The organism is Streptococcus anginosus subsp. whileyi MAS624 (genome assembly GCF_000478925.1).
Taxonomy (GTDB): domain Bacteria; phylum Bacillota; class Bacilli; order Lactobacillales; family Streptococcaceae; genus Streptococcus; species Streptococcus whileyi.
On sequence record NZ_AP013072.1, the window covers coordinates 387,377 to 445,047 of the forward strand.

Below are 57,671 nucleotides of genomic sequence, written 5' to 3' on the forward strand. Positions count from 1 at the left end.
GCTGACTGAAAAGGTCAAAGAACTTGAGAAAAAGGCTGCGGAAACAAATAAAGCCCATATAACATCGCAGTCAGTTACACCGATTAGTCCAATTTCTGGTATTAAGTCAAGTTCAGGTATTTCTCCTCAAACACCACAGACTTCTATAAGTAGTACTGGTAAAGGTTCATCGGATTCGGTAAGCTCAGGTAATACTACAAAGGATACCGGTAAAGGCAAAACGGAAGTAAAGGAGAAAGAAAAGGAAGTTCGCTATCCCAATAAGTTGACGGCAAAAGCTCCTGCGAATAACAGTCAGGATTCATCAATGGGGTCTGCAAGTAAGAGTGTAAACACCAACAAAGGAGTAGCTTCATCGCCATCAAAGGCAAGAGCGTCCGTTACGGAAAATAAAGATAATGCAAATAAGGACTATCCGATTCATCATGGAGATGGCAGTGATAATAAAAAAACAGATCAGTATACAGCAGATGCAAGGCAGTTTATTACCTTCCAAACTAAAAATGGAAAGACTTTTTATTTAATCATCAACCATGATGAGACACAAGAAAATGTAATGCTTCTTACAGAAGTATCCGAAGATGATTTACTGAATATGGTAGAGAAAAAAGAAACATCAAAACGGGAAGTAGTAAAAGAAGAACCTGTTAAGGAAGAAGTAAAGTCTGAGAAGAAGGACGAAAAGAGTAATTTAGGAACCTATATTATTTTGCTTCTTGTAGTAGGTGGTGCATTAGGAGCAGGCTACTATTTTAAAGTTGTGAAAAAGAAAGAAGATAAAGAACTTGAAGCTTTAGAGGAGGAAGATGATGATTTCTTTTCTGAAGCTGAAAGCGAGGAAGAAATAAATGATGCAGATGAAGTAGAAGATGAAGAATAAACGCATCTAAAAACATATGATTTTGGGTGCAAAGTTAGGGCGGGAGAGTAACATCTTTCGCCCTATTTTAGTTAAAACGGAAAGGAGATATACAGAATGAGAAAAATTCAGAAATGTCTATTATTGCTATTTGCCGTGTTATTAGCAACGATGGGGATGGCATTTAATCCAGTATATGCGACGGAAGGTTTGCAATACTGGACAGAATCAAAGACAAGAGTAGGAATGGTTGAAAAAGTAATGAATGACGGGTCTATTACCTCTACATTTAATGAAGGATATTTAACTGTTGGAGGAGAAGATGCTTATTGTATTGACATCAATACGAACTTTAGAAGTGGATATAAAGTAAGAGAAGATGCAAGTACTCGTATGAGGCCTGAACAGATAAGTGATATTGCGTTATCCATTGAATATGTAAAACAATATACTAAAAGCCATGGGGGAATAAGTGAAAATCATGCTTATCTTTTAAGACAGCTTGTTGTTTGGCAACGATTAAGCACGCATTTAGGCTGGAACTGTGATAACGTCAGAGCTTCCTATAATGAGATAGATAAAAATATACAGGAGGAAGTATTCATCGGTGCGAAAAAATTTGTGAAAGAGAATAGGGAACGATATGAATGTGGAGGATATGTATATTCCGGTGAGGGTCAGGATTTGGGGCAATTTTGGGCAAAACTTAATGTTGGGAAAGTGACGCTTCAAAAAAAATCCGGGAATAGTGATGTGACATATGGAAATGGCAATTATTCGCTTGCCAATGCAAAATACGGGGTATTTTCAGATGAAGATTGTAGCAACCAGGTCGCAACTCTTACAACAAATGAAAAAGGCGAGACGGAAATTATAGAAATGAAAATTGGGATCGCTTATATTAAAGAACTGTCTGCACCGCCTGGATATAAAATTGATCCGGCAGTCCATCCTATTAAAATTGAAACGGACAAAACAGTAATTTTGAAAGTTTCTGATATGCCTAAAGTTACAGATTGCTTTGTTGAAATTTTTAAAATAGATATGGAAACGCAGGTATTAAACCCACAAGGAAACGCCTTGTTAGAAGGAGCAGAATTTACATGGAAGTATTATGAGGGCATTTATAATAAAGAAAATCTTCCGAAAGAAGCAACCTGTACATGGGTTACAAAGACTGTTTCTGAAAAGAAAAGTGATGGCACAATTCGTTATATTACAAAATTATCAGATGAACATAAGGTATCAGGAGATCGTTTTTATATGCAGGACGGGAAGATTGTTTTGCCGATTGGAACATTAACAGTTGAAGAAACAAAATCTCCGAACGGCTATTTATTGAAAGGTTCTTATATACAAGTAGGAAATAGCGGAGAGCAAATCAAGGGACTTTATGTTGCACAAATTATGGAAGAAGGTGATTTTGCAGTATTGACGGGAAGTAATCAGGCGGTTGTATCGGATAAAGTCATTCGTGGCGGAGTAAAGATTCAGAAACGAGATTTGGAAACAGGAGATACAAAACCACAGGGGGGCGCTGCTTTAAAGGATGCTTCTTTTAATATCATTTCTTTAAATGAAAACAGTGTTCTGGTTTTAGGAAAACTTTATAAGAAGAATGAAGTAGTAAAGACCATCCATACGGATATTAACGGAATTGCTTCTACATCTCCAGATTTACTTCCACATGGGAAATATAAACTTTCAGAAAAAACACCGCCTGAGGGTTATTTAACAAACGGGGCAAAAGAAATAGAATTTTCAATTACAGAAGACGAAAAAATGGTTGATTTAACTGATAAGGACCATTCTATCTATAATCAGGTTAAGCGTGGAGATATTGAGGGAGTTAAGATAGGAGAAAAGATGCATAAGCGATTGGCAAATATTCCTTTTAAAATCACAAGTAAAAGCACAGGAGAAAGTCATATTGTATTGACGGATCGTAACGGACAATTTTCAACTTCATCTAAATGGAACTCTCACAAGAATCATACCAATGAGGGAAAGAGTAGTGAAGATGGAATTTGGTTCGGAATATCTGAACCAGATGATAGTAAGGGCGCCCTGCCTTATGACACCTATACAATCGAAGAGATGAGATGCAAAAATAATCAAGCTTTTGAATTGATTCCGGCATTTGAAGTTGTGGTATCTAAGGACAATCATACAGTTCATTTGGGGACTCTTACTGATGCGTATAAGGAGGAAGTGTCTATTCATACAACAGCTACAGGAAAAAATGGTGAAAAGACAATGTTTGCAGATAAAAAAGCCATTATCGTAGACACTGTTAAGTTAAAAGGATTGAAAGAAGGAATCAAATATCAGCTGAAGGGCTGGCAGATGGTAAAGGAAGATCATAAAGAACTTGTTGTAAATGAAAAGAGAGTTGAAACTACGAAAGAGTTTATCGCAAAAGATGCGGACAGCAAGAAAACAATGTATTTTGAATTTGATAGTAGCGAACTTTCAGGAAAGAGTTTGGTAACTTTTGAAGAATTATATGAACAGAAAGAAAATGGTGAATGGATAAAAGTTGCAGCGCATAAAGATTTAAATAGTGAGGAGCAGACAATTTTAGTGAAAGAAAGGGGGAAAACACAATCTAAGAAAATCACTATCAAAACCGTATCGACCGGAGAAAATGGCGAAAAAGAGCTGGATAGTAAAAAAGAACTTATCTTAAAGGACAAGGTAGAACTGGATGGCTTAGAAAAGGGTAAAACATATAAGCTAAAGGGTTTTCAGATGATTAAAGAAGATAATGTGGAACTTAAGGTCAATCAGAGATTAGTGCAAAGTGAAAAAGAATTTACTGCCGAAGATGCCAAAGAAGTTCACAATATGAAATTTACCTTTGATGCAAGTGAGCTACTAGGTAAAAACCTTGTTGCCTTTGAGGAATTTTATGAAAAGGATGAAGACGGAAGTTGGAAAAAGGTGGCAGAACACAAGGATATTAATGACAAGAACCAAACAGTTCACATAAAGGAAAAGCCACAGACACCTAAAAAGGAAAATCCGCCGCAAAAAGAAGATAAGCCGAGAGAAAATATAAAGCAAGGCTCTATTCCAAAGACTGGTGAGTCATCAAATATGTATTTCTATGTAGGAATACTTTGTTTATCATTGGCTGGAATGATTGCTTATGGGTTGTATAAAAGGAAGTAAATAGCAACAACTATATGAATAGATAGACACAGGGCGGAGAATAAAATCTTTCGCCCTATTTTGATTTATAATAGGAGGAAAATACAGATGAAGTTAGTTATTGCAGAAAAACCAAGTGTTGCAATTTCCATTGCAAAGGTTATTGGAGCAAATAAAAAGAAAGACGGATATTATGAAGGAAACGGATATAGGGTGAGCTGGTGCGTTGGACACCTAATTCAAATGGTAAATCCGGACGTTTATGATGAAAAATATGCTAAATGGAATATTACAGATTTACCGATTGTTCCAAAGAACTATAGGTATGAGATAGCAAAATCCACGAGGAAACAGTTTAATATCCTTAAAAAGCTGATGAATGATAAAGAAATAGATTCTGTTATCAATGCATGCGACGCAGGTCGTGAGGGAGAAAGCATTTTTAGACTTGTATATAACGAAGCTAAATGCAAAAAGAAGATGAAACGCCTTTGGATTTCATCTATGGAAGATAGTGCTATTAAAGAGGGCTTTGAAAATCTAAAAGATGGAAAGGACTATGACAATCTCTTTGAATCGGCACAGGCAAGGGCGATTGCGGATTGGTTAGTCGGAATGAATATTAGTAGGCTCTACTCTTGCCTGTATCAGCAAAATTACAGTGTTGGCAGAGTGCAGACACCTATTCTTACCATGATTGTAAAAAGAGATGATGAGATAGCAAACTTTAAAAAGGAAAAATACTATACAGTAGAGCTGTCAACAAACGGATTTACACTCTCCACAGACAGAATTGATGATGAAGTTGCTACTGAACAGTTAATCAATTTAGTAGACGATAAGATTGAAATTACTGATATTATTCAGAAGGAGAAAATTACAAAGCCTGACTTGCCATTTGATCTTACAACGCTGCAAAGAGAGTGTAATAAGTATTTCGGATACAGTGCTAAACAGACACTTGATTATGCTCAAAGCCTGTATGAAAAGAAACTGATTACCTATCCAAGAACAGACAGCAGATGTTTAACAGAGGATATGATTGTAAGTACGGTCAATAACATTTTGGGTAAAAATGACTTTGATACAGAGCGTATTAAGGTAGTATTTGATTCTAAAAAGGTTACAGATCATCACGCTATTATTCCGACAGTAAGCTCGCTAAGTGAGGATTTATCGAATATTCCTGAGAGTGAAGCAAAGGTATATAGGCTTATTTCTAATAAACTCCATGCAAGTGTAGGCTATCCACTTATTGAAAATACAACAAAGATTGTAGTTTTATTTGACGGCTTTGAGTTTACAAGTGCCGGCAAGGTTGTTAAAGATGACGGCTTTACAAAATATCTTAAAGATTACAAGTCTAAGAAAAATGAAGATATAGAGCTTCCTGATGTAAAAGTAGGCGATGTATTTGAAGTAGAAAATAAAGAGATTAAAGAGAAATTCACCCAACCTCAGAAACACTTTACTGAAGATACACTTTTAAAGGCGATGGAGGTTGCAGGAAATGATGCTTTAGAAAATGGTGTGGAGGTTGAAAGAAAAGGGCTTGGAACACCTGCAACAAGGGCAGGGATTATAGAGAACTTAATTTATAAAGGCTTTGTAGAAAGGGATAAGAAAAATCTTGTAGCCACGCATAAAGGAATTAGTCTTGTAACAATAGTATCTGATACCTTTAAGTCAGCAGAAACGACTGCAAAGTGGGAAATGGAGCTATCGGATATTGCAAAAGGCAAGGAAAATAAAGAAGATTTTCTGAAAAAAATTGAGGAAAAAATAAATATTACGATAAAACAATACAAATAGGAAACTTTTAGAAAAGTTTTAGCATTGACTTTTTGCACCCAAAAGTATATAATTTTAGGTGCAAGGAGGTGGTTTATATGATTCCTATAACGAATCAAATTGAAAAAATTATGTCAGAAAATCAAGGAAAAATTTTTTCTATTAATGATTTCTACAATCTTGGAACAAAAAACACAATTAAATCTGTCTTATATAGATTAAATGAAGAAAATCAGATTACGAGGCTCATTGATGGATTATATATAAAACCAAAATATAGCGAAATTTTAAAAGAATATTCCTATCCGGATGCAAGTGAAGTTGCTGAAAAACTTGCAGATAAATTTTCTTGGACAATAGCTCCCACAGGAGATACAGCTCTAAACTATACAGGATTGTCCACTCAAATTCCTAATGAGTATATTTATATTTCAGATGGGGCATATAGAGAATATTTGTATAGGGATAAAAAGATTATCTTTAAACACACAACAAATAGAAACATAACATCTTATTCCAAAGAATTGTCCATTTTAATACAGGCAATTAAGGCATTAGGCAAAGACAACATCAGTGAAGAAGATATAAAAAAGCTTGCTGTATTTACCAAAAGAATTAAAGAGAATTTGAAAGAAGATACTTTAAAACTTCCTTTTTGGATACAGGAAGTTTTAGAAAAGATACAGGAGATCAACTATGAGTAAATTATTAGAAATATCAAGCGAAGAATTAGAGCTTGTTATACAAAACACCGCAGACAAACTCAATATGTCGAAAGCTATTGTAGAAAAAGATTTGTGGGTATGTGTGATTTTAAAATATCTGTTTAGTAGGTTTAAGTACAGGGATGCTATTGTTTTTAAAGGTGGAACAAGTCTATCTAAAGTTTATAAGTTGATTGAAAGATTTTCAGAAGATATAGACCTTGCGTTAGATTGGAAAGTTTTAGGATACGGAAAAATAGAACCTTATGAAGATAGAAGTAATACCAAGCAACTAAAATTCAACGATAAAATAAATGATGATACAAAAGTATTTCTGCGTGATGAATTCCTACCCACTCTACAAAATGATTTTAAAGAAATACTAAAGCACAAAATATATAATTTTTATATCGATGAGTTTGACAGACAGACAATATGTTTTGACTATCCTAAAAATCATAAAGATAGCTCGATTCTACAAGTGATAAGATTGGAAATTGGAAGCTTAGCAGAACCAATTCCTGCAAGCAATCAAAAAATAAAAACTTATATCGAAGAAGCGTATCCGGAAGTATTTGATGAAAATATAGAAGTTGTGGCGGTAGACAGTTTACGAACCTTTTTTGAAAAGATTACTATACTTCATAGAGAAGCAAATCGAGTGAATGGAAATTATCCGACAAGATATTCAAGACATTTTTACGATGTTTATAAAATGATACTAACGGATATTAGAGAAAAGAGTTTTGAAAACATCGAATTATTAAAAATAGTTATTCACTTTAAGAAAAAATTCTACGCAAGTAATTGGGCGAAATATGATGACATCATGAATGGTAATTTAAAGTTAATACCATCAAAGGAAGGATTAGAAATTTTTTCAAAAGACTATGACAGCATGAAAAATATGTTGTTTGGAGAAAAGATACCATTTGATAAAATCATTGAGACTCTTAAGGAATACGAGAAAGAGTTGAATGGTGTTATAAAAAATAAATAAATATAATTTTGGACATAGACGGTAGAGAACATCTATCGTCTTTTTCATGTAAAAAAGAAGGAGGTAAAAATGCGAATAAATGATTTTCATAACATTTTGGAACTTGTAAATTTCGGCTTATCTTTCGGTTTAAAGGCTATATGTTTTCCATGTTTAATTTCATAGCCAAGCTCCGCCATCTTCTTTAGGAATTCTTCCCAATCCTTAGACTGTTTTACCATTCTGTCAATGTCAAATTGAAGCCTGCTTTTCCAAGAAGTGCCATGCTTTGCTTGTTCATTTTCATACCAAGATTTACCGTTAGTCTTGTATTTTTTCTTATAGCTTTCGTAAAACTCGTCAATAACGGATAGGTTATTTTCTTTGCATAACTTATCGCTCTGATAACGGATTTGGTGGTAGCTTTTCTTGTTAGACTGGTAGCACCTGCCTGTTACCATATTTACATTATTGAAGATGATGTGATTGTGGATATGCCCCTTATCTATGTGGGTAGATAAGACAAATTCATACTCATCTTTGAGTATCTTTTTACACAGCTCCATACCTATTTGGTGTGCAATTTCAGGCGTAGTTTCTCCCGGTAAAAAGGATTGAGTGAGATGTCTTGCAAGAACGGCTCCTTTTGTTCCTACGTTTTCTCTTGTCCTTAAAAACTGGGTATGAGCAGTTTCCTGATGGCATTTATGAGTGCTTACTAAGATTTGCTTATCTGTTTTTTCTCCATTAATAATATATGAAATGGCAAGATTAAGGGTAGATTTTATTGGGTGTATTTTTGTGATTGCCATAAAAACTAATCACCTCCAGAAGTCTTGTTTAGAAGCAAGGAATGAATTTGCCACAGTTCTTTTGAAAAATGTTCAATCTCTTTTTTCATATCGCCTATGTCCTCTTTTCTTTGTAGATCACTCTTGTTGAATTTACTCGCTTTGCAATCTGATTGATGTTGCTTGTAGCGTTGGAGAGTAAACCCTGTAAATCTCTAAACGGCTCTAAATCAACTTGATATATTTCCTTTTCTAAAATGCACTTGCGAATGAAATGGCTCATATTTCTGCATTTCGCAAGTTTTCTTTTCTCCTCAAAAAGAGCCTTTTCTTCCTTAGTCAACTTAATTTCAAGTCTTTCATTTCGTATTCTATTTGCCATAAATAGTTCCTCCTTTGAATGTATTTCGGGGTCTTAGGGTTCTCCCTAAAAGTTTGCCCCAGCCAATAGTTTCCAAAGAGAGCTTGCTCAAATTGTAGAAACTATTAGGCGAGGGTACAAGTTAAAAATTGATAAAAAAAGAAGCAGATCCCAAAGGGCTGCTTCATCAATTTTTTCGTAAGTGTCCGTACACTTACTGTGCTTGCTACAAAAGAATAAGCAAGCGTTAAGCGGATATTAAGTTTATTATTTACCATAAATTATACCATATTTATGAAAAAAATTATAGTTATATTATGAGGTGAAAAAATGAAATATGGATACATACGTGTGTCGACAAAGGAACAAAATATAGACAGGCAATTAAGTGCTATTTTGAAAGAGGATATTGAAATGAACAAAATTTATATTGATAAGGCGAGTGGAAAAAATTTTAATCGAAAACAGTATAGAAAGCTCATGAAAAAAATAAAATCAGGTGATGAGTTATATATTAAATCTATAGACAGACTAGGGCGTAACTACGACGAAATCATAAAAGAATGGAATCTAATTACCAAAGAGAAAAATGCTGAGATTATAGTACTTGATTTTCCATTACTTGATACAAGAACAAAAGTAAGTGATATAACAGGCAAATTTATTGCTGATATTGTTTTACAGATATTATCCTACGTGGCTCAAATAGAAAGAGAAAACATTAAGCAGAGACAGATGGAAGGAATAAGAGAAGCGAAGAAAAAAGGTATTAAATTTGGAAGAAGCAAAAAAGAAATTCCGAAAGAATTTGATGATGTAGCAGAGCAATGGCGTAATAATAAAATTAGTTTAAGAAATGGAGCAAAGCAACTTAATGTAAGTCACACTACTTTTTCTAATTGGATAAAAGAAAAAGGATATATGAAAGATAATAAAAAAAAGAGACTTTTAAAAGATTTGAAATTTATAAGAACATATTATGTGTCAAAAAAGGTAGACTTTTATTTACAGTAAAAATTCATGCTTTATACATATATATCCTCCTTGATTTTTACACACAACAACACGTTTAACATTATATCATATTTGGAAAAGAAAGTCTGATATAGTTGCCATTAACATATATTGTTAACTGTATAAGACTGTATATATAAATGTTATAACCGAGGGATAAAAGAGATATTTGAAAATACAAGGAGAATAAATGTGACAGGAAGAATAATAAAAAAATGGATGAGCCTATTACTGGCGGCGACCATGCTTATAAGCATGGTTTCATTAAATGTGAGTGCAAGTGAAATTGATAAGACTTATAAGGCGTATGATGCTAGTCAACATAGAAAAGTTATAAGTAAAAATGGAGCAACAGATTCAGAATGGTCCTTATGTATGGATCATCATAAACAATCTCCAGGAAAAACCGGTGAAGCCACAGGGAATTATTCAAAAAACGAAAATGCTACGGGAAATACGTATACTAGTAACGGTGGGAAAGGAGATTTTCAGAAAATCAAAAGGATGCTATTTTATAAATTAAAACATCCTGAACTTAATTATACAGTCTTACAAAATGAATATTACTATCAGCAAGACAATAAAACAAATAAAAATTATGATACAAATTATAGTAACAATCCACAATTGAACAAGCAAAAACAAGAGTTAAGAACTTTTGCTGAGGATTCTTCTCATGATGATGAGATTAATAGCAAAATGGAAGTTTTTATTTATAAAGCAAAGAACCCATTGATGCAAAATTTAATTAGCGCGAAGTTAAAAGAACTTCCACCGCCCACCCCACTTGAACCTGCTAAGACAAGCCTAAAAGTAGAAAAAAAGTGGCAAGGAATTGATTCGAAGGACGCACCGGAGATAACAGTCTATCTTGTTAAGAATGGTATAAAGACAGATCAATCCATCAAGCTAAATAATGGTAATAACTGGAAAGGCGAGTTTAAAGATCTTAAGGTGGTAGATAATATTAGGGATAAGAAAGCCAATATTTATACTATTGTAGAATCTGGAGAAAAAGATGGTAAGGTAGTGCTTGAGGGAAAAGAATATAAGGTTACTTATGCAGGTGGAAAAGTTGTTAATACAAAAGAAGTGCCACCACCATCAACTCCACCAACAAAAGTTAAGTTTTCTAAGAAAGCATTAACAGAGAATGGAGAAGAACTAAAAGGAGCAACCATCAGATTGACGAAAGAAGATGGAAGCTTAGTCAAAGAATGGGTAACAGATGGAACGGTAAAAGAGTTTGAATTAAAAGACGGGAAGTACACCTTCACAGAAATATCGGCACCAGCTAAATACCAAGTAGCAACAGCAATAACATTTGAAGTAAAAAATGGAAAAGCGATAGTAAAAGGTATAGAGGTAACAGGAAATACGATAGTGATGGTAGATAAGCTGAGAGAACTACCGCCGCCACCACCATCAACGCCATCAACAAAAGTTAAGTTTTCTAAGAAAGCATTAACAGAGAATGGAGAAGAACTAAAAGGAGCAACCATCAGATTGACGAAAGAAGATGGAAGCTTAGTCAAAGAATGGGTAACAGATGGAACGGTAAAAGAGTTTGAATTAAAAGACGGGAAGTACACCTTCACAGAAATATCGGCACCAGCTAAATACCAAGTAGCAACAGCAATAACATTTGAAGTAAAAAATGGAAAAGCAATAGTGAAAGGTATAGAAGTAACAGGAAATACGATAGTGATGGTAGATAAGCTGAGAGAACTTCCGCCGCCACCACCATCAACGCCATCAACAAAAGTTAAGTTTTCTAAGAAAGCATTAACAGAGAATGGAGAAGAACTAAAAGGAGCAACCATCAGATTGACGAAAGAAGATGGAAGCTTAGTCAAAGAATGGGTAACAGATGGAACGGTAAAAGAGTTTGAATTAAAAGACGGGAAGTACACCTTCACAGAAATATCGGCACCAGCTAAATACCAAGTAGCAACAGCAATAACATTTGAAGTAAAAAATGGAAAAGCGATAGTGAAAGGTATAGAAGTAACAGGAAATACGATAGTGATGGTAGATAAGTTGAAAGAACTTCCACCACCAAATACAAACACTAACAAAACTTTGCCGAAAACTGGAGAAGGTACAAACATATCTCTATATGCATGGCTTATGTTAACATCAGGAACATTATTAGTGCTTATAGGATACAGACGCAGAAATCATGCGAAGTAGAAGGCGTAGGTATTTTTTCACTGATGATAAGAGCTATTTGGAACAATAAGACAGATATTGTCTTGCACATATTGGATAACATAAATAGTTAGTCGTTAATAGAAGGGGGCAGTGATTGTAGAAAATACAGAAAGCCCTCTTCTTATCATCAGTAGTAGATGCAAACGAAAAATATAATGATGATATAAGAACGAAGATTTAATTTTATGTAACTTACGATAGGATAATGCAAACTCAGCGGGGAGAATGTTATGGGGAAGGGAGTCTTTAATTATATAATAGTTAAGTATAGAAGTACCCAGCCTTTTTCCTATTTTCAGTTGTTTACCTCGTGATGTCAAATTAAATATTTTTAGAGAAAGAATAGATTTCTTTCATTTTAGAGGACTTATTATGCCTAAATGCAGAAGTCCTCCTTTTTTTGCCTAAAAACGCAGACAAAAGAAGAAATGGAGGAAACTTTATGTCAAAAGAATACTATCTTTATGTCAACGGGAAAAAGGTAAAGGTTAGCGAGCAGATATATAAAGTCTACTAGCGAGAAAAGGAACACGAAAAGTATTTAGAGCAGGTGGACAAGAAAAACCACTTGCTCTTTTTTTCATCATTGGATCATGATGGACACTTTATAGATAACATTGTCGACGAAAGCGTTGATGTAGAAAAAATTGTAGAAACACAGATGATGATTTGGGTATTAAGATCATCTATATCAAAGTTAAACGATGAAGAAAAAGAAATTATTGAGCGTTTGTATTTCAATGATGAAACTATATCAAGTATTGCATCGGAAAAGGAAGTGAGCTATCAAGCTATTCAGTGGAGGAAATCCAATATACTTAAGAAATTAAAAAAGTTTTTGGAAGAAATATTTAGATAATCACCTTGTAGATGAGGGCAGATTTTCCTTTATAAAGTGAAGGGAGATCTGCCCGCTTTAATTTGTGGAAAACAGGAATTGTAAATTCAAGGTATTTGAAAGGCAATCTCTCTTAGAACCATTAGGTAATTGTTCTTTGACAACTGAATAGACCAAGACGGGACTTTTAATTATTTAGTGAGCGAAAGAAAATTTACGCCATAACTTTCCTGCTGAAGAAATTCGGTTTAAATGAATACTGTCAAAGACAAGGATAGAAGGAAACGAGCGACAAATAATTTTTTAAAAAATAAAGGACAAGGATAACTTTGTGAGCCATGACCTAAGTAATGATAATGATACTTCTTTAGTGAAAGCCGGCTCATCTTAACAGGGGCGGTGGTGAGATTCCAATGTTGCTGATCCTAAGCACCCGTCAATGTCATGAAACTTAGTTAGATTAGAAAGTTATAGATTGATTATATAAGAGTTTGAAGAAAAAAGGGGGGATGTATGTGGATAATGACTGGAATGGACTGGCTGATTTGTTTGCGAATCTAATTACAAAGTATGCTGGTGTTTTAGATTTGGATAATCTGCCAGATCCAATGCCAGTAGATAATAACATTGAAAATGAAAATATTTTTGATATGGCAAAAACACAGATTGATAAAAATGAATAAAAGTGATATAATATACTTGATATATAAGTCCAAACTTTTTTGGGAATATAAAGATATAGAGAAATATATTGAGGTTAATGCTATGTCAAAAGAGAAAATAAAAGTATACCTCTACACAAGAGTATCTACATCAATACAGATAGATGGCTATTCTTTAGAGGCGCAAAAAACAAGAATGAAGGCTTTCGCCCTTTATAATGATTATGAGATTGTTGGTGAATACGAAGATGCAGGTAAGTCTGGAAAATCTATAGAAGGTAGAGCTCAGTTTACTCGTATGATGGAAGATATAAAATCCGGAAAGGATGGAGTGTCTTTCGTTCTTGTATTTAAATTATCGAGATTTGCAAGAAATGCTGCTGATGTTTTATCAACTCTACAAACGATGCAAGATTTCGGAGTCAATTTGATTTGTGTTGAGGATGGGATTGATTCATCTAAAGATGCTGGTAAATTGATGATCTCTGTTTTGTCAGCAGTGGCTGAAATAGAAAGAGAAAACATTCGTGTCCAAACAATGGAAGGTCGTATTCAAAAGGCAAGAGAGGGAAAATGGAACGGAGGCTTTGCTCCGTATGGATATAAACTTGTCGATGGTAAGTTGTTGATCAATGAGGAAGAAGCAGTTGCAATAAGAACTATTTTTGAACAATATGTGAATACAACCATTGGAGCAAACGGACTTTCTAAATATTTAGAGAATCATGGAATAAGGAAAATTCCAAGACAGAATGGAAAAAATCCATTATTCGATGCGGGGCTTATAAGAAAGATATTAAAGAATCCTGTATATAAAGGAAAGATAGCTTTTGGAAGAAGAACTTTAGAAAAAGTTCATGGTACAAGAAATGAATATAAGCAAGTTGAACAAGATGAATATTTAATAGCTGAAGGTATTCATGAAGCTATAATTTCTGATGAGTTGTGGCAAGCTGCTCAGGTTAAGTTAAAATCTCAAGCAAAAAAATATGAGCATGTGAATAAGGGAAAAGATGTTAGAACCCATTTGTTATCAGGAATTGTAAAATGTCCGATATGTGGAGTGGGAATGTTTGGAAACAAGTGTATCAAGAAAAAGAAAGATGGAACAAAGTATAAAGATTTTTATTACTATGGCTGTAAACATAGGCAGATGATAAGAGGTCATAAGTGTACTTTCAGTAAGCAAATCAGAGAAGAATTGTTAGATGATGCAGTTGCTGAGTTAATTATAAAGATAGTAAGCAACCCAAAATTTGCTTCTATAATGCAAGAAAAAATCAACATGAAGGTGGATACCTCTGAAATAGAAAAAGAAATTGATAATTACCAAAAGGAATTAAGGAAAAGTCATTCGATAAAATTTAAGCTTATAGAAGAAATTGACAATTTGAATGTTGATGATAAACACTATAAGCGAAGAAAACAGGATTTAGACGATAGACTCTATCGTATGTATGACAAAATTGAAGAATTAGAATCATTGTTAATTGATGCGAAAGCAAAAAAACAAGCTATTGAAGCTGAAAAACTTACAGGAGATAATATATATAAAGTTCTGATTTATTTTGATAAACTCTACAATGTAATGAATGATGTAGAGCGTAGACAGTTAATTACAGCTTTGATTTCTGAAATTCAAATTTACGAAGAAAAGCAACCGAATGGACAGTGGCTAAAATCAATTACTTTTAAGCTTCCTATCATTGATGAAGATTTAAATATAAGTTTGGACAATGATAAGCAAGTTGATGAATCCTACCCCAACGACTTGCATGGCAACATCATTTGAAATACCGAAGAGACTACAAGCAACAGGAATGAGCAAAAGAGAACCACCTGCCACCCCGGAAGCACCATAAGCAGAGATAGCGGCGACAATACTGAGGATTAATGCTGTCGCAAAGTCAATCGAAATGCCTAATGTATTGACTGCAGCAAGGGTGAGCACATTGATGGTAATAGCTGCTCCAGCCATGTTAATAGTGGCACCAAGAGGAATAGAAACGGAATAAGTATCTTTGTTGAGTCCTAGTTCTTCACAAAGTTTCATGTTGACAGGAATATTAGCAGCTGAACTACGTGTGAAGAAAGCTGTCACACCACTGACTTTTAAACACCGCAAAACAAGTGGGTAGGGATTTTTTCTCATCAGAACAAAGGCAATGAAAGGGTTGACGACCAGAGCTACAAAAAGCATGATAGCGATTAAAACTGCTAATAAGCTGCCATAGTTAGCCAACACCGCCAACCCTTTGTCAGAAATCGTCTTAAAGACCAAACCAAGAATTCCAAAAAGAGCCAGATTGATAATCCATTCAACGACCTTAGAGGTTACACTTGCCATAGTTTGCAAAAGCTCTTTACTGCTTTTGCTGGCTTCACGCATGGCAAGTCCAAATACCACAGCCCAAGATAATATTCCAATATAGTTTGCGGTGATGAGAGCATTGACTGGATTGTCCACTACTTTGAGCAATAAATTACTGAGGACTTGCCCAATCCCATCTGGTGGTGTAATCTTGGTCTTTGACGCTGTGAGTGTGATATGTAAAGGAAAAAGGTAGTGAGCTAGCACTGCGACTAAAGCTGCTGAGAATGTTCCCAAAAGATACAAGATAATGATAGTTTTCATGTTGGTTTCTTGCCCTTTTCGATGTTGTGATAGAGCATTGGTCACCAAAGCAAAAACCAACAGTGGAGCAATGCCCTTTAAGCCACCAACAAATATATCTCCCAATAAGCCAATTGCTGACACCTTAGGACAGGTCAAGCCGAGGACAGCCCCTAATGCAATCCCGATAGCAATACGCTTAATCAAACTAGATTTTTTCCAAGCCAAAACTATTCTTTTCATATCATATAATCCCTTCATGATCATAATGTCTCCCATTATAGTATGAATATTCTGAAAAATCAATCTGTTTTAGATAGAATACACTGGGGGGAGTTCGCATTCCCCTGATTCAATTAGGCTTAGATATGGTATAATAGAAATAAGCAGGAGGTGACCTATGTTATTTGCGAACAAGAATGTATTCTCTCGCTACTTTGAAAAATTCAACTGGTCTAATTTGTTAGATGACGTCTTTAGCAAGCTCGTCTCACTCGTGCTATTGCTAGCTCTCTTTTACCTCGCTAAAAAGTTGGTACATGTACTCGTAAGAAAGATTATCTCACCCTCTTTGAAACTCTCCAGTCAAGACGAAGGGCGGCAAAAGACCCTCACTCGTTTGATTGAAAATTTGCTGAATTACACCCTTTACTTTTTCTTGATCTATTGGATATTGGCGATTTTAGGCTTGCCGGTGTCTAGTTTACTAGCAGGAGCTGGGATTGCTGGGGTGGCAATCGGGATGGGAGCGCAAGGCTTCTTGTCTGATTTAGTCAATGGTTTCTTTATTTTGTTGGAGCGGCAGTTGGATGTCGGAGACAGCGTTCGCCTGACCAATGGCTCGATTAAAATCGCAGGAACGGTTGTGAGCATCGGAATTCGGACGACACAAGTGCGCGATGCAGATGGCACTTTGCATTACGTTCCTAATCGCAACATTACCGTCGTCAGCAATCTCTCACGCGGCAATATGCGAGCGCTCATTGATATTCCATTATACGCTCAGACGGATTTGGAGAAGGTCACTCGGATTATCCAGCAGGTCAATCAAGAATATGCGGGCGATCAAGTAGAAATTTTGCAGGAACCGACGATTTTAGGTCCGCAAGTTAGCGAAAATGGTCAATTTTATTTTCGTATTAGTATCACCGTCCAAAGTGGTAGCCAAAGCACCGTTTACCATCAATTTTACAGGCTGTATCATGACGCTTTATTAAAGGAAGGAATTGATTTGCCAACCATTTATGCACCAGCGTAAGCAGAAAGGAGATTATTATGGAAGAACAAGTACCGCATGAAATAACGACCCCTGCCGGTCACGTCTATCGCTTGAAACAGCCCCTGTATAAGCAGCCTTTGTTTTGGACGACCATCGTTAGCTGTGTCATGCTTGTATTCATGACCCTCGTGGTGGCTGGTTTAAGTATTTTTAACTTTGCCTTTCTAGGGCATGGTGCTCGAACTGCAGTTTATCAAGATAGTTATAAACATCACCGTCTGGGAGACAGCGTGCGTTTTAAAAATGGAATGAAAATCACTGTTCAATACATTCATGTGGACTCCAAAGAGCGGATGAAAGGGCAAGCAACAGGAACAACGATTACCGCCAAGGTCATTATCGAAAATACCTCTAGCGAATCTCTCCCTCTCAATGTCTATGATTTTGATTTACAAGACGAAATGGGAGAATCCTATGTTTTGGATGACGCTACTTTTGACACTGCCAACATAAAAGAGGAACTTGCGGCGGGCGAAAAGGTGGAATGGAAGCTGATGTATGACGGTGAGGACGGCTCGCAGCAGCCCTATACTCTCGCTTATGACAATGTCAGGTGGGGAGAAACCAAAAGCGTGAAGTTTTAGAAATAGCGATTGATTGCTTATTTCAGCAGAAGAACAGTAAAAGGCTGTGGACGAATCTGTCCACAGCCTTTTATCATGCATGTTCGTTTAAACAATCCCTTGAGCAATCATAGCATTGGCGACATTTTCAAAAGCAGCGATGTTTGCTCCTGCTAGATAGTCTTTGCCAAGATTGTAGTTTTCAGCAGTTGTTTTAGCAGTGTTGAAGATGTTGGTCATAATGTCTTTCAGACGAGTGTCTACTTCTTCACGCGTCCATGAGAGACGGAGACTATTTTGGCTCATTTCGAGTGCAGATACAGCAACTCCACCAGCATTGGAGGCTTTAGCAGGACCATAAAGGAGATTATGTTCTTTGTAAACAGCAATGGCGTCAAGATTACTTGGCATGTTAGCACCTTCTGATACACAGCGAACTCCTTGAGCAACCAAGCGTTTTGCTGCTTCACCGTTGATTTCATTTTGAGTAGCACATGGCAAGGCAATGTCGAATGCACCTTCGTAAGTCCAGACAGAGCCTTCGTAATAAGTAGCACTTGCTCTTTCAGCAGCGTATTCTGTCAGGCGAGCACGGCGTTTTACTTTCACATCTACCAGAAGATCAAAGTCAACTCCGTCCTTGTCAATGATATAGCCATTTGAATCAGACACAGAAATGACTTTAGCACCGAGGGCGGTTGCTTTTTGCACAGCATATTGAGCTACATTTCCGGCACCAGATACGACAACAGTCTTTCCGTCAAAACTTTCACCGTTTGCTTTGAGCATTTCTTGCGTATAGTAAACAAGACCGTAACCAGTTGCTTCTGGGCGGATTAGAGAACCTCCAAATCCAAGTGGTTTACCAGTCAAGACACCAGCATCAAATTGGCGTAGGCGTTTGTATTGTCCGTAAAGATAGCCAATCTCGCGTCCACCGACCCCAATATCACCAGCAGGAACGTCAAGAGAAGGGCCAATGTATTTTTGCAATTCTGTCATGAAGCTTTGGCAGAAACGCATCACTTCAGCATCTGTCTTGCCTTTCGGATCAAAGTCAGACCCACCTTTACCACCTCCGATTGGTAGTCCAGTCAAAACATTTTTAAAGATTTGTTCAAATCCGAGAAATTTCAAAATCCCTTGATTAACCGTTGGGTGGAAACGAAGACCGCCCTTATATGGTCCAACTGCGGAATTAAATTGCACGCGGTAACCGCGATTGACTTGAACCTTGCCGTCGCGATCAACCCAAGGGACGCGGAAGCTAATCACACGTTCTGGCTCGGTAATGCGTGCCAAAATGTTTTCTTCGATGTATTCAGGATGTTTTTCAAAAACGGGCTCAAGTGTGTTTAAAAATTCTTCCACCGCTTGCAGAAATTCTGCTTCGTGAGCATTGCGAGCTTTCACAGCTTCAAAAGTGTTTTGGATATATTCTTTAGCAGTTGTCATAGACTTCTCCTTAAATAAGATACGAGGACGGTTAAAAGTCGTACAAAAATAGGAGGCTGACGCCGTGTTCGATGAACACAAGGGAGCCTATCTTTTTTGCCAGACTTTCGCCTGAGTTCAGTGTATATTATATTTTGTTACGTGTGTCATTATAGCAGAAATTTTTTGTGCTGTAAAGAAAAAAAGTTGAATTTTCTGAAAATTCCAACATATAACTTTACAACAAACTCTTGCTCAACAAAAATTCATTTGCTTATCCCGAACATTTTTTCCTTCTATTCCGTTAAAAGAGTCAGATTTTTGCTTTTAATGGTACAATAGAAAAAATGAAAGGAGTATTTCATGTCATCAACTCAAACACAAATCGCTGGTTTTTCTTTTGACAACTGCCTGATGAATGCGGCTGGAGTGGCCTGCATGACGATTGAAGAGTTAGAAGAAGTCAAAGACTCAGCTGCGGGAACCTTTGTCACCAAAACAGCTACTTTGCAAGCGCGAGCAGGAAATCCCGAACCTCGCTACCAAGATGTGCCGCTTGGCTCGATCAATTCAATGGGGCTACCCAATCATGGATTGGATTATTATCTGGAGTATTTGTTAGAATTACAAAAAACAGAGCCCAATCGAACCTTCTTTTTATCTCTTGTGGGGCTATCTTCCGAAGAAACCCATGCTCTTTTGAAAAAGGTGCAAGATAGTGATTTTAAAGGCTTAACCGAGCTCAATCTATCTTGTCCCAATGTTCCCGGCAAACCACAGATCGCTTATGATTTTGAGACGACGGAAAAGATCTTGAGTGAAGTGTTTGACTATTTCACCAAGCCACTAGGCATTAAATTGCCACCATATTTTGATATGGCACATTTTGATCAAGCGGCAGCTATTTTTAACAAATTTCCTCTTTGCTTTGTCAACTGTGTCAATTCAATTGGTAACGGGCTGTATATTAACGCTGAAACAGTTGTCATTCGTCCGAAAAAAGGCTTTGGTGGTATTGGTGGTGAATACATCAAACCAACTGCACTTGCTAATGTTCATGCTTTTTATCAACGACTTAATCCTTCGATTCAAATCATCGGTACGGGCGGTGTATTGACAGGGCGGGACGCTTTTGAGCACATTCTTTGCGGAGCCAGTATGGTGCAAGTCGGAACAACGCTGCATAAAGAAGGTGTAGGAGTTTTTGAGCGTATTACTGAGGAGCTGAAAGCAATCATGTTAGAAAAAGGCTATGAAAGCATAGAAGATTTCCGTGGGAAGTTGCACTATCTGGATTAAACCAGAGTGGTATTTAACAGTTCATTGCCATATCATTCTCAAGAAAGTTCTAATCAAATTCTTATAACATTTTAGGAATTTGTGAGAAAATAAGAACAAAGAAATGAGGTGTTTTTATGGCTGAAATTTATCTAGCAGGTGGCTGCTTTTGGGGCTTGGAAGAATATTTTTCCTGTATCACAGGTGTGACTGATACGACTGTCGGCTATGCCAATGGGCAGGTAGAATCCACTAATTATCAGCTGATTCATCAAACTGACCATGCTGAAACCGTTCAGGTGATTTATGATGAAAATCTGGTTAGCTTGCGAGAAATTCTGCTCTACTATTTCCGTGTGATTGATCCGCTGTCTATCAATAAGCAAGGAAATGATGTCGGACGTCAATACCGCACAGGGATTTATTATACAAAAGATATTGATGTATCAGTTATTAACGAAGTCGTGAAAGAGCAAGAGCGTCAATTCGGTCAGAAGATTGCAGTGGAAGTAGAACCGCTGCGCCATTATGTATTGGCAGAGGATTATCATCAAGATTACCTCAAGAAAAATCCTGGTGGTTATTGCCATATCAATGTTAATGACGCCTATCAGCCTTTAGTGGATCCGGGACAGTATGAGAAACCGAGTGAAAATGCTTTAAAGGAAAACTTGTCCGAGGAAGCCTATCAGGTCACTCAACATGCTGCAACCGAACGACCATTTCATAACGAATATTTTGCAACGTTTGAAGAAGGCATTTATGTGGATGTGACAACGGGAGAACCGCTTTTCTTTGCCGGTGATAAATTTGATTCTGGTTGTGGTTGGCCGAGTTTTACAAGACCAATTGCCAAAGATGTGATTAAGTATTATCAAGATAAAAGTCATGGTATGGAGCGGATTGAGGTGCGGTCGCGTTCAGGAAATGCACACTTAGGCCACGTTTTCACAGACGGTCCACAGGAACAAGGCGGACTTCGCTATTGTATCAATTCCGCAGCACTGCGCTTCATTAAAAAAGAAGATATGAGAACTGCAGGATATGGCTATTTGCTTTCATATATGAAGTAAAGTCAATAAACGCACAGTGTAAGCTAGACAGTCTTGGTTGCTTCACAATCACTTATAAATACAGGGCTGAGACAACAATCGCCAGTTTCAAAACTAATTATGTACGAAACAAATGTTGTAGTGATTGATTGCTCAAAGTATTGCAGATAGGATTTGCGGAGTAAATTTCAATGTTTTTCCTATTTTTTAAAGCTTGCTATTTGGTGTGGATTTTGCTACAATAACTAAAAAATTCAATGAAAACATATAATCTCCATAATAGGGTTGGAGAGTTTCTACCGTCTTACCGTAAATAAGCGTGGCTTTGTCCTTAGTTATGTTGTCAAATACAAATAGAGCATAAGGTGAATGTGAAATGAGTATCCATACGGCTTTTGTTTTTGCGATTGCTGCTAACGATGCACAGTAATTGAACATCATCTTATGGCTCTTGTTTAAAGGAGAAGCGATGAAAGCATTTAAACAAGTGAATTTGGTGACATGTGACGCAGATTTTCATGTCTATCGGAATGGGCTGTTGGTGGTAAACGAGGACAAGATTGTTTATTGTGGGAATGAGGATGCCACTTGGGAAGCGCGGGCAGATGAGACGGTAGATTGTGAGGGAGCCTGGCTTATGCCTAGTCTAGTCAATTGCCATACCCACTCTGCTATGACCACCCTTCGTGGCATTCGAGACGACAGCAATCTCCATGAATGGCTAGAAGATTATATCTGGCCGGCAGAAAGCGAGTTTACACCAGAGGTGACAACAAAAGCTGTCAAGCTGGCACTTACAGAAATGCTTCAGACTGGGACGACGACTTTTAATGATATGTACAATCCCAACGGTGTTGAAATTGGGCAGATTCATGAAGTGGTGGAACGCTCTAAAATGCGTTGTTATTTTTCACCGACTTTGTTTAGCTCCGATATGGAGACGGCAGAAGAAACCTTAGCGCGTACTCGGACTATTATTGAGGAAATTCTGTCCTACAACGATGATCGCTTTAAAGTAATGGTAGCACCACATGCGCCATATAGTTGCAGTAAGGATTTGCTAAAAGGAAGCTTGGAGCTGGCGCGTGAATTACAGCTGAAATTGCATATCCATGTGGCAGAAACACAAGCAGAAAATGGCATAATTTTAGAGCGCTATGGAAAACGCCCACTTGCTTTCTTGAAAGAATTAGGCTATCTGGAACATGAGGGGATTTTTGCCCACGGTGTGGAATTAAATGAGCGAGAAATTGAAGAACTAACAGCCTCTAAGATTCATATCGCCCACAATCCCATCAGCAATCTCAAATTAGCATCTGGCATTGCTCCCGTAACAGACTTGATTCAAGCTGGCGTGACAGTCGGACTTGCAACGGACTCGGTCGCTTCCAACAATAATTTGGATATGTTTGAAGAAAGTCGTACCGCTGCTCTTTTACAAAAAATGCGCACAGGTGACGCCACTCAATTTACTATTGAGCAGGTTTTGAAAACAATGACAATTGAAGGTGCCAAAGCACTCGGCATGGATGATCAAATCGGCAGCCTAGAAGTTGGCAAACAAGCAGATTTTTTAATCATTCAGCCAAAAGGTAAAGTACACTTGTATCCAGAAGAAAAGATGCTTTCCCATCTCATCTATGCTGTCAAGGGAAATGATGTTAAAGATGTCTATATAGCAGGTGAGCAAGTTGTAAAAGACGGACAAGTCCTGACGATGGATGTAGTTATGTAAAAATGAAAGTTCTAAAGGAATCTTTGAAGAACCTCTTTGACACAATAGAGGTTCTTTCTTTATAAATATTTCAGACAAATTAGTAAGTCCATCTTGTATTGTATAGTAAAAATTAGAGGTTCGTAACAATTGTTCTAACCTCTAATTTTTGTAATAAGTATAACAAGCTTATGAGCCATAATGAAGCTAAATGGATAAAAATTCCTTTTGCAGACAAAGCGCAACGCCAGCTGTTGCACCAGTGAAGTCATTGTAAGGCTCGATAATGAGTTCAGGCAAGTCTTTGAAGAGTAGTTTTGGTTGTTGGGAGATTTCTTGATAGAAAGCTGCAATGACTTTGTCATCAGTCAAGATGGGACTGTGCAGATAAATTTTCTTTGCATCAATCATCATGCTAAGGTTTAGCAGGGATTGTGCCAAATACTTAAATGCCAAATGCAGGAGATTGAGAATAGCTTGGTCTCCTAAGTTATATGCTGTGAGGATAGTTTGAACCGTGATCTCTTCTTTATCTGTGACAAGTGATTTTAAATGTGTCAACTCGGCAGTTTTAAAGATGATTTTTGCTTTTTTTATCAGCCAGCTTTCACTAGCATAAGTCTGCAAACAGCCTCTGCGTCCACAACCACAGACTTCTCCGTCAGGACAAACGACGGTATGACCAATTTCGCCGATGACAATATTGCTTTTGCCGTAGATTTTGCCATTGTACATATAAGAGCAGTGCATACCCCGTGCAAAATGAAAATAGATAAAATTCTCATCCAGTTGGTAAGCAGAAAAAAGGCGCTTTGCTAGTGCCATGCAATTGACATTATTAGAAAAGTAAATTGGAAAAGAAAACTCGTTTTTAATCTTCGCTAGATCAAATTGTTTCCATGTTTGATTGTTTGTTGTAATCAAATCATTGTGCAAATAGCGTCCAGGGATAGCAACTCCCACGGCTTGAATTGTATAGGAATTGTTCCGAAAAATGAATTGTTCAAGTAAATGACAAAATAAATCAGCGCCTTCTGCTAGAATTTTTTCCAAGCTGACAGTTGCTTTCTCTTTATCAATCACATTTCCCGTATTATCACTCAACACAAAAGAAAAGTATTTTTCAGACAGTTCACAGCCGATGAAATAAGAGTGCTGTTTTTTTATACCCAAGAGGATTTTCTTGCGTCCGACTTTTGCGTGTTCTTCATCTTCCCCCAGCTCATACAGCAGTTTTTCTTGGATCAAACTTCCTGTAATCGCACTAACTGTAGCGGGAGTAATGCCCGTCTCTTTTGAAATATCAATGCGAGAAATTGGCCCCTTGGCGTAAATTTTATCTAAAATAATTGTTCGTAATTCAGCTTGTTTTTTCGTTTGATTCATTATCTACCATCCTTCCCTGCATCTATTATATATTGATTATAAAAAATTATCAAATATAAGTGAAAGCGCTTGACTTTTTGGAATAATTGTTTTAAAATATAATTAAAAAGCGAGATAAAGTTGATTTTGTCTGCTATTTAATAATATATTATAATCAAAGGAGATTGTAAAGATGGATAAATTTTTACAAGCAAAACTAATGCCTATTGCTATTAAGTTGGGGAACAATAAAGGCTTAGTAGCAATTCGGGATGGCATTACGCTTGCAGTGCCATTACTGTTGATTGGTTCTTTGTTTATGGTCATTGCTAGTTTTCCTGTTCCAGGATGGGAAGCTTATTTGACAAAAATTGGGGTTTCTGCCTATCTATGGAAAGGCGTGGATAGTAGTTTTGGTCTGATTGGTTTGGTAGCCAGTTTTGGGATTGCTTACTATATGAGCCGCCAATACAAAGTGGATGGGATTCCTTCTGGGATTATATCGCTTGCTGCCTTTATCACAGTGACACCATTCCTTGCTACTAAAACAGGAAACGGTGTTCCTACAGCATTTTTAGCTTCACAAGGCCTTTTTGTAGCAATCATTCTTGGTTTAGTGAATGGTTATATCTATCAATGGTTCATCAATCATAATGTCCAAATTAAAATGCCTGATGGTGTTCCACCGGCAGTTTCAAAAAGTTTCAGCGCCATTATTCCAGGTGCAGTGATTATCACAGGCTGGTTGTTGGTTTATGCCCTCTTAGCTAGTCTAAAACTGCCAAACCTACATGCTGTAGCACAGACTGTCTTAGGAAAACCGTTAGGTTTGCTTGGCAATAATTTATTTGGTTTGATAATTCTAGTTGCTTTAAATAGTTCATTCTGGTTTGTTGGACTTCATGGAGGAAATGTTGTCAATGCGGTTATGAAACCATTGTGGCTTTCGAATCTCGATGCCAATAAAGTTGCTTATCAAGCAGGGGAAAAACTACCGCATATCTTTACCAGTGTCTTTATGGATAATTTCGTCTTCATTGGCGGTGGCGGCGCAACTATTGGCTTGGTATTAGCGATTGGTTATTTGGCGAAAAAGAGAAAATCAAGCAAGCAGATCAAAACACTGGCACCTATTACAGTGGTTTCAGGTTTGTTCAATATCAATGAGCCAACGATGTTTGGTGTTCCAATTGTCTTAAATATCTTGCTTCTGTTCCCATTCATTTTGGCACCGATTGCGAATCTCATCGTTGCATGGTCATCCATGGCAAGTGGTCTTGTACCGTTAACATATACTGACCCAGGTTGGACAACTCCTCCGATTATTAGTGGCTTGCTGGCAACGGGAAGTTTTAAAGCGTCTATTTTACAAGCTGTTCTTATTGTGATTGATATTTTAATCTATATTCCATTTGTAATTACTATTGAAAAACGCTTTAAAGCAGAAGAAAATCAGTAGGGAGATGAGAATATGAAACGATTAATTAGTGCAAATCCTTCGGAAATTTTGAATATGACAGCCCAAGAGCTCAAGCAAAGCATTCAAGCGAGTGAAGGGCGAGTTGTTTTATCCGAAAATGTTGTCATTCGTGAAACCTTTGTCGGAGATATCACCAATGCTGAAATTGCAAGAGCTTTCGGCGCAGATATGATTTTACTGAATTGTTTAGATGTTTTTAATCCAAAGATCTTTGGATTGGACTGTGAAGACAGTCAAGTGGTTCGAGAGCTCCATCGCTTAGTCGGAGCACCAATCGGGGTCAATCTAGAACCTGTTGATTTGCAAGCAGATATGTTGGAAGAAGTGCAAGTGATTGCTGCTGGTCGACAAGCCAGTCAAGCTTCTTTTGAGCAAATCGAAAAATTAGGTTTTGATTTTGTTTGTTTGACAGGAAATCCCGGTACAGGAGTTAGCAATAAAGAAATTGTTGCTGCGGTGAAATTGGCTAAACAATATTTCTCAGGTTTGATTATAGCTGGGAAAATGCACGGTGCAGGAGTGTCTGAGCCGGTTGCAGATCTTCAGACAGCTGAACAATTATTAGAAGCGGGTGCAGATGTGATTTTGGTGCCAGCCGTTGGAACGGTTCCTGCTTTCAACGATGAAGAAATGAGAGCTGTCGTAGATCTAGTACATAGTAAAAGAGGTTTAGTCTTAAGCGCTATTGGGACTAGTCAAGAGACATCAGATGTGGATACGATTAAACAAATCGCACTTCGTAATAAAATTTGTGGTGTGGATATTCAACATATTGGGGATGCAGGCTATGGTGGTTTGGCAGTAGTGGATAATATTTATGCACTGAGCAATACTATTCGTGGTGTTCGACATACTGTGTCACGTTTAGCAAGATCCGTTAATCGGTAGAGAGTAATTATTTGATAAAATAGAAGGAGTAAACATGGCTAAAACAACCATTATGTTAGCATGTGCTGCGGGTATGAGTACCAGCTTGCTTGTTACAAAAATGCAAGCTGCAGCCGATGAAAAAGGATTAGATGCAGAGATTTTTGCAGTCCCAGCTCAAGAAGTGGACGATATAATTTTGGAGAAAAAAGTAGATGTTTTGCTATTAGGACCGCAAGTTCGGTATCTATTAGAGCAATTTACGGAAAAATTGAAAGATAAAAACATTCCAACTGGAGTTATCCCAATGGTGGATTATGGCATGATGAACGGTTCAAAGGTATTGGCATTAGCTGAGGAACTGATCGAAGGCTAGAGGTTCGATATGGAAAATTCAAATTTAGAAAGTATCATGTCCCTCATTATGTATGGTGGCGAGGCAAAGAGCAATGCCTTTGAAGCGATTCAAAAAGCTAAAAAAGGCTGTTTTGAAGAAGCACGTGAAAAATTAAAATTAGCTAACAAGGATTTAATATCGGCTCATAAATCTCAAACCGAAATGCTGACACAGGAAGCTCAAGGTGAAAAGATTGAGCTTAGTCTTTTGATGGTGCATGCTCAGGATCATTTGATGACAAGTTTGACTTTTATTGACTTGGCAAAAGAAGTCGTTGCAGTATATGAACGACTAAACCAAGTGGCTAAATAATCTAACATCATTCTCTTTAAGAACTTTGATAGGTTGAACGACTTGTCAAAGTTTTTTTAAATAATTAACAGACGATTATTTTATTTATCACCTGATAATTATTTAAAAAAACTTTAGAAACCGCTTGCAATAAAATAAATTTGTGCTATACCTAATTTACGGATTGTTACTGGTCATGCAGGCAAAACCTAGACAAATACGAGATATGAAGTAGGGGAACTGCTTTCTATTTGGTATGTGTTTAGGTTTTTTGTTACCGTTGTTCTATATTTATATGTGCAACAACACAGCTGACCTAAAAAATAAAGGAGGTCCATTATGGCAAAAGATTATACTGACTTAGCTCAGGATATTGTTGCTCACGTTGGTGGTAAGGAAAATATCATCAAGTTAGTGCACTGTGTGACGCGTTTGCGTTTTTCTCTGAAAGATGAGAGCAAGGCAGATACGGAATACTTGAAAAATAGAGACGGTATTGTAACGGTTGTAAAAGCTGGTGGACAATACCAAGTGGTGATTGGGAACCACGTGCCAGATGTGTATGCGGCAGTCATTAAGGAAGCAGGTATTTCTGGTGAGGGAAGTATTGATGTGGATGAGGGAGATGTTCCGCAAGGCAATCTCTTTGACCGATTTATCGCTTTGGTGTCAGGACTTTTCCAACCAATGCTGGGAGCTCTTTCTGCAGCTGGTATGATCAAAGGTGTAGTTGCCATTATGGCAGCTTGTGGTGTTAAGTCGACAGACGGTGCTTATGTCATCTTAAATGCCGCTGGTGACGGATTCTTCCAATTCTTACCATTGATTCTGGCTTTGACTGCTGCTAAGCGGTTTAAAATGGAAAAATTCACAGCGCTTGCGATTGGCTTTGCCTTGGTTTATCCCAATATCGCAGCTAGCTTTACAGCTGCTAAACCACTCTACACGCTATTTGCAGGAACTTTTATTGAGTCAAAAATCTACGCAACTTTCTTAGGTTTGCCGATTATCTTCCCTGCTTCTAGTTATCTATCAACTGTATTACCAATCATTCTAGCAATTTGGGTCGGCTCAAAAATTGAAAAATTCTTTAAACGAATTATTCCAGATGTTGTCAAAGTCTTTGTTGTTCCATTCTTTGTTATCTTAATCACGGTACCGTTATCATTTCTTGTCATTGGACCAGTCATGACATGAGCTTCTGATATAGTCGGTGCTATTTTCACAGGTATTTATAGCTTCAGCCCAATTATTTATGGAATTATTCTGGGTGCTTTGTGGCAAGTGCTGGTTATGTTCGGTCTCCACTGGGGATTGGTGCCGCTTGCAATTTTGGAATTACAAAAAGGACCAGGTGTCATTCTTGTAGCTTCCATTGCTATTTGCTTTGCGCAAGCAGGAGCATTGCTCAATATCTTCTTGCGTACAAAAGAAGAAAAAGTCAAACAGTTGGCTATTCCAGCCTTTATCTCAGCTTTGTTTGGGGTAACAGAACCAGCTATTTACGGGATTACCTTGCCAATGCGAACACCATTTATTGTGACTTGTATTGCTGGTGCGGTTCAAGGGGCTTATCTCGCTTTCTTTAATGCCAAAATGCAAGTAATGGGTGGAATGGGGCTCTTTGCGATTCCGTCTTTCATTGATCCAAAAGATTCACTATTACTCATTCACTTCCTTGTAGCAATTGCAATCAGTTTTGTTCTTGGATTTGTATTGACCCAACTTACAAAAATTCCAACTCTTTATGATGGGGCACAAGAAGTCGCTGCTGAAGAAATCAATCAGCCAGTTGAAGAGATTGCTCCTGAACAGGTTATCACAGCTCCGCTTAGTGGGAAAGTGGTCGCACTTGAAGACACACCTGATGCTGTTTTTGCAAGTGGCGCAATGGGTCAAGGTGTAGCAATTGAACCTAGCGTTGGTGAAGTTGTCGCTCCTGCTGACGGTGTGATTCGTCTGCTTTTCCCAACCAACCATGCGATTGGTTTAGCGACTGATGATGGCGCTGAAATCTTGATTCACGTAGGTATGGATACAGTCGCTCTTGAAGGAGAAGGCTTTATGGCACATGTTACTCAAGGCTCAAAGGTCAAGGCGGGTCAATTATTGCTAAGCTTTGATATAGATGCTATCAAAAAAGCAGGTTATCCTGTTACAACTCCAATCATTGTAACCAATACAGCTGATTATAAGACAGTTGAAGCATTAGCTGGCGGCGATGTGAAACTAGGCGATGATTTGCTGAAAGTAAGTAAATAATCTAAGAAAAGGACAAGCAAAATTTGTAGAGTTCCAAAACAGTTGGTCGAAAAAATCAACTAGAGCTACTACAAGCATGCTTTGTCCTTTTTATTATTTATCATTTCCTGCGTCATGTTTGCTTCTTTGTGCTACAATGTAGATAGAGGAGAATGGAACATGAAAAGATCAGAACGAAAAATACAGTCAGCAACTAATTGGCAGTTTATTTTAGGCTTGCTTTGCGTAGTGTTTTTAGTAGCAGGTGTGATTTTATTAGCTGAAAAAATAAACGATAGCATGAAGATTAAGGCAAAGCCGACAAAAACAAGTATTGTACAAAAGGAAAAAACGTCTTCTTCCCAAAACGGTGTACAGACGGCTCGTATCATGGCAAATGGAGATTTGCTGTATCATGACCTTCTATATATGAGTGCTTTACAGTCAGACGGAACGTATGATTTCACAGAAAACTATCAATATGTCAAACCTTGGCTGAAAAAAGCGGACTTGGTATTAGGAGACTTCGAGGGGACGATTCGACCAAATTATCCTTTGGCAGGCTATCCGCTGTTCAATGCGCCAGAGTCGGTGGTATCCGCTATCAAAGATGCTGGTTATCAAGTGGTGGATTTGGCACACAATCATATTTTGGATTCTCAATTGGAAGGTGTTTTTTCAACGGCAAAAGCATTTGAGCAGCACGGAATTACACCGATTGGGGTCTATACTCATAAAAATCGGGATAAATCATCACTTGTCATTAAAAAAGTAAATGGGATTAAAATTGCACTTCTAGCTTATTCTTATGGATTTAATGGTTTGGAAGAAAACCTCTCTCAGGCAGACTACAATCATCATTTGTCAGATTTAAATGAAGAAAAGATGAAAAAAGAAATTGAGCGAGCCGAAAAAGAGGCAGACATTACCATTGTCATGCCTCAGATGGGGGTTGAATATCAATTGGAACCGACACAGGAGCAAAAAACTCTTTATCATAAGATGATTGAGTGGGGAGCGGATATTATTTTCGGCGGGCATCCGCATGTCGTTGAGCCGTCAGAAGTCGTCACACAAAATGGACAAAAGAAATTCATTATCTATTCTATGGGTAATTTCATCTCCAATCAGCGAATTGAGACGATGGACGGTGTGGAAAATAAGAAATGGACAGAGCGCGGCGTGCTTATGGACGTGACGGTTGAAAAATCAAAGAAAGGGACGATTATCAAGGATGTACAGGCACATCCGAGTTGGGTGAGTCGTGTGGCGAAAGGAACGTATTCACCAGAAGGCTATCCTCTCTACACCTATCAGACCTATATTTTAGAAGATTTCATTGAAGGTGGAAAATACCGTGATAAATTAGATCAAGCCACCAAAGAACGAATTGACACAGCTTATCAGGAAATGAAGGAGCATGTAAATTTGAAATGGGACGAATAGTTGAGATTAAAATAAAAAGCGCTTAAATGAGTCTTGCTGTAGACGACGTTTAAGCGTTTTTGAATATTTTAAAGTGGTTCTAGCTCATCCGCTTGGAAAACTGTTTACCTAACCAGAGTGCAAAAAAGAGATTGCTGATAATGATGAGAACGCCAATGAGACTGAAAACAAGAAGTTCAATTGTGTTGATATGAAGTAAAGTGGTGGTTTTCCAAATGATAATACTGCTAACTGGTAAGCATAGGATAGAGGTCGCAAGAGCTGGGATATAGCGCCTAAGCCAGATAGCTTGCAGGATATGAGTCACCAAATGAAGAGCAAAAGCCACAAATCCTCCCAGCCAGATGAGATAAAGTAGGCGGGTGTGGTAAAAAAGAGCAAAGAAAGAAATGAGGGATACCACGACAAATTCCTCTGCCACAGCTAGCGCGAAACCTTCTGTGGATAAGCCTTTGTGGGTATTTAGAATGAAGGCAGCTTTTTTCTCCAGCAGTTTTTCATTCCGCTCTATCCACGGCATGAAGCCGATGATTTCTTCTAAATCATGAAAAATGAACAGCATCGGAAACAACCAGATAGTATCTTTCATTGAATGCTTCTTTGTTATTTTTTACGATATTGACTAGGAGTTAGTTGGTAATACTTTTTAAACTGCCGATTGAAGTTAGAGAGATTGTTAAAGCCAGACTGTGTAGCAATTTCTAAGATGGGTAAGGTAGAATGCTGCAAGAGTTCAGCCGCTTTTCGCAAGCGAAATTGAATCACATATTCTATACAAGACACCCCCAAATGTTTTTTAAAGAAATTCATGAAATGCGTATCGCTATAACCACAAATTTTGGCAAGTTGGTCAATAGTGATCTCTTCTTGATAATGAGCGCTGATATAGTCAATAATGGTACGGATTTTTTCTTCCTTGCGATAGCCTTCTAAGGTTTGCTCTTTTGAAATGACATAACCATTTTCAAATAAAAGATAAAAGAGTTGATTGAGCTGGGCTTTGAGTTGAAATTCAAAATATTTTGTACGATAATAGCCTATTTTCATAGCATCAAGTAAACATTGCCGAATGTCTGTATAGGCTGGTTGATTGGGCTTGATGACGTGTACAAAATCTAATTGTCCATTGTAAAGTGGCTGCAAATAGTCAATACTGGCTTGATCCATAGTAGAATAGCCCATCAAATCCAAATGAAAGTTGAGAGCATCCATGTAATGGCGGCGATTTTCAATCGGGTGAATCGAGTGAAGGGCATTGGGACGAATAAGGATAATATCACCTGCTTCACTATTAAAGTAATCATAATCAATGTGAAACTGTGCTGTCCCCTCATGGACGTAAATCAGTTCAATATCCGTATGCCAATGAAAGAGAATGTCTGGTTGACCATTTCGGGTAATGGTTCGTGTGAGAGAGTACGGAGTACCTTGGTTTTTGTAAACGATATCTTTATGTAATGTTCCCAGATCCATAAGTGTTGCCTCTTTCGTAGAATAATACCAATTTATAGAAGAATTGTGTTAGAAAATATTCTTTCTTAAGATTATAATATAATTGAGTAAAAAATAAAAGAGGTAGAAGCCATGGGTAAATTTCCAGCAGATTTTCTTTGGGGTGGTGCAACAGCTGCCAATCAATACGAGGGTGCTTACGATGTGGACGGTAAAGGTCTTTCGGTTCAAGATGTGACGCCAAAAGGTGGCATACCAGCTAATGCAGGTGATCTCAATCCTTTGATTACAGATAAGCCAACAGCTGATAACCTAAAATTGGAAGGAATTGACTTTTATCATCGTTACAAAGAAGATATTGCCCTTTTTGCAGAAATGGGCTTCAAGGTTTATCGTACTTCTATTGCTTGGTCACGGATTTTTCCAAATGGTGATGAAACGGAGCCAAATGAAGCAGGTCTAAAGTTTTATGACGACCTTTTTGATGAATTGGCCAAATATAACATTGAACCTTTGGTGACTTTGTCACATTATGAAACACCTTTGCATTTGGCGCGTCAGTATAATGGTTGGGCAAATCGTGATTTGATTGGCTTTTATGAGCGCTATGTTCGTACCGTCTTTACTCGTTACAAAGACAAGGTGAACTATTGGTTGACCTTTAATGAAATCAACTCTGTTTTACATGCGCCGTTTATGAGTGGAGGGATTGCAACTCCAGTAGAAGAATTGTCCAAACAAGATCTTTATCAAGCTGTTCATCACGAACTAGTGGCATCAGCTCTTGCAACTAAAATTGGGCATGAAATCAATCCAGATTTTAAGATTGGGTGTATGGTGCTAGCTATGCCGACTTATCCGATGACGCCAAAACCAGAGGATGTACTGGCTGCCCGTGAGTTTGAAAATCAGAATTATCTCTTTTCAGATATTCATGCGCGTGGTAAATATCCAGCATATATGAACCGTTTTTTCAAGGAAAATGGAATCAAGATTCAATTTGCGCCGGGTGATAAGAAATTGATGGCAGAACATACCGTGGACTTCATCTCCTTCTCTTATTATATGAGTGTGGTTCAAGCTCATGACCCAGAAAGTTATTCTTCTGGTCGTGGAAATGTTCTAGGTGGTCTGCAAAACCCTTATCTGGCAAGTTCTGAATGGGGTTGGCAAGTTGACCCAATTGGTCTGCGTCTAGTTCTCAATGCTTTCTATGACCGCTACCAGTTGCCACTCTTTATCGTAGAAAATGGTCTCGGTGCTAAAGATGTCTTGGTAGATGGTCCTAATGGTCCAACTGTTGAAGATGATTATCGTATTGATTATCTTAAACAACATTTGCAACAGGTCGGCGAAGCGATTGAAGATGGTGTTGAGCTCTGGGGCTATACCACTTGGGGCTGTATTGACCTCGTGTCTGCTTCAACAGCTCAGATGAGCAAGCGTTACGGATTTATCTATGTTGACCGAAACGACGATGGAACAGGGACTTTGGCTCGCTACAAGAAGAAATCATTTGACTGGTACAAAGAAGTCATTGCAACGAACGGAGGAAAACTCTATGAAGATTGAGCACGCAGCCCTTTATGTTCGAGATTTAGAAGGGACTAAACGCTTCTTTGAAACCTATTTTGAAGCGAAAAGTAATCAGCTTTACCATAATCAAAAAACAGGTTTTCAGTCTTACTTCCTCAGCTTTGACGAAGGGGCGAGATTGGAAATCATGACTCGAAAGGAAGGTTTAGCAGAGAACAACCAAGAACTTCTCTTTTTGGGCTATCATCATTTAGCTTTCAGTCTAGGAAGCAAGGAAAAGGTAGATGAATTGACAGTTAGGCTCCAAGCAGATGGTTATCAACTTTTAAGCGGTCCACGCCTGACAGGTGATGGTTACTATGAAAGCTGCATTCTGGGTTTAGAAGGCAATCAGATTGAGTTGACCGTATAATTGATAATTTGCTCCTTATAAATAGAGAGTGGGACAGAAATCAATTATTCGAAGAATTTGATTTTTCAGCAAGTCCTAGTTTCTAGTTGCTGACCTAAAACAGTTCACTGGACTGTTTTACTCCCACCTCCGCACAGATGGTTAGGGTAGCCACTATCGCCGGTATAGTCAGGGATAAGGTTATCCAACTAACCACTGCGTTTTGCAAGCTGAACGATAAAATACATGAGGCTGGGAATTTTTGTTTCAACCTCCTTTTTTGTGTTAAACAAATGAACTGAAAGTTGTAACATAGACATTATTAGAAAGAAAATATGCAAGTGCAGTTCTCTGTTATTTTTACCTTAAAAATTTTCCAAATAGAGAAATCGCTTTGATTTTCCTCCTTTTCAGTCGTATTTATTGCCAAAGGTCAAAAAAGACAAACCTCAAAAAGAAGTTTGTCTCACGTTTTATAAGGGATCACTAAATAGTCACAAGAGCTGTCGTCGCGTACAACTTAACCCCAAAACTTCTTAGCGATTTCTTGACCTTGTTTGATTTTAGCCCATTGTTGTGGAATAGCTAGTTCATTGCCTGAATCGCAGGAAGCAAAACCGCATTGATGTGACAGCAGCAAACGTTCCTTAGGAAGGATGGTGCTGGCTTGTTCTAATAAACGAAGTACACGTTCTTCATCATCTAGATCAGTTGTCTTACTAGAAAGAAGTCCAAGAACAACTTCAGCATCTTTATCTTTAAGAGAAGCAAGAGCCTTCAAATCACCAGATACATCACTGTCCCATTCTAAGAAAAAGCGGTCATAGTGTTGATCACGCAAGAATTTTTCCGCAATGGCTTCATAAGTTCCGCCTGATGCCGAACGGCTTTCATAATTTCCACGGCAGTTGTGTGTCCAAACTTTCAGTCCTAATTGATGACCGTAATCAGCTACTTCGTTATTGATCTCAATGAATTCATCAGCTAAATCAGCCAGCGCAGCATTGCCATCAGCAAAAAACGAAGCAGGATTTGATTCGTCGAAAAGTTCCCAAAGGCAGTCATCAAACTGAATAATCTCACCGCCAGCTTCTTTGTATTCTGTCAAGAATTCCTTGTAGGCCTTGATAAGACCAGCTTTTAATTCGTCATTGGTTTTGTAAACTTGCCCTTCACCAGCAAGTTTATCAAAGATAGTCAGTTCAGTATAAGCATGCGCAGGTCCCCAAATCGTTAATTTTGTTTGCGTATCACCAGCTTCTTCCTTGAGCAGTTTGTAAATATCTAAAAAATGATGATTTTTACCTGAAAGTGGCTGGGTAATGCGAATACCGATGTCTTTACGTGTTTCGTACTGTCCGCCATCATGTTCTTTAAAAGTGTAGCCGTGGTCTGCAATGTAACGTTCAATACCTTTAAGTCCCCAAATAAAATCTAAATGCCACATGGACTTAGAATATTCACCATCTGTCAAAATATCAATACCATTTGCCTTTTCATCAGCAATGACCTTTTTAATCTCTGCTGTTTCTGTTTCACGATAACCCGGAAAACTATCATAAAAAGGATACTGAATATCATCACGATGTTCGATTTTATTTTTGTAGGCAAGTAGGTTGGCTGGGCGGAGTAAGGAGCCAACGAGTTGGAATTTTGATTGTGTCATGTCAAAAGCCTCTTTCTAAATTTCTTACTTTTTATTGTACACAAGCTAAGCACTTTTGAAAAATAGTTAATTTAGAGGAAGGGATATAGTTTAAAACTATACCCGAAAAGACCAGTCCTTGCTTGAATACAATTGTTTCCTCTTCACCCCTCTTTTTTGGTAAAATAGAAGAAAAAGGTTTGTTTACTATTTTGATATTTTTTAAATGTGCTATAATCCTTTTGAATAGGATGTAAATGTAGCCAATCCTGTCCTGCATTATCCAAGCGGAATTACAGAAATGGTAAAAGGATAGTTGTACATCATGAAATAAATGAACGTTGGGATTTGAATTTGAAATGAATGATTGTTAAAGGTGATAACATGACAATTAAGATGGTTGTGACCGATATGGACGGAACGCTCTTAGATGAAAAAGGGGAATTCGATCGAGGTCGGTTGAAAAATATATTGGATGAGCTGGACAAGCGGGAGATGCGGTTTGTGGTGGCAACGGGCAATGAAATTCACCGAATGCGCTTGTTATTTGGTGATTTGCTGGAGCGCGTGACCTTGATTGCCGCAAACGGTGCGCGGATTTTTGATAAAAACGAGATATTGTTAGGCACATGTTGGTCTCCGGACTTGGTGGAACAGGTTTTGTCTTATTTTGAAGGGAGAGAACGCGATGTACACTTAGTTGTTACAGCTGAAAATGGTGCCTTTGTCAAAACGGGGACAACTTTTCCTATGATTGAAAAAGTCATGACAGCAGAAATGGCGCAAGAATTTTATCAAAAGATAAACTTTGTCGAAACATTGCATTCAGACGATTTTCCACAAGTTCTGAAAATGAGTATGGTGGTAAACGAGCAAGTAGCAGTTCAGGCTACTCAACAGCTCAATCAGGATTTCGCAGACACATTAAATGCAGTCACAAGCGGCTATGGAGCGATTGACATTTTGCAAAAAGGAATCCATAAAGCTTGGGGGTTAGAGCAATTGATGCAAAAATGGGAAATTCAAGAGCAGGAAATCATGGCCTTTGGAGATAGTGAAAATGACATTGAAATGCTACAATTAGCAGGCATTTCCTATGCTATGGAGAATGCAGATCCTAAAACCAAGGCAGTTGCCAATCACCTTGCACCAGCAAATACAGAGGCGGGTGTCCTGACAGTATTAGAGAGCTATTTGAGCAAAGGAGAGAGTTAATGGCTGTCCAATTATTAGATGAATGGCTTTTGAATGAGCAAGAGCAGGTCAGACAAAAGTACCAAGATTTGAATCGTATATCCGTCAAAGATCCCGATGTACTTTTTCTGGGAGATTCTATCGTAGAGTATTTTCCATTACATGAGTTGTTAAAAACGTCAAAAACGCTAATAAACCGTGGAATTCGAGGTTATCGATCCGATTTGTTGCTAGAGCATTTAGGATCTCTTTTATTTGGGCAGGCAGTTGATAAGGTCTTTCTCCTTATCGGTACCAATGATATTGGCAAGGAAATCCCCCAGCAAGAAACAGTAAAAAATGTGGAAAGTATCATCCAAACGATTGCTAGGAATTATCCTCTTGCAGAAGTTTGTCTTTTATCTGTCCTACCAGTCAATGAAACCGCTACTTATAAAAAGCGCGTTCATCGAAGAAGCAATCAAAAAATTCAAGCCCTCAATCATGCTTATCAAGAGTTAGCTTCTGCTTATATGAGTGTGACCTTTGTGAATGTCTATGACAATCTGCTGAATGAAGCAGGACAATTAAAAGAAGCATTCACCACTGATGGACTGCATTTGACCGTTGCGGGATACCAAGTGTTGGCAGGCTACTTACAAAATAAAAACTTAATATAACCTAAACATTACTCTATCCAAATGAGACATTATAACAACCAGCTATGACATTTTAGTTTATTCGTTTTTTATTTATATTATAATGTCTTTATCTGATTATTTTATACATTAGAATTAATAAGGAGAGAGAAATGATAACTATTTTTGTACTAGAAGATGATTTTGTACAACAATCTAGAATGGAGAGGACGATAAAAGAGGTTATGAAGAAAAATTCTTGGAAATATCGTCGTATTCATATTTATGGGAAACCCAATCAACTACTTGAATCTATTACAGAAAGAGGTTCACATCAACTTTTCTTTTTAGATATTCAAATAAAAAATGAATCAAAAAGAGGGTTTGAGATTGCAGAAGAAATTCGAAGAAAAGATCCAAATGCAACAATTGTATTTGTAACAACCCATTCAGAATTTATGCCTATAATTTTTCAGTATAAAGTTGCGGCTCTCGACTTTATTGATAAAGGATTAGATGAAAGAGCGTTTTCTAGACATGTTGAAGAAGCTATCAATACTGTGATAGAAAAGCAAGGTCGTACAGTTATTGAAGATTCATTTAATTTTGAAACTTCATTAGCTATGGTCCAAGTGCCGTTTCATAATATTTTATATTTTGAAACATCGCCAACGATTCATAAAGTTATTTTACATACAAAAAATGAGAGAATGGAGTTTTATGCTCGTATTTCAGAAATTGAAAAAGTAGATAAAAGACTTTATAAATGTCATCAATCTTATGTGGTAAATCTTGAAAATATTTTAAAAGTGGATAAAGAAAATGGTAAAGTATATTTTGAAGATAATGAATATTGTTTAGTATCAAGGATGAGATTAAAAGGGTTGATAGATAGAATAAAAAAACTTCAATAGCTTGATAAAGTTGGAGAGATTATGGGAGAAGTATTATATAATATTACATTTTTCATTCATATTGTGATTCTATTATTGATTTTTCATCAAGTGAGTGGAGTAAATCTGAGTAAAAAGTGGTTTATTTTTGCACCATTATTACTTCGTTTTCTGTTTTTTATTGCACCTGTGATTGCTTATTTTGTAACGTTACTTTTTTTGGTGTTATATTCTTTGTATCGAAATGATTTTCACAATAGGATGTTAGATATCTTTTATGGCTTATATCCTGTTGTTGTAGAAAGTCTTTTTAACAGAATATTAACATTTTTTGTTTTTCCATTATTGGGAGTTAGTATGAGAGAAACAGCTAGTAGTGGATATTTCTCATTATTAATTGAATTATTGATTTTCCCAACTTACTATTTTCTTATGATAAATTGTAAAATATAGTGCAACAAAAAAACTCATAGCGTTTCATTGGTGTAAACTGTAAGTAACCACACAAACAGAATCCCGAGGAAAAACTATGAGCTACTTCCATCTTACCATAACCGACCGAATAAAGATAGAAACCTACTTGGAATTAGGTTTGAAACCTTGCCAAATTGCAAGTAAACTTGGCGTCCATAAGTCTACCATTTCAAGAGAGTTAAGACGATGCCAAAATGGTTACTCCGCAGCCCTAGCACAGGAACAGTATGACCACAGGGCTAAGCAAAAAGGTCGGAAGTCTCGTTTGACACCAACGTTGAAAAAGGAAATTGAGGACGGTTTAAAATCCTCCTGGTCGCCTGAACAGATTTGTGGCCGCTATCAGCTTGAACAAAGGCCGATGGTAGCTTTTAAAACAATCTATAACTGGCTCTATGCTGGTTTGATTGCTCTGGATTTGAGTGTCCTTCGTCGTAAAGGAAAAACTCGACAACCTAAAGAAACACGTGGAAGATTTAGGATTGGCACATCGATTGCCAAACGTCCTAAAGAGGTCAGGAATCGTGAGACCTTTGGTCACTGGGAGCTCGATACTGTGGTGTCTTCCAGAGGCAAAAGCAAGGGCTGTTTAGCGACCTTTCTGGAGCGAAAAACGCGCTTTTACTTAGCTTTCAAGATACCAGACAGAACAGCCAAATCCATGTTTTCAGCCATCGAACAACTTTATAAGCTATTTCCAAAAGAGGCTCTTAAAACCTTCACTTCAGATAGGGGAAAAGAGTTTGCCTGCTATCCTCTGGTAGAGAATTTAGGAATTTCCTTTTTCTTTGCGGACGCCTATTCATCCTGGCAGAGAGGAAGCAATGAAAACGCCAATGGCTTACTAAGAGAATATTTTCCAAAGAAAACAGATTTAGCCGCTATCTCTGATGAGGCTTTGAACAAGGCCTTATATGATATCAATCACCGACCACGAAAATGTTTAGCTTACAGAACTGCTTGTGAAGCTCTAGTGGATGAGTACGAGTAAATGTTGCACTTATTCTTGCAATTTATCTTATAAAATCCTTAAAGATTGATTTTAAAAATTTACAACAAGGTTTTAAAAAGCAATACTTAAATCGTTTTTTATGTTTAATTAATTTGACAATGATTGTATATTTTATTCTTTTGCAAATATTGTTAATTTTTGAAGATGTTATCAATTCTGCGATTTTTTATCGACAATATTTAATTGGTATTTATACTATTTTGTTTTTAATAATGTTGATTTATATAAATACAACTTTTAAAGATAGATTAGAGGAGGAGATTATTTATCAAAAGAATAGGCAATTAGAAGATTTAGCAAATTATAATCGACAAATAGAATCGCTTTATAATGAACTAAGGAATTTTCGGCATGACTATATAAATATTTTAAGTAGTATAAAAACAGGGATTGATAATCGCGATATTGATATTATATCTAGCGTCTATAATTCAGTCTTGTCAAAAACCACGGAGCAGTTTCAAAATCCAAAATATAATATTACCAATTTAATAAAAGTAAAAAATGAAGCAGTTAAAAGCATTTTATCCGCAAAGTTACTTGAAGCACAAAGTAAAGGAATAAACATTAGCGTTGAAGCAGAAAAAGATTTCAGTGAGTCACAAATGGAATTGTTGGATTTTGTTACAATTCTCTCAATATTAATGGACAATGCCATTGAAGGAGCTCAGTTAGCACAGAGTTCGGAAATAACGGTAGCTCTTTTTAATAGTGGTAATACAAATGTCTTGATTATAGAAAATACTACGGATGTTGCAAAGATTGATACATCAGATATCTTTTTATGTGGTTTTTCTTCAAAAGGCAAAGATCGGGGAATTGGTTTATATAATGTAGCAAATATATTGAAAAAATATCCTAATGTATCCATTATTACGCAAAGCAAGGATTTTCATTTTAGACAGACAATTGAAATGAGATAAATTATTAGGAAATAAAAATACTTACATACTTAGTTGTAAGTATTTTTATTTTAGTGAGAATAGGTAAATAACAGATGATTAATGTCTCCCATTTAAAAGTTTCCACCAATCAATTGCATTCATAAGAAATCCACCTCCTTGTATTTATTCTATCGAAATTTAAAGAAAATAGAAGACCATTGTCACAATTGGCTTGTATTTTGTCATAACTGGTAAATAAATTCCTAGAACTATTACAGAATATGACAAAATAATGACAGACTTTGACAAATTTCTTTCAAATGAGTGAAGTTAAGCTACAATCAGTTTATAAAATGTAAATGAAGGCAATAAAAGTGTATCAGAATCGATCAAGTCCATATTAGTGATAAATATTGAATCTAACCATATAAAGGAGAAATAGTAATTATGAAGAATCAAAATTGTAATAAAGAAGTTCAACGCTTTTCAATCCGAAAATATTCATTTGGTGTTGCATCTGTATTATTAGGATGTTTTCTGTTTGGTATCACTAATGTTTCAGCCGATGAGAACTCAACGGCTACCATTTCGACTACCACAGAGATTATGTCTTCTCATTATGGGAAAACAATGACTTCTAATTCCGAAAATAGCACTAACAATAATTCGGTAGTAGATAGGAATAACTCAGATACAACTTCTGTAATTGATAATACTCAATCTAAAAATGAGGAAAAAGCTGGCACAATTCAAACTAAACCAGTTGAAAATGTCTCGATATCAAAAAATGAGGTATTATCTTCAACTTCTACACCTAATGACAGTGTAGAGTCTAAAAATAATTCAACAACCTCTATGTCAAGTACTAAAGTCAAAGAGACTGATGATTCTAACAAAGATATATCATCAAGTACTACCTCTTCTATTCAGAAAAAAGATATTCGCATCTCAAAGGATGATAGTCTTGTTGATGAAAATTCGGGTGAAATAAAAGAAATGGTAACAAAGCCTACCTTTACTCCCAAAATAGTACGACATGCTCTAGCTATAAATAATGGTTCGGTGGCAAGAGGTGATGATTATCCATGGAAACATGATAGTGTAGATCCTAATAATAGACACATTGATAAGTGGAGATTATACACAAGAGAATGTACCTCTTTTACTGCTTATCGTCTTAGCTCAGTAAATCATTTTGAACTTCCTGGAGCCTATGGTAATGGAGGACAATGGGGCGGACGTGCAAGACGAGAGGGCTACAGAGTTGATATGAATCCTGCAAAGGGTTCGGTTGCTTGGCTAGATGATGGCTCCTATGGTCATGTTGCTTGGGTATCAAATGTTATTGGAAATAATGTAGAAATTGAAGAATATAACTATGGATATACACATAATTATCACATTCGAACGGTTTCTAAAACGGCATTTAGTGGTTATATCCATTTTAAAGATCTTGCTGGTGGTTCAACTCCTAGTGAACCTACAAAACCTAATACAGGAGGTACATTACCTTCTTCAGGAACCTATCATTTTACAGACCGTAAAGGAATCAAAGCAGAACCTAAAATATCTAGTCCAGACCTTGCTTATTATGATAATGGTTATAGTGTAACTTATGATAAGACTTTAATTGCTGATAATTATGAATGGATTTCGTATGTATCTTACTCAGGGAACCGTCGTTATATTGCTATAAATAAAATTGCAACACCAACCACTCCAGTTGTCAAAGGGACAATTAACATACAAAATAAAAATGATCAAGCAGGAACTTTTGATGTTGTAATCACAAATGTATCAAGTAATAGTGGTTTAAAAGAAGTACAAGTTCCAACTTGGTCTACTCAGAATGGTCAAGATGATATTATTTGGTATAGAGCTACTAAACAAAATGATGGCACTTATAAAGTTTCTGTAAATATTCACGATCATAAAAATAATCGTGGGGAATATAATATCCATCTTTATTACGTTATAGACAATGGTAAACAAATAGGTGTAGGTGGCACCAAAACGACAATTGCAGAAGTACAAACTCCAGCAGTTACTCTTACAGGAACTATTAACATACAAAATAAGAATAATCAAACAGGGACATTTGATGTAGTTATTTCAAATGTTGCTAGTCCGAATGGTGTAAAAGAAGTTAAAGTACCTATTTGGGCAAGTCAAAATGGTCAAGATGATATTATTTGGTATAGAGCCACTAAACAAAACGATGGCACTTATAAAGTTTCAGTTCGTGCAAGTGATCATAAAAATTACCAAGGAGAGTACAATATCCATTTATATTATGTCCAAAACGATGGTAAATTAGTTGGTGTTACTGGTACAAAAACAGACGTACACTTTATCACAAAACCTGCTATACCTGACAGAGGAGTTTATACTTTTACAGGACGATTTAGTATTAAAGCAGAGCCTAAAATTTCTTCTCCTGAATTAGCTTATTATGAAGCTGGAAATACAGTTAATTATGATAAAGTTCTATTTGCAGATGGACATTATTGGATTAGTTACCTTTCCTTCTCAGGCAATCGTCGATATATCAGCATTGCCTAATTTTCTAAAGGCAGAAAATAGGAAATACACATATGTTACAAATAAATTACAAATATTTCTAAAATATGTTGATTTTTACAAAACAAAGTTATATAATGACTTTGGAATTTAAAGATTCCTGAAAAAGAAAGGAAATACAATGAAAAAATCATATAAATTAGCAAGTGTAACCATGTTGTGCTCTATGCTCTTACTTGGTGCTTGTCATAAACACGAAGTCAAAAGTGGGACAAATGGACATTCAGTAAAAACAACGAAAACAACAAAAAGTAGTAGCTCTAAAAAGACAAAAGCTTCTCAAAATAACAAAACGTCTACTAATGATAATAAAACAACTGATAAAGAGCAAGACAATTCGGTTACAAATGCTCAATCATCAGAGATTAGTAATTCAAATAGCCAAAATAGTGCAAGTAGTCAGCAATCTTCTACTCCTTCAATTGTTCAATCTCAAGGAGGAGGTACTCAAGTAACCTCTGGAACTCTTGAACTGTACCAAGACACGCCAGTTTATGCTTCACCAGATAAATCAAGCGAAGTTGCCTATACTTATCCTAAAGGAAATGTTGATTGGGATCAGTATGTTTTTGAAAACGGTGAAAATTGGTATAGTTTTGTAGTTTCTAATGGAACAGAGTCTAAGCGTTACTACATAGCCTATTCAGATGTAAAACATTAAAGATATTGTTAACCTTTTTTCTTGGACAAGAGAAATATTACAAATAAATTACAAACATTTATAAAATGTGTTAATTTTTACAAAACAAAGTTGTATAATGATTTTGGAATTTAAGGATTCCTGAAAAAGAAAGGAAATACAATGAAAAATTCATATAAATTAGCAAGTATAACTATGTTGTGCTCTTTGCTTTTACTGAGCGCTTGCCATAAAAATGAAACAAAAAGTGATTCGAATGACCATTCGACAGTAAAGACTGCACAAAGTAGTTCTAAAAAAGCAAAATCATCTAAAGCTAAGAAAAAGATGACTGCTAACGCGAGTAGTAATAAAAAAGCAGGGGACAGTACTCAATCTGCTGCTAGTGAACAGATGTCACCTGCTCAATCATCAACTACTCAACCCTCTTCAAGTGCAACTAACGCCGATAGTAATACTTCTCCTGCAGCAGAAGCAAAGTCTACAGTTGACGTAAACGCTCTTGCTAGTGGTGATTTTTCAACAATTTCAGGAACTTGGAGTAATGACTTGGGAAAAAGTATTACCATTAATTCTAATGGTCAAGCTGCTTTTGCAGGTGAGAAAAGAGAGTATGGTCTTACTTCTGAAAAAATAGTCGCGAACACATTTTGGGGAACGATTTATCCTAAAGACGCTCAAGTAGGTGGTGCTGCTTTTATTGTGGTTCCTGCTGGTGTAGCTGATCCTGTTACGGGACAGGTTTCTAATACAGACCGGATTTTGAGTGGGCAAGATGAAAATGCCAATACACATCCTTTCTACAGAAATTAAGATTATAGAAATAAATTAGAAAGTAGGACAAGTGATGAAAAAAATGTTTGATCACAAAGAACAACGTTTTTCCATTCGTAAATATTCGTGTGGTGCGGCTTCTGTTTTGATTGGATGTGTCCTCTTTATGGGCGGTCAAACCGTGTCAGCTGATGAACAAGCCACGACAGGAACAGTACCTGAAGCAGCTCAAGTTGGCACAGCAAATAAGACTCAAAACACAACTGAATCAATTGATGTGTCTTCTCAATCAGCAGCAACTCAAAAAGAAACTGCTGTAACAACAACTGCGCCAGCTAGCTCATCAGCAGACACGGGTGTTGCTAAAACGTCTTCTGAAAATACTCAAAAGACGATAACGGCAGATAAAGCTGTTTCTGTAGCTACAGAGACGACACCTTCTCAACCAACGACTGTTGATGCAGCGACACAGACAGAAGACGAAACAACAAATTCATCTGTTGATGCAACAACAGACACAGCTACCCCTTCAACAACTGTAAAAGTTGAAAAGAGTCCTGTCGAAAAAGAAGCAGGGAAAGAAGAAGCTGATGTTGCGAAATTGATGGATAAAACGCAACCAGCACAACAAGCTCGTCTTGCAGAATCCAAAGTAACGCAAAGTGTACCTTCTTTACCAAGTCAGGGCTATTACACTTATACGAAACGTACGGAAGTGAAAAATGAACCGAAAGCAAGTGCAGCATTGCAATTTTATGTAAATGCGGGGGATCGTGTTTTTTACGACCAAGTTTTGATTGCAGATGGATACCAATGGCTAAGTTACCGCTCTTATAGTGGTGTTCGTCGCTATGCGGCTATTAACAAGCTGATTCAATCTGAACCTCAACAGCCAGCAAAGCAAACACCTTCTTCAACAGGAACTTTCCCTTCTAGAGGAAGATATATTTTCTCTGGAACGACAGAGGTTAAGAATGAAGCCAAATTGTCAGCTCCGACACAATTTACTTTTAATAGAGGCGATAGCGTTAACTATGATAAAGTGCTGGAAAATGATGGTTATCAATGGATTAGCTATATTTCTTATAGTGGAATGCGTCGTTATGCAGCTGTTACAAAGTTAGCTCAGCCAGCACCTCAAAGACCAGCTCAAAGTCAAGTGACAGGTACGATTCACATTGAAAATAAGACCTCGCAAGGCTTTGATGTGGTGGTGACGAATGTCAACTCGACCAAGGGTGTGAAGACGGTGAAGTTGCCTATTTGGTCTAGCCAAGGCGGTCAAGATGACATCATCTGGTACGATGCCACTAAGCAAAATGACGGCACTTATAAATTGAGTGTGGACATTCGTCGTCATAAGAATAACTACGGTGACTATAATGTGCACATGTATTACGTTCAGTCAGACGGCAGCTTGCAAGGTGTGACGGGTACCACGACTAAGGTGGAAGAACCTAAATATAGTGTGACCGGCACGATTCACATTGAAAATAAGACTTCGCAAGGTTTTGATGTGGTGGTGACGAATGTCAGCTCGACCAAGGGTGTGAAGACAGTGAAGCTGCCTGTTTGGTCCAGTCAAGGCGGTCAAGATGACATCATCTGGTACGATGCAGCCAAGCAAACAGATGGCACCTATAAGTTGAGTGTGGATATTCGTCGCCATAAAAATAATCGAGGCGAATACAACATTCACATGTATTACGTTCAGTCGGATGGTAGCTTGCAAGGTGTAACGGGTACCACGACTAAGGTGGAAGAACCCAAATACAGCGTGACTGGCACGATTCACATTGAGAATAAAACTTCGCAAGGCTTTGATGTGGTGGTGACGAATGTCAGCTCGACCAAGGGTGTGAAGACAGTGAAGTTGCCTATTTGGTCTAGTCAAGGCGGTCAAGATGATGTGATTTGGTATGATGCAGTCAAGCAAACAGACGGCACCTACAAGTTGAGTGTGGATATTCGTCGTCATAAAAATAATCGAGGCGAATACAACATTCACATGTATTACGTTCAGTCAGACGGCAGTTTGCAAGGTGTGACGGGTACGACAACTAAGGTGGAAGGCCCTCAAACAGGTGCAAAAGAAGTACAATATAATGGTTCTTACTACTTTATCCAAGGTAAATATGATGAAATTGTAGTGGCAAACAAAAAGCATCCGATGGCTGCTAACTACAATCCTGGTGAAAATCCAACTGCAAAAGCTGCTTTTCTTCGATTAAGAAATGATATGATTGCTCAAGGCTATAATGTTGGTTATGCTTACAGCGGATTTAGAAGTTATGATTATCAAAAAGTTCTGTATCAAAATTATGTGAACAAAGATGGTCAAGCTGCTGCGGATCGTTACTCTGCACGTCCGGGTTATAATGAGCACCAAACAGGTCTTGTCTTTGATTTAACGGATAAAGCGGGCAATCTTTTAGAGGATACTGCTGCAAGTAATTGGTTGAAGAACAATGCATATCGCTACGGTTTTGTAGTCCGTTACCAACCAGGGAAAGAAGCTTCGACAGGATATATGCCAGAAGCATGGCATATTCGTTATATCGGTAAGGAAGCTGATGAAGTTTACCATTCTGGTTTGAGTTTAGAGGAATATTATGGCTTTGAAGGTGGAGATTACGCTTCATCAGTAATCCCGTCAAAACCAACAACTCCGTCTCCCCAAACACCCTCTATCCCTGCTCAAGGTGTCTATCGTTTTACAAAATGCTCCTCTATCAAAGCAGAAGCTAGAATGTCAGCCCCTGAATTGGCTTATTATGATGCCGGGCAATCGGTCACTTATGATAAGGTTTTGAATGCAGATGGTGCGACATGGATTTCTTACATTGCTTTTAGCGGAAAGAGACGGTATATTGCTATTGCTTAATTCAAACTTTACAACATCTACGGTTCAATCCGTAGGTGTTTTTTTATATTTGAAAAACATTGTTTATCGTTTCACAAACTTAGATAAAGCATAAAAGGAAATGCTGTTGTGTATAGGCTTTTTTGATATTTTCTGAGATTGTGAAAATCTGTGAGCAAATTTTTTGTAAACGAATTCAAAAAGTATTATGATATTACCGTAACTAAAAAACAGATTTTGAAATTGCAATTCCATTCTCTGAGATGGAGGATTATTATGTCTAATGTGAAAACAGTGCCCGCTGCTGTTGCTATGCTTCGTGTATTGGAAGCATGGGGTGTGGAAAATGTTTACGGTTACCCTGGTGGTTCTGTCAATTCAACTATGAATGCGCTAGATCTGGAAAAGGAAAACATTCACTTTGTTCAAGTTCGTCACGAACAAGTTGGAGCTCTTGCAGCTGCAGCTCATGCTAAATTGACTGGAAAAATAGGCGTAACTCTTGGATCTGCTGGCCCTGGTGCTGTCAATCTTTTAAATGGCTTGTACGATGCGCGGGAAGATCATGCTCCGGTTTTGGCTTTGGTCGGTCAAGTTCCTAGCACAAATATGAATTATGATTATTTCCAAGAGTTTTCTGAATTACCGATGTTTAGTGATGTTGCGGTTTACAACCGAGTGGTTATGACACCAGAAAGTCTCCCTTATGTTGTTGATAAAGCGATTCGTGAGGCTTATAAACATAATGGTGTAGCTGTTGTTATCATGCCAAATAACTTTGGTTATGTAGAAATTCCAGATGTAGATTATGCTTCTCATACAGCAGAAAAAAACTTACCGCTGCCCCAAGCAACGGATGCCGAAGTGGATCAATTTCTTGAACTAGTAAAAGCAGCTAAGCGTCCTATTTTTCATGTAGGTTCTGGTATCGGGAACAATGCCCAGTTATTGATAGAACTGTCTCAAAAATTGCAAATTCCGATTGCTGTAGCGGGTCTGGCTAAGGGCAAAATTCCAGATGACTTTGAAGCCAACTTAGGAACATTGAATCGTGCTGCTTCTAAGGTTGGTGATGAAGCTTTTGCGGCGGCTGATCTGGTGATTGCTCTTGGGACAAACTTCCCATTTGCCAACTTAGTTTATCGTTCTCATGATTTTAAGTTTGTTTCTATTGATATTGATGCTGCTAATTTTGGTCGTCATCACTACTTGGATTTAGGAATTTTATCAGATTCTGGAAGTTTTCTGAAAAAAGCCTTGGAACGTAGTGAAGCGGTCGCTCCGCAACCATTTTATCAAGCAAGTGTGGCAGCCATGAAAGATTGGAAAGCTTATCTGGCACGTTTAATGCAAAAAGCAGACGGACCACTAGAGTTTGAACAAGTTTATCGCGAAATCAACCGCATTTCAGATGCCAATGCTGTCTATGGTATTGATGTTGGGGACAATATTATCAATAGCTTCCGCTTCTTAAACTTTATACCAGAGAAGAAATGGACAATTTCCGCTCTCTTTGCTACGATGGGGTATGGCTTACCAGCTTCTATCGCAGGTCAATTTGCTTTTCCGAATCGCCAAGTTTTCAATATTGCTGGGGACGGTGCATTTTCAATGGTGATGCAGGATCTGACGACCCAAGTCAAATACCAGTTGCCAATTATTAATATTATCACTTCTAACAATTCACTCAACTTTATCAAGTCTGAACAGGAAGATCTGGTCATGAACTTTTCAGGCGTAGATCTCTACGAAGTAGATTTTGCGAAAGTTGCAGAAGGAATGGGAGTAGAGGGAATAACAGTTAAAACTTTAGAGGAATTGCCAGCTGCATTTGACCGCGCACTTGAAGTTTCAAAATCTGGGAAGCCTGTTCTGATTGATGCTAAAATCACAGACAAACGTGGTATCCCTGTGGAAGAGTTGGAATTGGATATTGTTGATGGTGACTTTGTAGAAAAAATTTCTGCTGGTTATCAAGAAACACATGGTCAAATGAGTCCAGAAGAATTCTTTGCGGCTTATGATGGGCAAGAGCTGCGACCTATTACAGCTTATTTCAAAGAATATGGTGTCAAGCCATAACGTGAGCCACAGCTTATCTTAATTTTTATGACTGTTTATAGTAGAGTTAGAGCGGGAGGCCATCCCTCTCTAACTCTACTATAAATTGCAGAAGCTGTTTCACTTCATTAAATTGGTATAAATTTTATACAAATTCTTATTATTCTGATCTGTTAGATAGACTGATTGAATTTTTTGTTTCGAAAAAATGAAAGCGCTTGCTTATCGAAAGTTCAATCTGCCTTTCTCTGCAGATATGCATTAGACAGGAGGAAACATTATGTCTTACCAAACTAGTAGTGCTGAAGGTCCAGTTGATTTCATTAACACTTATGATTTAGAGTCCATGGCTCAGAAGGTCATTCCCAAAGCTGCATTTGGCTATATCGCAAGTGGAGCCGAAGATACTTTTACTCTGCGGGAAAATATTCGTGCCTTTAACCATAAGCTAATTGTGCCTCATACGCTTCGAAATGTGGAAAATCCAAGTACAGAGATTGAATTTGACGGAGATAAACTATCGTCTCCAATTATTCTAGCTCCGGTAGCGGCTCATAAGCTGGCGAATGTACAAGGAGAAGTGGCTTCAGCAAAAGGTGTGCATGAATTTGGTTCTCTCTATACCACAAGCTCTTATTCAACGGTCGATCTTCCAGAAATTTCGCAAGCTCTTCAAGGAACACCACATTGGTTCCAGTTCTACTTTAGTAAAGATGATGGCATTAACCGTCATATCATGGATCGGGTTAAAGCAGAAGGGTATAAAGCAATTGTTTTGACAGCGGATGCGACTGTTGGGGGCAATCGTGAAGTGGACAAACGCAATGGCTTTGTTTTTCCAGTTGGCATGCCGATTGTAGAAGAATACCTTCCTGATGGTGCAGGCAAGACAATGGACTTCGTTTACAAATCAGCTAAGCAAAAATTATCCCCTCGTGATGTGGAATTTATCGCATCTTACTCAGATCTCCCTGTCTATGTCAAAGGTCCACAATGCCGTGAAGATGTAGAGCGCTCGCTTGATGCCGGTGCTTCTGGTATTTGGGTAACCAACCACGGTGGACGGCAAATTGACGGCGGCCCGGCAGCTTTCGATTCATTGCAAGAAGTGGCTAAAACAGTTGATAAACGTGTACCAATTGTCTTTGATTCAGGTGTCCGTCGTGGTCAGCATGTCTTTAAGGCGCTCGCTTCTGGGGCAGATTTAGTGGCTATTGGGCGACCTGTGATTTATGGCCTAGCTCTTGGTGGTAGTGTTGGTGTCCGCCAAGTCTTTGAGCATATCAATGATGAATTAAAAACAGTGATGCAATTATCTGGTACCCAAACGATTGAAGAAGTAAAACACTTCAAACTTCGTCATAATCCTTATAATCCAACTTTCCCAGTAGACCTACGGGATTTGAAATTGTACTAAAATGGATAAATTATCATCCGACTCTCTTTGGCGTTTCAAAGGGAGTTTTGTTATGCTAAGCGATAGAGAAATGAAGTCAGATATCCGATTTTAATAAAAATGTTCAGTTCTAAATGACAAAAGTTAGCAAAAGTCGTTAATGTACTTGGAAAATAGAATAGTATCACTATTTGACAGTATTTTATAAGAAAACTTCTTCTTTGTTTGTTATAATATAAAGTGTAGAAAACATTTTATATTATAAGGAGGAAGATATGACAGAAAAATTGACTTTTCCAGATGGATTTTTATGGGGCGGAGCGACCGCTGCGAACCAATGTGAAGGGGCCTATGATGTTGATGGTAGAGGTCTTGCAAATGTCGATGTGGTGCCGATTGGTGCGGATCGTTTCCCGATTATTGCTGGTAAGAAAAAGATGTTTGACTTTGAGGATGGCTATTTCTATCCGGCAAAAGAGTCCATTGATATGTACCACCATTTTAAAGAAGATATTGCGCTTTTTGGCGAAATGGGCTTTAAGACTTATCGGCTCTCCATTGCTTGGTCTCGGATTTTTCCAAAGGGAGATGAGCTAGAACCTAACGAAGCAGGCTTGAAATTTTACGAAGATCTCTTTAAGGAATGCCACAAGTATGACATCGAGCCTCTGGTGACCATCACCCATTTTGACTGTCCGATGCACTTGATTGAGGAATACGGGAGCTGGCGCAGCCGCAAAATGCTGGAATTTTACGAGCGTCTCTGCCGCACTCTTTTTACCCGCTACAAGGGGCTAGTCAAATACTGGCTGACTTTCAATGAAATCAACATGATTCTCCATGCGCCTTTTATGGGAGCAGGACTTTACTTTGAAGAAGGGGAAAATGAAGAGCAGGTCAAATACCAAGCAGCTCATCATGAATTGGTAGCCTCAGCTATTGCGACGAAATTGGCACACGAGATCGACCCTGAAAACAAGGTTGGCTGCATGCTGGCAGCTGGTCAGTATTATCCAAATACAGCCAATCCGGCAGATTACTGGGCAGCTTTGCAGGAAGATCGAGAAAGCTATTTCTTCATCGATGTCCAGTCCAGAGGAGAATATCCAAACTATGCCAAGAAGAAATGGGAGCGTTTGGGTATTGAGGTTGAAATGATAAAAGAAGACCTAGACTTGCTCAAGACCTATACGGTGGATTTTATTTCCTTCTCTTATTATTCTAGCCGTGTGGCTTCTGGTGATCCAAAGGTCAATGAAAAAACTGCCGGAAATATTTTTGCCTCGCTTAAGAATCCTTACCTAGAAGCTTCTGAGTGGGGCTGGCAGATTGACCCGCTGGGCTTGCGAATTACCCTTAACGTCATCTGGGATCGCTATCAAAAGCCGATGTTTATCGTGGAAAACGGGCTGGGAGCAGTTGATACGCCAGATGAAAATGGCTATGTCGAAGATGACTACCGTATTGACTATCTAGCAGCCCATATCAAGGCTATGCGCGATGCGATTAATGTAGACGGTGTAGAACTTTTAGGATACACCACTTGGGGCTGCATTGACCTCGTTTCCGCTGGAACTGGTGAAATGAAAAAACGCTATGGTTTCATCTATGTAGACCGTGACAACGATGGAAACGGCACACTCAAACGCTTCAAGAAAAAATCGTTCAATTGGTATAAGGAAGTCATTGCGACTAATGGGGCAAGTGTGAGATAGAGCAATTGGGGCGTGAGACAGGATTTACAATCATTTTAATCATCTCTTTTATTACAATAATTTGGTGAGAGTGGGACAGAAATCAGTGATTTCGTCATCCCACTCTCTTTTTTGCTTTCCGTTGACTTCCGTCTTTTTCCTTGACTAGGGATAAGAGATTTTGTTGGAAATGGACGTAATATGGCTACTATTTTAATCATCGAAGATAATAACGATATTCATGAATTGTTAAAAGATTTGTTTGAAACTGAACACAGAGTTTTCTCAGCTTATTCTGGAACGGAAGGACTGCTTGTTTTTGCGCAGGAAAAGATTGATTTGGTGCTGCTGGACATTATGCTGCCAGGGAAAAACGGTGATCAGGTCTTGGCAGAAATTCGCAAAAGCAGTCAGATTCCAGTGGTCATGCTGACAGCTTTGGGTGAGAAACCGCTGGTTAGTCAATATCTGCTAGATGGTGCCAATGACTATATTGTCAAACCATTCGATCTGGACGAGCTTTTTGCACGTGTGACCGTGCAGCTTCGCAACCACCTTTCACAAGAGCAATCGACGGAAATTCAAAGAATAAAAAATATCCGTCTTTCACCAGATACATTTGAAGTGGTCAATGGCGAGAAACGGGTTCGTTTGGGGAAGAAGGAGTATCAGATATTTCAAACCTTGCTTTGTCACCCTAAGAAGATTTACACAAAGGAAGAACTGTTTGAGTTGATTTGGGAAGAGGCATATTTGCCAGGAGACAACACGCTCAACACTCATCTCAGCAATCTTCGCAAGAAATTGGCACAAGTAGATGATTCGGAAGAATATATCGAAACGATTTGGGGACTGGGTGTACGACTTAAGGAGGACTGAGAATGCTTGAATTTATACTAATTATGTTCATCGGTCTGCTTGGGTTCTTGCTCGTGCGTTATCATGTTGCGGTCCGTAATTTTTCACAGCAGATTCGTGAGAAACGAGAAACTGGTAGTCAAATTCGTTTGGCACCTCAAAACCACACCCAAACGATTGTTGAGTTGGCAAATGAAGTTGAAAAGCTCTTTCAAGAAATAGAGCAGACAAGTTTTATCGCTCGTCAGGAAAAGAAAACCTTGGATATGGCGATTAGCAATATTGCTCATGATATTCGCACACCCTTGACCATTGCTAGTGGCTGTACCCAACAGCTTATAAAGGGAAAAGAAGAAAATGAACAGCTGTTGAAAATTGCGACCAATCTGTCCGTTGTTTCCAATCGTTTGGAAGCGCTCATGGAATATCGTCGTCTTATGGAAGGGGCTGTTCGACCGCAGTTTCGACAAATAGATATTTCCAAACTGGTTGCAAAGCAAATGCTTTCTTTTTATGATGCCTTTCAAAAGCAAGGAATTGAATTGCAAGTAAATTTGCAGGAGGGGTTAGTAATAAAGACAGATCCAGAAATTTTGGAGCGGATTGTCCAAAATATGCTGAGTAATGTCCTCAAGCATGGAAAGGAAACTGCCCAGCTGTCTTTAATCCGAAAAGATGCGGCTATTCATTTAAGTGTAAAAAACATTGTCCGTCAGCCCATTCAACATTTGGAAAAATTGACCAATCGTTTTTATTCTGAAAACCTCTCTAACACGGAAGAATCTTCTGGTTTGGGACTTTATATCACTCAACAACTGGTAGATATTCTTGGCGGTGATTTAACCATGAAAGCTAAAGGAGAATGGTTTGAATTGCTTATCCGTTTGTGAATATTTTATACAGAAAAACAACTAATCATTTGACTAGCTGTTTTCTTTTGTTATAAATCTTTTCTTTTAAACACTTGCAAACCACTAAATGTAAAAAGAAGTGTGATGAGAAGAGCAATTATTATGGTTTTGAATACCATATCCTGTTTAGAAACCATGTCAAAATAGAATTGCATGTTCAAGTATTTCAACCAGTCAATATCTGGGTAAAAGGCAGTTGGTAGACTTAGCAGGGAAACACCGACAAAATAGGTGAAAATAGCAGCTATAATAGAATTTGTAGCATACAGTACGAAAGAAACAAGGCTAACCCAAGCTAGGGTACAAATAAATTGAACCCCTATCGTAATGAGAAAATTAGAAAGGAAATGTTTGGGTGCGGTTCCCATGCCATTGATGAGTGTAGCAGGAATAAATGAGGAATAGGTTAGAATCAATTGAAGTACGATGAGACTTGCCAGAACAAATAACTTAGACAAATAGAATTCTGTTCGTGAGATACCGCTAGTAATAGAATTTTTATATAATTTTTGAGTAAGATCAATTCCAATTAATAAAACAACAAGGATGATAATAAAAATAATAGTATTACTAAAATTACCAGAAGTTTTAGTGATAGCTTCAAAACCAGTCCAACTACTCTTCTTCTCCAATGCGTTTAAAGCTTTTGTGTCTGTATGTACCCCTACATTCCCCATAACACCATAGAGCACACCGGATAATAGTGTGATGATAAAGAAGAACTCCGTAATCCAAAAACCCTTTGAGCGAAAGAAACGATAAAAGTCTGCTTGAATTGTGTGGAACATGATAAACCTCCCTATTCTACCAAATCTGTAAAGTATTTTTCTAAATCTTGGCGAGCATAGTAAATTTCGTTAATGGTAACATTCTCTGCCCCTAGCGTTTGAACAATCTTGTTGATTTCGTGCGAGTGAGTGAAAATATGCAGCTCGTCTGTTGCATTTACAACTTTGAGGCGGTAGCCTAGTTGATCGTGAAGAATTTTGCTTGCTTCAGCAAGATTATTTGTTTTCAAAACGATATAATCTTCATTATCTTCTTCAAATTCTACTTTCGTAATTTCTTTGATGAGATGACCATTTTCAATGATGCCGAATTTTGTAGCGACCAAGTATAGTTCACTTAAAATATGACTGGAAATGATGAAGGTCATATTCAATTCTTCATTGAGGCGTTGCACCAACTGGCGGAATTCTTTGATTCCGACAGGGTCAAGCCCGTTAATCGGTTCATCCAAAATCATTAAATCAGGTTTTGACAGAAGAGCAATGGCAATGCCCAAACGCTGTTTCATGCCAAGAGAAAAATCTCGGAATTTTTTCTTGCCAGTATTGGTCAAGCCCACGTAAGAGAGAGTTTCTTGGATAACCTTATCCGTATTTGGGATATGCCGTATCTTGCAACAATAGTTTAAGTTTTCATAGGCCGTCAAGTGATTGTAAGCAGCGGGTGCTTCAATGACAGAACCAACTCGCTTGAGAGCGTGCGTCCATTCGGAGTTATTAGAAGAGCCAAAGAGAGCGACCGTACCGCTATTGGGCTGAATCAGCTGGGTAATCACTTTGATAAGCGTTGTCTTACCAGCTCCATTTTTCCCAATTAGCCCGTAAATTTCTCCTTGCTTCACGGTGAGACTGACATCATTCAAAGCGAGTTGTTGTCCAAATCTCTTGCTGATGTGTTTCACATTTACAACAGTTTCCATAACATGACCTCCATTTTTTCTATCGTAGAGTTTCTCCTCTCTTCAAGAATTAGTATACAAAATGCTTGTCAAATAAGTCTCAAGCAATTCTCAAATATTTCTAAAATTTAAAAAATCTGAGAAAACCTCAGATTTCACAATTTTGTAGGATAAATCTTTCAATCATAGCGGCCATTTCTTGAGGATGGTCTGTGTTAAGTGTATGATTTCCACCTGAAAGTGTCACAAAATCTGCTTGTGGTAAAGCTGTAGCTAATTTTTTAGAGGAAGGCAGGTTAGGCCAATCTTTGCTGCCACAGATGATGAGGCTGGGAAGTTGTATTGCACTTAGTTGACTTGATAAATCTAAATTTTTCAAGTCTTTTAACAGGCCAACAAAAGATTTTTTATGAAGCCCCTCTTTTTTGAATAGGGAGTCTGGTAGGCAAGAGAAGATAAGCAGCTGGAGTTTATAGAGTAGATTGGAGCTTAGTTTATATTGAGTTCCTGATAAAACGAGTGCTTGGAGCTGAGGAAATTGTTGGCCCACCTTTAAGGCAAGAGTTCCACCGAGAGACAATCCAACTAGAACAAATGGTTCGTTGATGGCTTGAAGTTCCTGACAAAGGTGTTGTTCTAGCTGAGAGACTGTAATGATGTTGTTATTTGTGTAAAAGAGGTCTAAAGCCTCGGTGTCATATTGTGGCAGAAGTTCACGGACT

General features: G+C 37.7%; 44 protein-coding genes, 5 pseudogenes and 1 riboswitch (2 of these 50 running past the window's edge). Of the genes and pseudogenes, 38 read left to right on the top strand and 11 right to left on the bottom strand.

Features of this window, described 5'->3' with window-relative positions:
• The 5 genes from ANG_RS02100 to ANG_RS02120 form a co-directional block, all read left to right on the top strand.
• Positions 1-880: the 3' portion of a CD1107 family mobile element protein gene (locus ANG_RS02100; RefSeq protein ID WP_025271597.1), read on the top strand. Its footprint begins 656 nt before the window's first position; the window shows 880 of its 1,536 coding nt (coding positions 657-1,536); its start codon lies off the left edge, out of view; the stop codon is at positions 878-880.
• A gap of 96 nt (positions 881-976) precedes the next feature.
• Entirely contained in the window at positions 977-4,033 is a 3,057-nt protein-coding gene (locus ANG_RS02105) for a VaFE repeat-containing surface-anchored protein (protein WP_025271598.1), read from the top strand.
• Positions 4,034-4,120: 87 nt separating this feature from the next.
• The gene (locus ANG_RS02110) at positions 4,121-5,824 is read left to right on the top strand and encodes a DNA topoisomerase 3 (RefSeq protein WP_025271599.1); all 1,704 of its coding nucleotides are present in this window, start codon (positions 4,121-4,123) and stop codon (positions 5,822-5,824) included.
• 77 nt (positions 5,825-5,901) lie between these two features.
• A complete protein-coding gene (locus ANG_RS02115; RefSeq protein WP_025271600.1) occupies positions 5,902-6,507 on the top strand; it encodes a DUF6088 family protein in 606 nt (201 codons plus the stop codon).
• Entirely contained in the window at positions 6,500-7,507 is a 1,008-nt protein-coding gene (locus tag ANG_RS02120; protein WP_025271601.1) for a nucleotidyl transferase AbiEii/AbiGii toxin family protein, read from the top strand. Before ANG_RS02115 ends, ANG_RS02120 begins: the two co-directional genes overlap by 8 nt.
• A gap of 89 nt (positions 7,508-7,596) precedes the next feature.
• On the opposite strand, the pseudogene ANG_RS02125 reads toward ANG_RS02120, so the two are convergent.
• Both ANG_RS02125 and ANG_RS02130 read right to left on the bottom strand, forming a co-directional pair.
• Positions 7,597-8,298: pseudogene (locus ANG_RS02125) on the bottom strand (relaxase/mobilization nuclease domain-containing protein); the annotation flags it as partial.
• A gap of 5 nt (positions 8,299-8,303) precedes the next feature.
• Positions 8,304-8,659 (bottom strand): annotated as a pseudogene (locus tag ANG_RS02130) (plasmid mobilization protein).
• 309 nt (positions 8,660-8,968) lie between these two features.
• Between ANG_RS02130 and ANG_RS02135 the strand changes: the two are divergent.
• The 5 genes and pseudogenes from ANG_RS02135 (at position 8,969) to ANG_RS02155 (ending at position 15,158) form a co-directional block, all read left to right on the top strand.
• Positions 8,969-9,652 carry a recombinase family protein gene (locus tag ANG_RS02135; RefSeq protein ID WP_025271602.1) on the top strand — a complete coding sequence of 228 codons (684 nt, stop codon included), beginning with the start codon at positions 8,969-8,971 and terminating at the stop codon, positions 9,650-9,652.
• Positions 9,653-9,844: 192 nt separating this feature from the next.
• A complete protein-coding gene (locus tag ANG_RS11320) occupies positions 9,845-11,845 on the top strand; it encodes an LPXTG cell wall anchor domain-containing protein (RefSeq protein WP_025271603.1) in 2,001 nt (666 codons plus the stop codon).
• A 463-nt stretch (positions 11,846-12,308) separates the two neighbouring features.
• Positions 12,309-12,725, top strand: a pseudogene (locus ANG_RS02145) (sigma factor-like helix-turn-helix DNA-binding protein).
• A 488-nt stretch (positions 12,726-13,213) separates the two neighbouring features.
• Positions 13,214-13,387, top strand: a complete 174-nt coding sequence (locus tag ANG_RS11175) for a hypothetical protein (protein ID WP_172636398.1) — start codon at positions 13,214-13,216, stop codon at positions 13,385-13,387.
• Between the two features lie 82 nt (positions 13,388-13,469).
• Positions 13,470-15,158 carry a recombinase family protein gene (locus ANG_RS02155; RefSeq protein ID WP_025271605.1) on the top strand — a complete coding sequence of 563 codons (1,689 nt, stop codon included), beginning with the start codon at positions 13,470-13,472 and terminating at the stop codon, positions 15,156-15,158.
• On the opposite strand, the pseudogene sstT reads toward ANG_RS02155, so the two are convergent.
• Positions 15,117-16,223 (bottom strand): annotated as a pseudogene (sstT, locus tag ANG_RS02160) (serine/threonine transporter SstT); the annotation flags it as partial. The gene ANG_RS02155 and the pseudogene sstT overlap by 42 nt on opposite strands.
• Before the next feature lie 157 nt (positions 16,224-16,380).
• On the opposite strand from sstT, the gene ANG_RS02165 reads away from it, so the two are divergent.
• Together ANG_RS02165 and ANG_RS02170 are read left to right on the top strand one after the other, a co-directional pair.
• Complete coding sequence (locus tag ANG_RS02165; RefSeq protein WP_025271607.1) at positions 16,381-17,238, top strand: mechanosensitive ion channel family protein; 858 nt, start codon at positions 16,381-16,383, stop codon at positions 17,236-17,238.
• 17 nt (positions 17,239-17,255) lie between these two features.
• Entirely contained in the window at positions 17,256-17,843 is a 588-nt protein-coding gene (locus tag ANG_RS02170) for a DUF4352 domain-containing protein (protein ID WP_025271608.1), read from the top strand.
• Between the two features lie 87 nt (positions 17,844-17,930).
• Here ANG_RS02170 and gdhA read toward each other — a convergent pair whose 3' ends face one another.
• Positions 17,931-19,277, bottom strand: coding sequence for an NADP-specific glutamate dehydrogenase (gene gdhA / locus ANG_RS02175; RefSeq protein ID WP_025271609.1), 1,347 nt, complete (start codon positions 19,275-19,277; stop codon positions 17,931-17,933).
• Positions 19,278-19,619: 342 nt separating this feature from the next.
• On the opposite strand from gdhA, the gene ANG_RS02180 reads away from it, so the two are divergent.
• From ANG_RS02180 to ANG_RS02195, 3 genes are all read left to right on the top strand, one after another.
• Positions 19,620-20,555: a dihydroorotate oxidase gene (locus ANG_RS02180; RefSeq protein ID WP_003038863.1), complete on the top strand. Its 936-nt coding sequence runs from the start codon at positions 19,620-19,622 to the stop codon at positions 20,553-20,555.
• A 116-nt stretch (positions 20,556-20,671) separates the two neighbouring features.
• Positions 20,672-21,607: a peptide-methionine (R)-S-oxide reductase MsrB gene (gene msrB / locus ANG_RS02185; protein WP_025271610.1), complete on the top strand. Its 936-nt coding sequence runs from the start codon at positions 20,672-20,674 to the stop codon at positions 21,605-21,607.
• A gap of 222 nt (positions 21,608-21,829) precedes the next feature.
• Positions 21,830-21,932: riboswitch (purine riboswitch) on the top strand.
• Between the two features lie 123 nt (positions 21,933-22,055).
• Positions 22,056-23,321 carry a TRZ/ATZ family protein gene (locus tag ANG_RS02195; RefSeq protein WP_020999831.1) on the top strand — a complete coding sequence of 422 codons (1,266 nt, stop codon included), beginning with the start codon at positions 22,056-22,058 and terminating at the stop codon, positions 23,319-23,321.
• 186 nt (positions 23,322-23,507) lie between these two features.
• Here ANG_RS02195 and ANG_RS02200 read toward each other — a convergent pair whose 3' ends face one another.
• Positions 23,508-24,686 (bottom strand): ROK family transcriptional regulator, encoded by a 1,179-nt coding sequence (locus tag ANG_RS02200; RefSeq protein WP_020999830.1) that lies wholly within the window; start codon positions 24,684-24,686, stop codon positions 23,508-23,510.
• Between the two features lie 172 nt (positions 24,687-24,858).
• On the opposite strand from ANG_RS02200, the gene ANG_RS02205 reads away from it, so the two are divergent.
• The 6 genes and pseudogenes from ANG_RS02205 (at position 24,859) to ANG_RS02230 (ending at position 31,387) form a co-directional block, all read left to right on the top strand.
• Positions 24,859-26,124 carry a PTS sugar transporter subunit IIC gene (locus ANG_RS02205; RefSeq protein WP_025271612.1) on the top strand — a complete coding sequence of 422 codons (1,266 nt, stop codon included), beginning with the start codon at positions 24,859-24,861 and terminating at the stop codon, positions 26,122-26,124.
• Positions 26,125-26,136: 12 nt separating this feature from the next.
• Complete coding sequence (locus ANG_RS02210) at positions 26,137-27,033, top strand: DUF7916 family protein (protein WP_020999828.1); 897 nt, start codon at positions 26,137-26,139, stop codon at positions 27,031-27,033.
• 34 nt (positions 27,034-27,067) lie between these two features.
• Entirely contained in the window at positions 27,068-27,388 is a 321-nt protein-coding gene (locus ANG_RS02215) for a PTS sugar transporter subunit IIB (RefSeq protein ID WP_003038890.1), read from the top strand.
• A 9-nt stretch (positions 27,389-27,397) separates the two neighbouring features.
• The gene (locus tag ANG_RS02220; RefSeq protein WP_003038930.1) at positions 27,398-27,721 is read left to right on the top strand and encodes a PTS lactose/cellobiose transporter subunit IIA; all 324 of its coding nucleotides are present in this window, start codon (positions 27,398-27,400) and stop codon (positions 27,719-27,721) included.
• 318 nt (positions 27,722-28,039) lie between these two features.
• Positions 28,040-29,962: pseudogene (locus tag ANG_RS02225) on the top strand (beta-glucoside-specific PTS transporter subunit IIABC).
• A 159-nt stretch (positions 29,963-30,121) separates the two neighbouring features.
• On the top strand, positions 30,122-31,387 hold the full coding sequence (locus ANG_RS02230; RefSeq protein ID WP_003038912.1) for a CapA family protein: 1,266 nt from the start codon (positions 30,122-30,124) through the stop codon (positions 31,385-31,387).
• Positions 31,388-31,466: 79 nt separating this feature from the next.
• Here ANG_RS02230 and ANG_RS02235 read toward each other — a convergent pair whose 3' ends face one another.
• Together ANG_RS02235 and ANG_RS02240 are read right to left on the bottom strand one after the other, a co-directional pair.
• The gene (locus ANG_RS02235) at positions 31,467-31,976 is read right to left on the bottom strand and encodes an HXXEE domain-containing protein (RefSeq protein ID WP_020999827.1); all 510 of its coding nucleotides are present in this window, start codon (positions 31,974-31,976) and stop codon (positions 31,467-31,469) included.
• A gap of 14 nt (positions 31,977-31,990) precedes the next feature.
• Entirely contained in the window at positions 31,991-32,860 is an 870-nt protein-coding gene (locus tag ANG_RS02240; protein ID WP_003038853.1) for an AraC family transcriptional regulator, read from the bottom strand.
• Positions 32,861-32,971: 111 nt separating this feature from the next.
• Here ANG_RS02240 and ANG_RS02245 point away from each other — a divergent pair, with 111 nt between their 5' ends.
• Both ANG_RS02245 and ANG_RS02250 read left to right on the top strand, forming a co-directional pair.
• The gene (locus ANG_RS02245) at positions 32,972-34,411 is read left to right on the top strand and encodes a glycoside hydrolase family 1 protein (protein ID WP_020999826.1); all 1,440 of its coding nucleotides are present in this window, start codon (positions 32,972-32,974) and stop codon (positions 34,409-34,411) included.
• Positions 34,401-34,787, top strand: a complete 387-nt coding sequence (locus tag ANG_RS02250) for a VOC family protein (protein ID WP_003038936.1) — start codon at positions 34,401-34,403, stop codon at positions 34,785-34,787. The genes ANG_RS02245 and ANG_RS02250 overlap by 11 nt, the downstream gene beginning before the upstream one ends.
• Positions 34,788-35,286: 499 nt before the next feature.
• Here ANG_RS02250 and ANG_RS02255 read toward each other — a convergent pair whose 3' ends face one another.
• Positions 35,287-36,432, bottom strand: coding sequence for a cobalamin-independent methionine synthase II family protein (locus tag ANG_RS02255; RefSeq protein WP_025271613.1), 1,146 nt, complete (start codon positions 36,430-36,432; stop codon positions 35,287-35,289).
• 363 nt (positions 36,433-36,795) lie between these two features.
• On the opposite strand from ANG_RS02255, the gene ANG_RS02260 reads away from it, so the two are divergent.
• The 15 genes from ANG_RS02260 (at position 36,796) to ANG_RS02330 (ending at position 55,241) form a co-directional block, all read left to right on the top strand.
• Positions 36,796-37,626: a Cof-type HAD-IIB family hydrolase gene (locus ANG_RS02260; RefSeq protein WP_003038886.1), complete on the top strand. Its 831-nt coding sequence runs from the start codon at positions 36,796-36,798 to the stop codon at positions 37,624-37,626.
• The gene (locus tag ANG_RS02265) at positions 37,626-38,264 is read left to right on the top strand and encodes an SGNH/GDSL hydrolase family protein (protein WP_003038917.1); all 639 of its coding nucleotides are present in this window, start codon (positions 37,626-37,628) and stop codon (positions 38,262-38,264) included. The genes ANG_RS02260 and ANG_RS02265 overlap by 1 nt, the downstream gene beginning before the upstream one ends.
• Positions 38,265-38,395: 131 nt before the next feature.
• Entirely contained in the window at positions 38,396-39,136 is a 741-nt protein-coding gene (locus tag ANG_RS02270) for a response regulator transcription factor (RefSeq protein ID WP_003038927.1), read from the top strand.
• A gap of 21 nt (positions 39,137-39,157) precedes the next feature.
• Positions 39,158-39,568 carry a hypothetical protein gene (locus ANG_RS11180; protein WP_003038906.1) on the top strand — a complete coding sequence of 137 codons (411 nt, stop codon included), beginning with the start codon at positions 39,158-39,160 and terminating at the stop codon, positions 39,566-39,568.
• Between the two features lie 76 nt (positions 39,569-39,644).
• Positions 39,645-40,580, top strand: a complete 936-nt coding sequence (locus ANG_RS02280) for an IS30 family transposase (protein ID WP_020999450.1) — start codon at positions 39,645-39,647, stop codon at positions 40,578-40,580.
• Between the two features lie 119 nt (positions 40,581-40,699).
• The gene (locus tag ANG_RS02285; protein ID WP_003037768.1) at positions 40,700-41,524 is read left to right on the top strand and encodes a sensor histidine kinase; all 825 of its coding nucleotides are present in this window, start codon (positions 40,700-40,702) and stop codon (positions 41,522-41,524) included.
• A gap of 408 nt (positions 41,525-41,932) precedes the next feature.
• Positions 41,933-44,047 carry a GBS Bsp-like repeat-containing protein gene (locus ANG_RS02290; RefSeq protein WP_003037735.1) on the top strand — a complete coding sequence of 705 codons (2,115 nt, stop codon included), beginning with the start codon at positions 41,933-41,935 and terminating at the stop codon, positions 44,045-44,047.
• 139 nt (positions 44,048-44,186) lie between these two features.
• On the top strand, positions 44,187-44,726 hold the full coding sequence (locus ANG_RS02295) for an SH3 domain-containing protein (protein WP_003037787.1): 540 nt from the start codon (positions 44,187-44,189) through the stop codon (positions 44,724-44,726).
• Positions 44,727-44,867: 141 nt separating this feature from the next.
• Complete coding sequence (locus tag ANG_RS02300) at positions 44,868-45,518, top strand: DUF6287 domain-containing protein (RefSeq protein ID WP_020999824.1); 651 nt, start codon at positions 44,868-44,870, stop codon at positions 45,516-45,518.
• A 34-nt stretch (positions 45,519-45,552) separates the two neighbouring features.
• Positions 45,553-48,363, top strand: coding sequence for an LD-carboxypeptidase LdcB/DacB (ldcB, locus tag ANG_RS02305; RefSeq protein ID WP_003037692.1), 2,811 nt, complete (start codon positions 45,553-45,555; stop codon positions 48,361-48,363).
• Between the two features lie 255 nt (positions 48,364-48,618).
• Positions 48,619-50,424, top strand: a complete 1,806-nt coding sequence (gene spxB, locus ANG_RS02310) for a pyruvate oxidase (RefSeq protein ID WP_003037777.1) — start codon at positions 48,619-48,621, stop codon at positions 50,422-50,424.
• 259 nt (positions 50,425-50,683) lie between these two features.
• The gene (lctO, locus tag ANG_RS02315) at positions 50,684-51,820 is read left to right on the top strand and encodes an L-lactate oxidase (RefSeq protein WP_003037688.1); all 1,137 of its coding nucleotides are present in this window, start codon (positions 50,684-50,686) and stop codon (positions 51,818-51,820) included.
• A gap of 254 nt (positions 51,821-52,074) precedes the next feature.
• Complete coding sequence (locus ANG_RS02320; RefSeq protein ID WP_003037795.1) at positions 52,075-53,514, top strand: 6-phospho-beta-glucosidase; 1,440 nt, start codon at positions 52,075-52,077, stop codon at positions 53,512-53,514.
• Positions 53,515-53,694: 180 nt separating this feature from the next.
• Positions 53,695-54,372 carry a response regulator transcription factor gene (locus tag ANG_RS02325; RefSeq protein ID WP_003037807.1) on the top strand — a complete coding sequence of 226 codons (678 nt, stop codon included), beginning with the start codon at positions 53,695-53,697 and terminating at the stop codon, positions 54,370-54,372.
• Between the two features lie 2 nt (positions 54,373-54,374).
• Positions 54,375-55,241, top strand: a complete 867-nt coding sequence (locus ANG_RS02330) for a sensor histidine kinase (RefSeq protein ID WP_003037699.1) — start codon at positions 54,375-54,377, stop codon at positions 55,239-55,241.
• A gap of 50 nt (positions 55,242-55,291) precedes the next feature.
• Here ANG_RS02330 and ANG_RS02335 read toward each other — a convergent pair whose 3' ends face one another.
• The 3 genes from ANG_RS02335 to ANG_RS02345 all read right to left on the bottom strand — a co-directional run.
• A complete protein-coding gene (locus ANG_RS02335; RefSeq protein ID WP_003037785.1) occupies positions 55,292-56,050 on the bottom strand; it encodes an ABC-2 family transporter permease in 759 nt (252 codons plus the stop codon).
• Between the two features lie 11 nt (positions 56,051-56,061).
• Entirely contained in the window at positions 56,062-56,970 is a 909-nt protein-coding gene (locus ANG_RS02340; RefSeq protein WP_003037721.1) for an ATP-binding cassette domain-containing protein, read from the bottom strand.
• A gap of 127 nt (positions 56,971-57,097) precedes the next feature.
• Positions 57,098-57,671, bottom strand: partial view of an alpha/beta fold hydrolase gene (locus ANG_RS02345; RefSeq protein WP_020999823.1) — the 3' portion only. The gene runs 125 nt beyond the window's last position; only the last 574 of its 699 coding nucleotides appear in the window; the start codon falls outside the window, past its right edge — the gene reads right to left on this strand; the stop codon is at positions 57,098-57,100.

Bases quoted from the DNA above. Each gene is read 5' to 3' on its own strand.
- ANG_RS02270 (WP_003038927.1), top strand. From the start codon at position 38,396: ATGATAACTATTTTTGTACTAGAAGATGATTTTGTACAACAATCTAGA.
- ANG_RS02200 (WP_020999830.1), bottom strand. From the start codon at position 24,686: ATGAATCAAACGAAAAAACAAGCTGAATTACGAACAATTATTTTAGAT.
- ANG_RS11180 (WP_003038906.1), top strand. From the start codon at position 39,158: ATGGGAGAAGTATTATATAATATTACATTTTTCATTCATATTGTGATT.
- ANG_RS02110 (WP_025271599.1), top strand. From the start codon at position 4,121: ATGAAGTTAGTTATTGCAGAAAAACCAAGTGTTGCAATTTCCATTGCA.
- ANG_RS02155 (WP_025271605.1), top strand. From the start codon at position 13,470: ATGTCAAAAGAGAAAATAAAAGTATACCTCTACACAAGAGTATCTACA.
- ANG_RS02215 (WP_003038890.1), top strand. From the start codon at position 27,068: ATGGCTAAAACAACCATTATGTTAGCATGTGCTGCGGGTATGAGTACC.
- ANG_RS02300 (WP_020999824.1), top strand. From the start codon at position 44,868: ATGAAAAATTCATATAAATTAGCAAGTATAACTATGTTGTGCTCTTTG.
- ANG_RS02280 (WP_020999450.1), top strand. From the start codon at position 39,645: ATGAGCTACTTCCATCTTACCATAACCGACCGAATAAAGATAGAAACC.
- ANG_RS02195 (WP_020999831.1), top strand. From the start codon at position 22,056: ATGAAAGCATTTAAACAAGTGAATTTGGTGACATGTGACGCAGATTTT.
- ANG_RS02320 (WP_003037795.1), top strand. From the start codon at position 52,075: ATGACAGAAAAATTGACTTTTCCAGATGGATTTTTATGGGGCGGAGCG.
- ANG_RS02105 (WP_025271598.1), top strand. From the start codon at position 977: ATGAGAAAAATTCAGAAATGTCTATTATTGCTATTTGCCGTGTTATTA.
- ANG_RS02260 (WP_003038886.1), top strand. From the start codon at position 36,796: ATGACAATTAAGATGGTTGTGACCGATATGGACGGAACGCTCTTAGAT.
- ANG_RS02325 (WP_003037807.1), top strand. From the start codon at position 53,695: ATGGCTACTATTTTAATCATCGAAGATAATAACGATATTCATGAATTG.
- ANG_RS11175 (WP_172636398.1), top strand. From the start codon at position 13,214: ATGTATGTGGATAATGACTGGAATGGACTGGCTGATTTGTTTGCGAAT.
- ANG_RS02245 (WP_020999826.1), top strand. From the start codon at position 32,972: ATGGGTAAATTTCCAGCAGATTTTCTTTGGGGTGGTGCAACAGCTGCC.
- ANG_RS02205 (WP_025271612.1), top strand. From the start codon at position 24,859: ATGGATAAATTTTTACAAGCAAAACTAATGCCTATTGCTATTAAGTTG.
- msrB (WP_025271610.1), top strand. From the start codon at position 20,672: ATGGCTGAAATTTATCTAGCAGGTGGCTGCTTTTGGGGCTTGGAAGAA.
- ANG_RS02230 (WP_003038912.1), top strand. From the start codon at position 30,122: ATGAAAAGATCAGAACGAAAAATACAGTCAGCAACTAATTGGCAGTTT.
- gdhA (WP_025271609.1), bottom strand. From the start codon at position 19,277: ATGACAACTGCTAAAGAATATATCCAAAACACTTTTGAAGCTGTGAAA.
- ANG_RS02250 (WP_003038936.1), top strand. From the start codon at position 34,401: ATGAAGATTGAGCACGCAGCCCTTTATGTTCGAGATTTAGAAGGGACT.
- ANG_RS02240 (WP_003038853.1), bottom strand. From the start codon at position 32,860: ATGGATCTGGGAACATTACATAAAGATATCGTTTACAAAAACCAAGGT.
- ANG_RS02235 (WP_020999827.1), bottom strand. From the start codon at position 31,976: ATGAAAGATACTATCTGGTTGTTTCCGATGCTGTTCATTTTTCATGAT.
- lctO (WP_003037688.1), top strand. From the start codon at position 50,684: ATGTCTTACCAAACTAGTAGTGCTGAAGGTCCAGTTGATTTCATTAAC.
- ANG_RS02285 (WP_003037768.1), top strand. From the start codon at position 40,700: ATGATTGTATATTTTATTCTTTTGCAAATATTGTTAATTTTTGAAGAT.
- ldcB (WP_003037692.1), top strand. From the start codon at position 45,553: ATGAAAAAAATGTTTGATCACAAAGAACAACGTTTTTCCATTCGTAAA.
- ANG_RS02165 (WP_025271607.1), top strand. From the start codon at position 16,381: ATGTTATTTGCGAACAAGAATGTATTCTCTCGCTACTTTGAAAAATTC.
- ANG_RS02330 (WP_003037699.1), top strand. From the start codon at position 54,375: ATGCTTGAATTTATACTAATTATGTTCATCGGTCTGCTTGGGTTCTTG.
- spxB (WP_003037777.1), top strand. From the start codon at position 48,619: ATGTCTAATGTGAAAACAGTGCCCGCTGCTGTTGCTATGCTTCGTGTA.
- ANG_RS02290 (WP_003037735.1), top strand. From the start codon at position 41,933: ATGAAGAATCAAAATTGTAATAAAGAAGTTCAACGCTTTTCAATCCGA.
- ANG_RS02265 (WP_003038917.1), top strand. From the start codon at position 37,626: ATGGCTGTCCAATTATTAGATGAATGGCTTTTGAATGAGCAAGAGCAG.
- ANG_RS02115 (WP_025271600.1), top strand. From the start codon at position 5,902: ATGATTCCTATAACGAATCAAATTGAAAAAATTATGTCAGAAAATCAA.
- ANG_RS02335 (WP_003037785.1), bottom strand. From the start codon at position 56,050: ATGTTCCACACAATTCAAGCAGACTTTTATCGTTTCTTTCGCTCAAAG.
- ANG_RS02135 (WP_025271602.1), top strand. From the start codon at position 8,969: ATGAAATATGGATACATACGTGTGTCGACAAAGGAACAAAATATAGAC.
- ANG_RS02340 (WP_003037721.1), bottom strand. From the start codon at position 56,970: ATGGAAACTGTTGTAAATGTGAAACACATCAGCAAGAGATTTGGACAA.
- ANG_RS02295 (WP_003037787.1), top strand. From the start codon at position 44,187: ATGAAAAAATCATATAAATTAGCAAGTGTAACCATGTTGTGCTCTATG.
- ANG_RS02210 (WP_020999828.1), top strand. From the start codon at position 26,137: ATGAAACGATTAATTAGTGCAAATCCTTCGGAAATTTTGAATATGACA.
- ANG_RS02220 (WP_003038930.1), top strand. From the start codon at position 27,398: ATGGAAAATTCAAATTTAGAAAGTATCATGTCCCTCATTATGTATGGT.
- ANG_RS02170 (WP_025271608.1), top strand. From the start codon at position 17,256: ATGGAAGAACAAGTACCGCATGAAATAACGACCCCTGCCGGTCACGTC.
- ANG_RS02255 (WP_025271613.1), bottom strand. From the start codon at position 36,432: ATGACACAATCAAAATTCCAACTCGTTGGCTCCTTACTCCGCCCAGCC.
- ANG_RS02180 (WP_003038863.1), top strand. From the start codon at position 19,620: ATGTCATCAACTCAAACACAAATCGCTGGTTTTTCTTTTGACAACTGC.
- ANG_RS02120 (WP_025271601.1), top strand. From the start codon at position 6,500: ATGAGTAAATTATTAGAAATATCAAGCGAAGAATTAGAGCTTGTTATA.